The organism is Azospirillum sp. TSO5, assembly GCF_003116065.1.
In the GTDB taxonomy this organism is placed as follows: domain Bacteria; phylum Pseudomonadota; class Alphaproteobacteria; order Azospirillales; family Azospirillaceae; genus Azospirillum.
Map to the genome: position 1 here is coordinate 1 of NZ_LGQY01000046.1, position 57,024 is coordinate 57,024.

Here is a 57,024-nt window from a genome sequence, read left to right on the forward strand (position 1 = left end):
GTTACTCCACTTTCCCGAGCTTGAGTTTCTGGTTCGTTCCTATATCCCGGACAATCTGGTCACTTTCGTGTAGTGACCCCTCCCTGCCTGGTCGGCATGGAGGCCTGCGGCGCGGCGGATCATTGGGCACGGCGGATCCTGGCGTTCGGCCATCGTGTCCGCCTGATCCCGCCGGCTCGGGTCAATCCCTATGTGGCGCACGGCGAGAAGAACGACGCGACCGATCCCGCCGCCATCGCCGAAGCCGTGACACGGCCGCACATGGCCTTCGTTCCGGTCAAGGGTGTGGAGCAGCAGGCGGTTTTGATGCCGCACCGGACATGCGATCTGCTTGTGCGTCAGCGGACCATGCGGATCAACGGCTTTCGCGGACATCTGGCTGAGTTCGGCATCGTTGCCGCCCAGGGACGGCGAAAGGCTTCAGCGCTGATCACCGGACTGGATGACCAGGATATCCCGGAACCTGCCCATGCCGCCTTGCGGGAACTACAGCGTCGTGCGTTTAATATGAAACATCCGACGCTGTAGACCGCCCGGATGCCGGGTACGTCAGTCCCAGCAGGTTGGTCGAACTAGGGTCCGGACCCATAAAGAGCCTTTCCTGCAGGGCACCGTTATGATTCAACGCCCTGGAAAGGGGCTTTGTGATGAGCGACGGTCAGTTCTGGTTGACGGTGGAGCAGTTTGGGCGGCTTGAGCCGCACCTTCCGCGCGACACCCGAGGCAAGCCGCGCGTGGATGATCGCCGTGTGATCAGCGGGATCGTCCATGTGCTGAAGTCGGGCGGGCGCTGGGCGGATGCTCCACCGGTCTACGGCCCCCGCAAGACGCTCTACAACCGCTTCGTACGCTGGGCGGCCAAGGGCGTGTGGGAGGACATCTTCCATGCCTTGGCGGCGGCGGGTGGCCCACCGGCCCAGGTGATGATCGACTCCACGGCGGTCCGTGCCCATCGTTCGGCAAGCGGCGGCAAAGGGGGGAGCGTGCCCAGGCCATCGGCCGGTCCCGTGGCGGGCGAACTACCAAAATCCACGCCCTGAGCGATCCGCGCGGTCGGCCGCTCGCCTTCCTGCTGACCGGCGGTCAGGTCGCCGACTGCACCGCCGCCGACCGTCTGCTTGATCGGATGCCTGCCACCGACCTCCTGCACGGCGACAAGGGCTACGACAGTGCCGCTGTTCGCCGGAAGATCGAAGAGGCCGGGGCCGCGCCCAACATTCCGCCACGCGCCAACAAGCGCTGGAAAAACTGCTTCTCTCCCTACCTCTACCGGAACCGCAACGTCATCGAGCGCATGTTCGGACGCCTCAAGGATTTCCGGCGCATCGCCACCCGTTACGACCGGTCCGCCACCAACTACATGGCCGCCGTCCACATCGTGGCAACCGTCGCCTACTGGTTATGAGTCCGGACCCTAGCAACGCTCCGAATCAGCGCGATCAAGCCACCAATCCGTTCGGCGATAACGGCCACCCCCTCCATCCGCCGACGCCCAACGTCTAGCCCACAACGACGACATGAAGCCGTATATCTCAGCGGCCGTGCCGCCTGAACCAAGCCCCGAACTCAGGAAACAGCGACCGATGCCCGGACCGTGCGGCCATCCGCGCGGCTGGGCTCGATTCGGTGTCGATGGACGATGCCTTATATGAAGCCGATATAAATAAAATACTAATAATATATTTGTGGCGCCCTATCCTCTGCCCTACAGTCTTTCCGTACCAACAATCCCGTCCGCCAGCAATTCTCATCCAGTGGATGCTGGCGATTCTCGCGCGGTCACTGTGAACCAATGGTCACGGTTACCGCGTTACATGCGCCTTCTTGCGCTAGGAAAGACAAATCGGGACGGAAAGAGGAAGCGCCATGGACGATTTCGTCCTTCAGACCTATGGCATGACCAAGGAATTCAAGGGCTTTACGGCCGTCAACTGCGTCGATCTCAAGGTCCAGCGCGGACACATCCACGCGCTGATCGGACCCAACGGCGCAGGCAAGACGACCTGCTTCAATCTGCTCACCAAGTTTCTGGAACCGACCCGTGGCCGGATTCTGTTCAACGGGACCGACATCACCGGCGAAAAGCCGGCACAGGTCGCGCGCCGGGGCATCGTGCGCTCCTTTCAAATCTCGGCGGTGTTTCCGCATCTGACGGCCCTTCAGAATGTCCGCGTGGCCATGCAGCGCGGTCTCGGGACCTCCCTCCATTTTTGGAAGTCGAACCGGTCACTTGATGGCCTGAACGACCGGGCAGCGGAGATTCTGGACCTTGTCGGGCTGAAAAGTTTTTCCGGCATGGCCGCCGTGGAAATGCCCTATGGCCGGAAACGGGCGCTGGAAATCGCCACCACCCTGGCGCTCGACCCCGAGGTGATGCTGCTCGACGAACCGACCCAGGGCATGGGGCACGAGGACGTCGACCGCGTCATGGACCTGATCAAGCGGGTGTCGGCCAACCGCACCATCCTGATGGTCGAGCACAACATGAAGGTCGTCGCCGGCATCAGCGACGCCATCACCGTGCTCGCCCGCGGAGCCGTCCTCGCCGAGGGCTCCTACGCCGAGGTGTCGGACGACCCGCGCGTCATCGAGGCCTACATGGGGTCCGCCGCCAACGACGAACTGGTGGAGGCACTGTGATGAGCCGTCGGATCGAGCATACGCCCGTCGAATATCTGCGCGTCACCGATCTGCACGCGTTCTACGGCGAATCGCACGTGCTGCACGGCATGGACTTCGTCGTCAACCAAGGCGAATGCGTGTCGCTGCTGGGCCGCAACGGCGCCGGGCGCACCACGACAATGCGCGCCATCCTGGGACTCACCGGGCGACGGTCAGGGTCGATCATGCTCGATGGAAAGGATGTCATCCGGTTGCCGCCGCACCGCATCGCGCGGCTGGGTGTCGGCTATTGCCCGGAGGAGCGTGGCATCTATTCCAGCCTGTCCTGCGAGGAGAACCTGCTTCTCCTGCCCAAGGTCGCCAGCGGCGGCATGAGCGTGGAGGAAATCTACGCCATGTTCCCGAACCTGAAGGAACGGCGCCACAGCCAGGGGACCCGCCTGTCCGGCGGCGAGCAGCAGATGCTGGCGATGGCCCGCATCCTGCGCACCGGCGCCCGCCTGCTGCTGCTCGACGAAATATCCGAAGGGCTGGCGCCGGTCATCGTCGAAAAGCTTGGCGAGATCATCCGCGATCTGAAGGCCAAGGGCTATACGATCCTGCTGGTCGAGCAGAATTTCCGCTTCGCCGCGCCGCTGGCCGACCGGATGTACGTCGTGGAGCATGGTCGGGTGGCCACGGAAATCGAACGACGCGACCTGCCGTCGAAGATGGGGTTGCTGCGCGACTATCTCGGCGTCTGACCGCACCGGCGCTCCTTTGCGACGCCCCCGAAAGCGCCCCCAAACGGCGCCCCCAACGGCGCCCCTGGAAGGCGCCGCGACCACATAATTCGGAAGGTTTGGAGAATGACCGAGATCTTCGGTTTTCCCATCCAGGCGCTCATGGGGCAACTGGTCCTCGGCCTGGTGAACGGATCCTTTTACGCGATGCTCAGCATCGGGCTCTCGGTGATCTTCGGGATGCTCAACATCATCAACTTCGCTCATGGCGCCTTCTACATGATCGGTGCCTTCCTGGCGTGGATGGGGCTGTATTACTGGGGAATCAGCTATTGGTGGTCCCTGATCCTGGTACCCCTGGCGGTGGCGCTGATCGGCATCGCCGTCGAACGCACCCTGCTGCAGTGGATCTACAAACTCGACCATCTCTACGGGCTGCTGCTGACCTTCGGCATCGCCCTGGTGATCGAGGGCATGTTCCGGCACTGGTTCGGCGTCGCCGGCCAGCCCTTCGACGTGCCGGAGGGCCTGACCGGCGGCTTCAATCTGGGCTTCATGTTCCTGCCGAAATACCGGGCCTGGGTGATCGCCGCGTCGCTGACCGTGTGCGTCGGGACCTGGTTCGTCATCGAGAAGACCCGCCTGGGATCCTATCTGCGCGCCGCGACCGAGAATCCCAAGCTGACGCAAGCCTTCGGAATCAACGTCCCCATCATGGTGATGCTGATCTATGGGCTTGGTGTCGGGCTGGCCGGCTTCGCCGGCGTATTGGCTGCTCCGGTGCTCCAGGTCAGTCCGCTGATGGGCTCCAACATGATCATCGTCGTGTTCGCCGTGGTCGTCATCGGCGGCATGGGATCGATCGTCGGCTCGATCGCGACCGGCCTGATGCTCGGGGTCGTCGAAGCCATCCCCAAGGTGTTCTACCCGGAAATCTCCTCGACCATGGTCTTCATCATCATGGCGATCGTGCTGCTCCTAAGGCCGGCCGGACTGTTCGGCAAGGAAAGATGAAACCGATGACCGACACTCCCGTCACCTTTGACCGGTTCACCGTCAACCGAGTCCGCATTCTCGCCCTTCTCGCCCTGGCGATGGCGGCACCGTTCGTGACATACCCGGTGCTGGGCATGACCGTCCTGTGCTTCGGTCTGTTCGCCTGCTCGTTCAATCTTCTGCTCGGCTACACCGGGCTGTTGTCATTCGGCCACGCCGCCTTCCTGGGCACGGCGGCCTATGTGACCGCCCACGCGCTGAAGGTCTGGGAGTTGCCGACCCTGCCCAGCCTCGCGCTCGGCGCCGGGGCCGCCGCGCTGCTGGGCGCCGTGTTCGGTCTGATCGCCACCCGCCGCCACGGCATCTATTTCGCCATGGTGACGCTGGCGCTCGCCCAGATGATGTTCTTCGTCTTCTTGAAGGCGCCATTCACCGGCGGCGAGGACGGCCTGCAGGGCGTGCCGCGCGGCAGCCTGTTCGGCCTGATCGACCTTTCCGACGACACCACGCTCTATTACGTGGTTCTGACCATCGTCGTCTTCGGGCTGTGGGTGATCCACCGGGCCATCCACTCGCCGTTCGGCGAGATCCTGAAGGCGATCCGCGAGAACGAAGCGCGGGTGACCTCGCTCGGCTACGACGTCGCGCGTTACAAACTGCTCGCCTTCGTGCTGTCGGCCGGGCTGGCTGGGCTGGCCGGCGCCACCAAGGTGCTGGTGTTCAAGTTCGCCACGCTGGCCGACGTCCATTGGCATGTGTCGGGCGAGGTGGTGCTGATGACGCTGCTGGGCGGCGTCGGCACCGTGATCGGCCCGATGCTGGGAGCCGCCGTCGTCGTCGTGCTTCAGAACGAGCTGGCCGACAAGGTCGGTTCCTTCGTCACCATCATCATCGGGGTGATCTTCATCCTGTGCGTCCTGACCTTCCGGCGCGGCATCGCCGGAGAGTTGAACGATCTGCGCCGCCGCGTCCTGGGCGATGCACGCTCCGGATCCGCGGACGGCTGATGAGGCGCTCCGCGCGCCATCCACAAACACATCCAAGAGGGGAGGAAGCCATGTTGAAGGGAAGTTCCATCGGCCTGTGCGTCGGCGCTCTGCTGAGCCTTGGCACGGCGCACGCCGAGATCACCGATGGCGTCGTCCGCATCGGCGTGCTGAATGACCAGTCCGGGATCTACGCCGGGCTGTCCGGACCGGGATCGATCTGGGCGGCCAGGAAGGCCGTCGAGGACTTCCAGCCTGAAAAACATGGGCTGAAGGTCGAGGTCGTGGCCGCCGACCACCAGAACAAGCCCGACATCGGGTCGAGCATCGCCCGCAAATGGATCGACGTCGACAAGGTCGACATGATCGTCGACGTGCCGACCTCCTCGGTGATCCTCGCGGTCAATCAGGTGGTCCAGGAAAAGAACAAGGTGATGATCGTCTCCGGCGGCGGAACCGCCGACCTGACGGGCGCCGCCTGCACCCCCAACTCGATCCATTGGACCTACGACACCTGGGCCCTGGCCAATGCCACCGGCAAGGCGGTGGTGAAGACCGGCGGCGACAGCTGGTACTTCCTGACCGCCGACTACGCCTTCGGTCATGCACTGGAACGGGACACCGAGGCCGTCGTCCTCAAGAACGGCGGCAAGGTCCTGGGCAGGATCCGGCACCCCTTCCCCGGCACCGATTTCTCCTCCTTCCTGCTCCAGGCACAGGCATCAAGGGCCAAGATCATCGGCCTGGCCAACGCCGGCGGCGACACCATCAACGCCATCAAGCAGGCCGCGGAGTTCGGCATCACCCAGGGCGGTCAGAATCTCGCCGGCCTGCTGGTGTTCATGAGCGATGTGCAGGCGTTGGGACTGAATGCCGCGCAGGGCCTGATCCTGACCGAAGCCTGGTACTGGGACATGACCGACGAGAACCGCAAATTCGCCCAGGCCTTCACCGCCGCCAACCGGGGAGCCTTCCCAACCAGCGCCCAGGCCGGCGTCTATTCGGCGGTGACCCATTATCTGAAGACGGTGGCGACGCAGAAGGAGGATGGCGACGGCGCCAAGGTGGTCGCGGCGATGAAGGCCACGCCGACCGACGATCCGCTGTTCGGCAAGGGCACCATCCGCGCCGACGGCCGCAAGATCCACCCGCTCTATCTGTTCGAGGTCAAGAAGCCGTCCGAATCCAAGAAGCCGGGCGACTTCTACAAGCTGCGCGCCACGATCCCCGCCGAGGAGGCCTTCCGTCCGCTGGAAGACGGCGGCTGTCCGCTGGTCAAGAAGTAAAACCCGACGTCACATCGCCTTACGCCCGCCAAGCCCGACGGCTTGGCGGGCTTTCTTTGTTCCATCTCATCCAGCGGCGCGCGGCGTCGGCTCGCTCATGCCGCGCACGACCGTTTTCGCCGTATCGATGAACGCCTTCAACAAGGGCGACGGCGTGCGTTGCGTCCATCCCAACAGCACCTCGATCCGGGCGTCGTCGCCCGACAGGGTCTTGTAGACGACCTGCTCGAAATGCACCCGGCGCACGGCGGACGGCACGAACGCGATCCCGGCGCCCGAGCTGACCAGCCCGAGCGCGGTGTAGACCTGCGCCACCTCCGCAGCGACCTTGGGGACGAAGCCGGCCGCGGCGCACATGCCCGCGATCATGCCATGGAAATCCGGGGCCGATTTCTGGCTGTAGATGATGAAGCTTTCCGAAGCACAGTCGACGAACGGTACAGTCTCCAACGCCGCGAAAGGATGGTCCGACGGAACGGCGAGCACGAAGGGCTCCTTGAGCAGGGAGTCGCTCGTGATGTCTTCGGAATTGAAGACCGGCCGCAGGAACGAGACGTCGATATCGCCACGCAACAGGGCGTCGACCTGATCGACGACCGGAAACCAGCGCAATTGCACATCGACCATCGGATAGCGTTGGCGATAGGCGCGCAGGATCGGCGGCAGCACGGTGTAGGAGGTGTGCTCGAAGAATCCGACCGCCAACTGCCCGATCTCGCCACGCTGGGCGCGCTGGGCCTGAATCGCCGCCGCTTCGACCGACCGCAGAATCTGCCGGGCCAGTTCCAGATAGATGCGCCCGCTGTCGGTCAGTTCGACATGGCGGCGCGTCCGGTACAGCAGGGACACGCCGAGTTCGTCCTCAAGCTGGCGGATCTGTTGGCTGAGCGGCGGTTGGGCGATGTGCAGCCGCTCGGCCGCCCGCGTGAAGCTCAGCTCTTCCGCGACCGCGACGAAGTAACGGAGATGGCGCAGATCCATACTTATATCTTTCCGGTATAAATAACGTCTTTATAATATATTGGACGGTTGATTTCGGCAATCCTTATCATCGCCCACATCACAGAGGGCAATGCGGACAATCGGCGACCGAAACGGTCTGCGCGACCGAACCGCCAAGAGGAAACGCATCATGATTGATCGGACCAACGCCATCGCGCGCGTGCTGGCGCGCGTCGACTCCACCCTGGCACAGCCCGGCTCGGGCTTTCCCCATTACGCCGATCCAGCCAACGGCGTGTGGGTGCGCAGTCCGGCCGGTGATTGGACCGGTGGCTTCTGGTGCGGCATGCTGTGGCTTGCCGCGCTGCGCACCGGCGACGCGGCCTACCGCGACCATGCCCGCGACTGGGCCTCGCGGCTGCGTGTCCGCGCGGACTCCAACTCCGTCTTCAAGGGGTTCCTGTTCTGGTACGGCGCCGGCATCGGCGACGCCCTGCTCGCCGATCCGGTGGCCCGCGACCTCGCCGCCGCCGGCACCGCCGGGCTGATGCGGATGTACAACCCGCGCGCCCGGCTGATCCCGCTCGGCACCGAGGCGGAGGAGGCCTTCGACGTCGGCGCCAACGAGGCCAACATCGACGCCCTGCCGGGAACCATCGCGCTGCTGCTGTCCCGGGGCGGCGACGCGGCGGCCGTCGCCCGCGACCATCTGCGCCAGCATGTCGCCCTGTGCGTACGCGACGACGGGTCGGTCTGCCAGTCGGCCAGCTTCGACCCCGAAACCGGCGCCCTGCTGCGCCGCTACACCCACAAGGGCATCCATGAGAACAGCACCTGGGGCCGCGCGCAGGGCTGGGCGATGATCGGGCTGGCCCAGGCATTGGCGCGGGGCGAGACGGAGTTCCGTGCCGACGCCGTCCGCGTCGCCGACTGGTGGCTCGCCAACATTCCGGCCGACGGCGTCGCCTTCTGGGATTTCGACGATCCGGCGATCCCGGCCACCGAGCGCGACAGCTCGGCCACCGCCATCGGCGCCGCCGCCCTGCTGAAGCTGGCGGCGTTGATCCCCGAACACCGCGAGCGCTACGAGGCGGCGGCGCGCAAGTCCGTGGATGCGCTGGTGAACGGCTATCTGACGCCGACCGCCCCCGGCGACGCGCGCCAACCCGGCATCCTGACCGAAGGCTGCTTCAACAAGCGGAACGGCACCGCCACCGCCCACGAACTGATCTGGGGCGACTACTTCCTGTTCGAAGCCCTGCTGGCGCTGGAGGGAGACCTCGCGCCCGAGCGGCTCTGACGACCACACACGCCCCCCGTTTTCCCGGAGGAATTCCCATGTCCGAACACCAGTATCCGGCGCCCCGCATCAACCATCGCGGCCCGGTTTCCACGCTGATCGGCACCGAGACCAGCTACACGCGCACCATCGGCGAATACGACATCTACGCTTTCGCCGGCATCAGCGGCGACAACCATCCAAATCATTGCGACGAGGAATACGCCCGCCGCGTCGGGTTGGGCGGCCGCGTCGCCCAGGGGTCGATGATGGTCGGCTATGTGTCCGGCGCCGTCACCAAGTACCTCGATTGGGCCGGTCGCCCGGCGGTGTCCTACGGCTACGACCGCGTCCGCTTCACCAAGCCGGTCCGCATCGGCGACACTCTGACCGTCCATTACCGCATCGTGCGCGCCGACGACGCGAAGAAGCGGCTGTGGGCCGACGCGACGCTGACCAACCAGCGCGGCGAGACGGTCTGCGTCTGCACCCACATCATCCATTTCCAGGAGTGACGCCGCGATGAGCAAGGTCTGCACCGCGCAAGAGGCGGTCGCGCTCATCCAGCCCGGCCAGACCGTGGCCAGCGTCGGCGTGATCGGCTGGCTGACCCCGGACGCCCTGCTCGGCGCGCTGGCCCAGCGGTTCCGCGACACCGGCAGCCCGCGCGACCTCACCTTCTTCTTCCCGGTCAGCGTCGGTGACGCGCTGGGGATCAAGGGGATGGACCATGTCGCCATCGAAGGGCTGATGAAGCGCGTGGTGTCGGGCAACTACCTGAACGCGCTGGACCCGGCGACCGGCAAGCGGCCCGAGATGATGCGCCTGATCCGCGAGAACCGGGTCGAGGCCTATTGCTGGCCCATCGGCGCCACCATGCATTGGCTGCGCGAGGTCGCGCGGCGCGGCCCCGGCTATCTGACGCCCATCGGCATCGGCTCCTACATCGACCCGCGCCAGCAGGGCGGCAAATACACCGAGCGGGCGCGGGAGGATCTGGTCCGGCTGCACAGCATCGACGGCCGCGAGTACCTGCATTACCCGACCTGGCCGCTGAACGTCGGCTTCATCCGCGCGACCAGCGCCGACGAGCACGGCAACCTCAGCTTCGAGGACGAGCCGATCACCTCTTCGGCCCTGGCCCTGGCGCTGGCGGTGAAGGCGTCGGGCGGCACCGTGATCGCACAGGTCCGCAAGCTGGTGCCCCGCCGCTCGCGCTCCGTCCATGAGGTGCGCGTGCCGGGCGAACTGGTCGATCATGTCGTGGTCGCGCCCGAACCGATGATGACCACCGGCATCCGCTACGACGACCGCTACCTCGGCCGCCAGATCTTCGACGGGCGGACGACCGAGCGGCTGCCGCAGGGCGCCGACAAGGTCATCGCGCGGCGCGCGGCGGCGGAAGTGCGGCCGGGCGTGGTCACCATCTTCGGCTTCGGCGCCTCGTCCGACGTGCCGACGGTGATGATGGAGGATGGCGCCTTCGCCGACGACGGCCTGCTGCGCTACAACTTCACCACCGAGCACGGCCCCTTCGGCGGCGTGGTCATGAGCGGCTGGCAGTTCTCCGCCAACATGTACCCCGAGGCGCTGATCGACGGTCCGTCGCAGTTCGACTTCATCGACGGCGGCAACTGCGAGGCGGCGGCGCTGGCCTTCGCCCAGTTCGACCGGGCCGGCAACGTCAACGTCAGCCGCTTCGGCGCCGCCAACCCCGGCCCCGGCGGCTTCATCGACATCGCCTACAACGCCCGCGAGCTTGTCTTCACCGGCACCTTCACCACCGCCGGGCTGGGGGTGGATGTCGGCGACGGACGGTTGACCATCCAGCGCGAGGGCAAGGTCCGCAAGTTCGTCGAGCGGGTGGACGAGATCACCTATCCGTTGCTGCGCAACGTGGCGGAGCGCGGGCAGAAAGCGAAGATCGTCACCGAACGGGCGGTCTTCGCGGTGGAACCGGACGGTCTGGTGCTCACCGAGGTGGCGCCCGGCATCGACGCGAAGACCCAGGTCATCGACCTGATGGACTGCCCGCCGCACCGCGTTCTCGACCCTCTGCCGCGCATGGCGGACCGGCTGTTCCGCGACTGACGCGCTCACGAAGAAATCCGAGGAAAAACCATGGCGACCATCAGTTATCTGACGACGATCCAGTTCGATTACGGGGCGCTCGGCACGCTGCCGGCCGAATTGCGCCGGCTCGGCATCCGCCGCCCCTTCCTGGCCACCGACAAGGGCGTCGGCGCGGCGGGGCTGCTCCAGCGCGTGCTCGACGCCATGGGCGGCACCGAAGGCACCGTCGTCTATGACGACACGCCGCCCAACCCGACCGAGGACGCCGTCGTCGCCGCCACGGACCTGTACCGCGACCGCGGTTGCGACGGCATCGTCGCGGTCGGCGGCGGGTCGGCGATCGATCTGGCGAAGGCGGTGGCGCTGCTGGCGACCCACCCGGCCCCGTTGCAGCAATACGCGGCGGTGGAGGGCGGCGCCGCCCGCATCACCGCCCAGGTGGCTCCGCTGGTCGCCATCCCGACCACGGCCGGCACCGGCAGCGAGGTCGGGCGCGGCAGCGTCATCGTCATGCGCGACGGCCGCAAGCTGGGCCTGCTCAGCCCTCATCTGCTGCCCAAGGTGGCGATCTGCGATCCGGAGCTGACGCTCAGCCTGCCGCCGCTGCTGACGGCGGCGACCGGCATGGACGCCATCGCCCATTGCATCGAGACCTTCCTCGCCCCCGCGGTCAACCCGCCGGCCGAAGCCATCGCCCTGGACGGCCTGCGGCGCGGTGTCCGTCACATCGAGCGGGCGACCGCCGACGGGACCGACCGCGAGGCGCGCTGGAACATGATGATGGCGGCGATGGAAGGCGCGATGGCGTTCCAGAAGGGTCTCGGCGCGGTGCACGCCCTGTCGCATCCGCTGGGTGCCGTGCCGCTGCGCCTGCATCACGGCACCTTGAACGCCATTCTGCTGCCCGCGGTGCTGCGCTTCAACAAGCCGGCGGTCGCGGCGAAATGGGCAACGCTGTGCGAGGCGATGGGACTGCCGCAGGACGGCGATCCTGCCGCCTTCATCGCGGATCTCAACCGCCGCCTGGGTCTGCCCTCCGGGCTGGAGGCGCTGGGGCTGGAGCGGGCGCAACTGCCGGAGATCGCTGAAAAGGCGCTGAAGGACCATTGCCACGCCACCAACCCACGGACGGCCACGGCCGACGACTATCTGGGCATGCTCAACGATTCCTATCCGGCCGGGTGATTGCGATGACCAGCACGACCACCATCCACAAGAACTTCATCGACGGCGAATGGCTGGCCGGCAGCGACGCCACGGTCAACGTCAACCCGTCCGATCTCGACGACGTGATCGGCCGCTACGCCGTCGCCGACGCGACGCAGGTCGAACACGCTGTCACGGCGGCCCGGCGCGCCTTCAAGCCCTGGTCCGCCGTCGGCGTCCAGGAGCGCTCCGACATCCTGGATCGCGTCGGCACGGAAATCCTGGCGCGGCGCGAGGAACTCGGCCGCCTGCTGTCGCGGGAGGAGGGCAAGACCCTGCCCGAGGGCATCGGCGAGGCGACACGCGCCGGCCAGATCTTCCGCTTCTTCGCCGCCGAGGTGCTGCGCGGGCGGGGCGAACTGCTGGACTCCGTCCGCCCCGGTGTCGGCGTGGAGATCACGCGCGAGCCGGTCGGCGTGGTCGGCCTGATCACCCCGTGGAACTTCCCGCTGGCGATTCCGGCCTGGAAGATCGCGCCGGCGCTGGCCTACGGCAATTGCGTCGTCTTCAAGCCGGCCGAACTGGTGCCCGGCTGCGCCTGGGCACTGGCCGACATCCTGTCGCGCGCCGGCCTCCCCGACGGTGTCTTCAATCTGGTGATGGGTCCGGGCGCCGTGGTCGGCGACGCCATCGCCCGCTCGGCCGGGGTGGACGCTATCAGCTTCACCGGATCGGTTTCCACCGGCAAGCGGGTGGCGGCGGTCGCCGCCGAACGGCTCGCCAAGGTCCAGTTGGAGATGGGCGGCAAGAACCCGCTGGTGATCCTGGACGACGCCGACCTCGACGTCGCGGTGCGCTGCGCGGTGCAGGGATCCTACTACTCCACCGGCCAGCGCTGCACCGCGTCCAGCCGGCTGATCGTGGCCTCCGGCATCCACGACCGCTTCGTGAAGAGCCTCGGCGAGGCGCTGAGCCGCTTGACCGTCGACGACGCGCTGGCTCCCGGAACCGACATCGGCCCGGTGGTGGACGAGCGGCAATTGGCCCGGGATCTCGGCTACATCGAAAGCGGCACCGGCGAGGGTGCGACGCTCGCCTTCGGCGGTAATCTGCTGACGCGGGCCAAGCGCGGTCATTACCTGTCGCCCGCCCTGTTCACCGAAACCACGCCGGAGATGCGCATCAACCGCGAGGAGATCTTCGGACCGGTCGCCACGGTGCTGCGCGCCGACGGCTATGAACACGCGCTGGCCATCGCCAACGACACGCCCTTCGGTCTGTGCGCCGGCATCGTCACCGGCTCGCTGAAGCATGCCGCGCATTTCAAGCGCAATGCCGATGTCGGCATGGTGATGGTCAACCTGCCCACCGCCGGCGTCGATTACCACACGCCGTTCGGCGGACGGAAGGCATCCAGCCACGGCCCGCGCGAGCAGGGCGCCTACGCCCGCGAATTCTTCACCACCGTCAAGACCAGCTACGTCCAGGCCTGACGGCGGCGGCACGCGAAAGGACAGGATCATGAGTTCCGTCATCAAGGACCATCACGAGGCGATCCGCGACGCCGTCCGCCGCTTCGCGGAAAACGAGATCGCGCCGGTCGCCGAGCATCTCTGGCAAGCGGAGGAGTTTCCCTACGCCGCCTGGAAGCTGGCCGGCGAACTCGGCTTCATCGGCCTGCCCTACCCCGAGGCCCATGGCGGCGGCGGTGGCGACTGGCTCGGCTTCACCATCGTGCTGGAGGAGATCGCGCGGGTCGATTGCGCCGTCGCCGTGTCGATCATGGCGAATTCCACCATCGCCAGCCTGCTGAACAATTTCGGGACCGAGGAGCAGAAGCACCGCTTCCTCCGCCCGATCCTGGAGGGCACCCAGGTCGGCTGCATCGCGTTGACCGAACCCGGCGCCGGGTCCGACAGTGCGAACATCCAGACCCGCGCCACATTGCGCGACGGCAATTGGGTCATCACCGGATCGAAGACCTTCATCAGCAATTCGGGCACCGACATCACCGGCCCCATCGTCATCGCCGCCGTCACCGGCACCCGTCCGGACGGCCGCAAGGAGATCTCCAACTTCATCGTGCCCACCGGAACGCCGGGCTTCACCTCCGGCCGCAAGTTGCACAAGATCGGCTGGCGCGGCTCCTCCACGCACGAGCTGTTCTTCGACGAGTGCGTGCTGACGCCCGACCATCTGCTGGGTCAGGTCGGGTCGGGGCTGAAGCAGACGCTGGCGCAGATCAGCACTGGGCGCATCCTGATCGGCGCGCTGGGGCTGGGAATCCTGCAAGCCTCGCTGGAACGGTCGACGGCCTACATGAAGGAGCGCCATGCCTTCGGCAAGGCGCTGACCGAGTTCCAGGCGTTGCAGTTCAAGATCGCCGACATGGCGACGCACGGCCACGCCGCGCGGCTGATGCTGTACGACGCCGCGGCGCGCAAGGACGCGGGCGAGCGGTTCGACCGCGAGGCGTCGATGGGCAAGCTGTTCGCCACGGAAAAGGCCATGGAGGCCGCGCACCAGGCGGTCCAGATCCATGGCGGCAACGGCATCATGATCGAATACCCGGTGTCCCGCGCCTTCGGCGACGCCAAGGTCCTGGAGATCGTCGAGGGCACCTCGGAAATCCAGCGGATGATCATCGCGCGCGAACTGCTTCGGTAGAGGCATTGATAGTGGCGCCCCCTCCTTTCAGGACGGAACAGACAGGACCATGCCCGCCAACAGTCCCTTCCACGCCGACGGCCTCGGCAAGACCGCGGCCAACCATGCGCCGCTGACACCGCTGTCGTTGCTCGCCCGCACGGCGGAGGTCTACCCGCACCACCTTGCGGTGGTTTACGGGGCGCGGCGCTACACATGGGCGCAGACGGCGGAACGTTGCCGCCGTCTCGCTTCGGCACTGGCGGCGGCGGGGGTCGGATGTGGCGACACCGTCGCCGTGATGGGCGCCAACACCCCCGAGACCATCGAGGCGCATTTCGGCGTCCCAATGGCCGGGGCCGTGCTCAACACGCTGAACACCCGCCTCGATGCTCCCACGCTGGCCTTCATGCTGCGGCACGCCGAGGCCAAGGTGCTGATCGCCGACACGGAGTTTTCCGCGACCGTCCGCGACACGCTGGCCCTGCTCGACCGGCCACCGCTGGTGATCGACATCGATGATCGGCAAGGTCCACGCGGCGCACGGATGGGCGCGGTCGATTACGAAGGGTTCATCGCCCTCGACGACCCGAATTTTACCGGTGGGCAGCCGTTGGACGAGTGGCAGGCCATCGCTCTCAATTACACCTCGGGCACCACCGGGAATCCCAAGGGTGTCGTCTATCATCATCGCGGCGCCTATCTGGCCGCCCTGTCGAACATGATCGACTGGGGCATGCCACGGCATTCGGTGATGCTGTGGACCCTGCCGCTGTTCCACTGCAACGGCTGGTGCTTTCCCTGGACCATGGCCGCCAACGCCGGCACCAACATCTGCCTGCGCCGTGTCGATCCGGAGCGGATCCTAGCCCTGATCCGCGAGCACGGCGTCACCCATTATTGCGGTGCCCCGGTGGTGCACGCGATGCTGGCCAACGCACCCGATGCCTGGAAATCCGGGATCGGCCACCCGGTCGAGGCGCTGATCGGCGGCGCCCCGCCACCGGTTCCGGTGATCGCGGCGATGGAACGGATGGGCTTCTCCATCACCCAGATCTACGGTCTGACCGAGGTCTACGGGCCGGCGGCGGTGTGCGCCCCGCAACCGGATTGGAAAGATCTGGACACGGCAACACTCGCCAGCCGGAAAGGAAGGCAGGGGGTGCGCTACACCGCGCAGGAGAACATGGCAGTGCTGGACCCGAGCACTATGGCGCCGGTTCCCCCCGACGGCGTCACCATCGGTGAGGTCATGTTCCGCGGCAACATGACGATGATGGGATATCTGAAGAATCCCGAGGCAACGGCGGAGGCCTTCGCCGGCGGCTGGTTCCATTCCGGCGATTTGGCCGTGGTCCAGCCGGACGGCTATGTCCAGATCAAGGACCGCTCCAAGGACGTCATCATTTCCGGCGGCGAGAACATCAATTCCGTCGAGGTCGAGGAGGCGCTCTACCACCATCCGGCGGTGCTTGCCGCGGCGGTCGTGGCGCGTCCGGATGCCAAATGGGGCGAGAGCCCTTGTGCCTTCGTGGAACTGAGGCCGGAGACGTCGGCGACGGAAGCCGAACTGATCGCGCATTGCCGAGCGCGGCTCGCCCATTTCAAGGCGCCGAAGACGGTGATCATCGGCGAATTGCCGAAGACTTCTACGGGGAAAATCCAGAAATTCGCACTACGCGAAGCCGCGAAACAGAGTGGCACACATGTTGAGGGAAGCAACCGATGAAGATCCTCGTCCCCGTTAAGCGAGTGGTTGACTACAACGTGAAGATCCGCGTGAAGGCGGATGGCAGCGGCGTCGAGACCGCCAACGTGAAGATGAGCATGAACCCCTTCGACGAGATCGCCGTCGAAGAGGCGGTGCGTCTGAAGGAGGCCGGCACGGCGACCGAGATCGTCGTGGTCTCCGTCGGCCCGACCCAGGCCCAGGAGACCCTGCGCACCGCTCTCGCCATGGGTGCCGACCGCGCCATCCTGGTGCAGACCGACGTGACGACCGAACCGCTGGCCGTCGCCAAGGTGCTGAAGGCCCTGGTCGAGAAGGAGGCCCCCGGCCTCGTCATCCTCGGCAAGCAGGCCATCGATGACGACTGCAACCAGACCGGCCAGATGCTGGCCGCCCTGCTGGGCTGGGGCCAGGGCACCTTCGCCTCGAAGGTGGTGCCCGGCGACGGCAAGGTCGCGGTGACGCGCGAGATCGACGGCGGCTTGGAGACGGTGGAGCTGAAGCTGCCGGCGGTGGTGACAGCCGACCTGCGCCTCAACGAGCCGCGCTACGCCTCGCTGCCCAACATCATGAAGGCGAAGAAGAAGCCGCTGGAGACCGTTGCTCCGGACGGGCTCGGCGTCGACGTGACGCCGCGGCTGACCACGGTGAAGGTGACGGAGCCGCCGAAGCGCCAGGCCGGCATCAAGGTGCCGGACGTCGCCACGCTGGTCGACAAGCTCAAGACCGAAGCGCGCGTGATCTGAGGGGGATGAACTAAGACCATGGCCAACATTCTCGTCATCGCCGACCACGACGGCGCCTCGCTGAAGCCCGCCACCCTGAACGCCGTCACCGCCGCTGCCAAAATCGGCGGCGACATCCACATCCTGGTCGCCGGCAAGGGCGCCGAGGCCGCCGCCGAGGCGGCATCCAAGGTCGCCGGCGTGTCGAAGGTGCTGCTGGCCGACGACGGCTCTTACGAGCACCAGCTGCCGGAAGACGTCGCCCCGCTGGTGGTGTCCGCCGTCAAGGGCGGCGGCTACGGCCATGTGCTGGCCGGCGCCACCTCGGCCGGCAAGAACCTCCTGCCGCGCGTCGCCGCCTTGCTGGACGTCGCCGCCATCTCCGACATCACCGCCGTGGTGTCGGCCGACACCTTCAAGCGGCCGATCTACGCCGGCAACGCCATCGCCATCGTGCAGTCGGCCGATCCGGTGAAGGTCGTCACCGTCCGCACCACCGCCTTCGAGACCGCAGCATCCGAAGGCGGTTCGGCAGCCGTCGAGCAGGTCGCGGGCGCCGGTGCGGCCGGCCTGTCGAGCTTCGTCTCGGCGGAGCTGACCAAGTCGGAGCGTCCGGAGCTGACCGCCGCCCGCATCGTCATCTCCGGCGGGCGCGGTATGCAGTCGGGCGACAACTTCCCGATGCTGGAGGCTCTGGCCGACAAGCTGGGTGCCGCCGTGGGTGCCAGCCGGGCCGCGGTCGATGCCGGATACGTGCCGAACGACTATCAGGTCGGCCAGACTGGCAAGATCGTCGCGCCCGACCTGTATGTCGCCGTCGGAATCTCGGGCGCCATCCAGCATCTGGCAGGCATGAAGGACAGCAAGGTGATCGTCGCCATCAACAAGGACGAGGAGGCGCCGATCTTCCAGGTCGCCGACTACGGCCTCGTCGCCGACCTGTTCACCGCGGTGCCGGAACTGACTGCCCATCTCTGAAGCAAAACCGATTGCTGCTCTCGACAAGTTCACTCCCGCGATGTGTTGGTCTGACGCGGCTAGGTACAAAGGAGTTTATGGACGTCCCGGTATTGCATTCAGGAGCATTAGAACCAGACGACCTCACACTAGGCCGTAGACTCATAATCCCTGGCACCATAGCCTGACGGCGACGAGCTTCACGGCCGCCAGGAAATTTTCGGGTCGTTTGTCGTATCGGGTGGCGATACCTCTGAACTGCTTGATCTTGTTGAAGAACCTTTCGACAAGGTTCCGCTGACGATAGACCCAGGACGAGAAGACGAAGCTGCCCTTGCGGTTGGTTTTGGGCGGAATGTTGGCCCAAGCCTTCCGCTCGGCGGCTTTGGCGCGGATGGCATTGCTGTCATAGCCTTTGTCGGCCAACAGGATGGCCCCCTCGCCAAGATCCTCCGTCAGGGCGTCGGCTTCGATGCAGTCGGCAACCTGCCCGGCAGTCAGGCGCAGACGGACGGGGCGGCCTTCCGCATCGACGAGCGCGTGGATTTTGCTGGTGAGGCCCCCACGGGAACGTCCCATGCCGCCATCGTCTCCAGCCCCCTTTTTCCCGTGGCCGCGTGCTGGTGCACGCGAACACAGCTGCTGTCGATCATCACGATGTCGGCGTCGTAGGCTGCCGATACCGCTTCCAGAAGCCGATCCCAGACCCCGGCCTTCCGCCATCGCACGAAACGGTTGTAACAGGTCGTCGAAGGACCATACCGTTCCGGTATCTCCGCCCAGGGCGATCCGGTGCGGAACCGCCACAGAATACCATTCAGAACCCGGCGATCATCCACACGCCGCACACCGCGCGGCTTGTTCGGCAGTAGCGGCGACAGGATCGACCATTCCTGGTCCGTGAGTTCGTAGCGGCGGCTTGTCATCAAGGGCTCCTTCGGGAAACCCTTGAATCACGACACTACTCTCTAGGCCAAGACGATTTATGAGTTTACCGCCTAGTCCCAGCAAGATTGATACTTGTTAGATTTTTTTTGCGTCTCGTACAGAAAATCTGACGAATCATTTGTGGAACATCGCAGCAGAATGATACAATCCTTTCGGATTGCCTGCATCGTTCCAGAGCCCCGCATCGTGCTTACCGCTGATGAACTTCGACGCATTATTGACATGCAGATAGAAATCACCCGACAGGGCCTCGACCTGAGCGGCGTGATGGCCATAGTGGTCGAACACGCCCTGGCACTGACCGCCGCAGATGGCCTCGCCATCGAGTTGGTCGAAGGTGACGAGATGGTCTATCGCGCAGTCTCCGGCATTGCACATTCACAACTTGGCTTGCGCATTCCCCGCGAAGGCAGCATGTCCGGGCTGGCCGTCAGGACGGGCCAGCTACAGCATTGCCATGATTCGGAAACCGATCCGCATGTGTATCGCGAGGCATGTCGCCGCGTCGGGCTGCGCTCCATGGTAGTGTTGCCACTGACCTTCCGCCAAGTGACGGTGGGCATCATGAAGGCCATGTGGCGCTCGCCCCAGGCCTACACCGAGACCACGGTCGAGCTGCTGAAACTCGTAGTCGAAATGATTGCGTCCGCCATGTATTTTGCGACGCGCTACGACGCAGACAGCCTCTATCACCAAGCCACGCATGATAGCATGACAGGCTTGGCCAACCGGTCGTATTTCATGGACCGCCTGCGCAGCCTAGTGGACAGCAGCGTGCGCAATAGGTGTGCCTGTGCAGTGCTGGTGCTCGACATGGACGAACTGAAGCAGGTCAACGACCAGTATGGCCACCGCCAGGGCGACGCGATGATCGTCGAGTTCTCCCGCCGCTTGCGCGCCAGCGTGCGCCAGACCGATCTGGTAGCCCGCATCGGTGGCGACGAATTCGCGTTGCTGCTCTCTCCGCTGGCCTCCGACAGCAATCTCCAGGCCGCAATGCATCGGATCAACGGTAACATCGAGCGTCCCTGGCGTTTCGAGGGGGCTGACTTCGCCATGCGCGGAAGCCTGGGCGCGGCACACTGCCCAGACGAAGGCGTAGACCCGGCCGGCCTGTTGCATCTGGCCGACTTGCGCATGTACGAAGCCAAACGCGCGCGCAAGGTGGCGGAACCGAACCCATGAGCAAGCTCTGGAAGCTATCGGGATCAATCCGGGCAAGGCTGCTGCTGACGCTCATTTTCTCGGTCATCTCGCGCTGACTCTTCGGCTGGCCCTGGAACGGTGTCAGTGCCGGCTGGATACTGGCCCATCCGCATTCTTGATACTGCTGGCGAATTCAAGAAGTGGGGAGGTGCGCGCGAACTCAACGAGTTGGCCGAAGTGCGAGCGCTAGGTTGGCGCGATCGGAACGTCAGCCATCCAGTTGCCGATCCTGACCAAATTCATGGCAGCGGCGACGCCGATCACCCCTGAAACTGGGCCAGTGTTGCAGGCCGATGCACAGCGAGATTGTAGTAGTGCCGTGAGAAGCTGTTCGCAGGCGACACGTGCCGCCTACGAACAGCTTCTCAGTCTCCTCGCCACCGTAACCCGGACCATCTACGCAAAGTGCGCAAGAGCCACCAAACCGGGGCAAGATCATCACACCTTATCCGGCTTGGCGCTCGCGGTCCCAGACACGGTCGTTCGGCAACTCCCGCAATTTGTGGCGTTCGATCTCGCGCTTGGTGACGGAACGCGGGAAATCGTCGACGAAGGCAATGAAGCGCGGGATCTTGAAGGCCGCCATGCGGCCCTCGCACCACGCGGCGATGGTGGCGGGCGCCACGTCGCAGCCGGCCTCACGGATGACGAAGGCCTTCACGTCCTCCTCCCCCTTCTCGGAAGGTGCGCCGACCACCACCACCTCGCGCACGCCGGGGCAATGGCTGAGCACGCTTTCCACCTCGTAGGCCGAGATGTTCTCGCCCCGGCGGCGCAGCCAGTGGGCCTGCCGGCCGGTGAAAAAGAGGAAGCCATCCTCGTCCAGGTATCCCAGATCGCCCGTGTGCATCCACTGGTTCGACAGGCACTCCAGCGTGCGTTCGGGCGCGTTGAAATAGCCCGACATGAAAATGTGCGGGTAGCGCGGGCGCAACGCAATCTGGCCGATGGAGCCGGGCGGCATGGGCTGGTCGCCGTCGTCCAGGATGGCGACCTCGGCCCAGCCATGGGTCCGGCCGTTGGCGCGCGGCTTGGGCGAGTCCATCCGGTTGTTGACGATCAGCACGCCGCCGGTCTCGGTCAGCGAATAGACATTGACGAAGCCGACGCCGAAGCGCTCGACGAAACGGTCGGCCACGGCGGGCGGGATCTGCCCGGTCACGCCCAGCGAAACCCGCACCCGGTGCTCACGATCGCCCGCCCCTTCGGGCTGTTCGACCAGCACGGTGATCATGGTGCCGATCAGATCGACGATGGTCGCCCCGGTCTCGCGCGCCCGCGCCCAGAAGTTGCTGCCGCTGAAGCGGCGGTCGATGACGGTCGGAATGTCGGCGACCATCGGCCCGACCACCCCCAGCATCAGCCCGCCGACGTGGAACAGCGTCAGGATCGAGTAATGCACGTCGTCCGGCTTGGTCTCGAAGGCCTCCACATAGCGCATCCCCGCCGCGATCCAGGCGAAATGCGGCAGCAGGGCCCCCTTGGGCAGGCCGGTGGTGCCGCCGGTGTAGATGATCACCGCCGGATCGCCGCCGGACACCTCGACCACCGGCGGCGTAGAGCCCGGTTCCAGCAGTTCGGTGAAGGCGGGACGGCGCCCGCCGCCCCCTATCTGCCCCTCTGCCGTCTGCCCCTCTGCCACTTGATAGACCCGCATCGGCGGCAGCCGGTCCTCGACCGCCGCGACCCGCTCCGCCAACTCCCCGTCCACCACCAGCACGGCGGGCGCGGCGTCGGTCAGGGTGTGGACGAGATCCTCGCCAACCAGACCGGCGTTCAGCGGCACCCAGATCGCCCCCAGCTTTCCGGCGGCGACCCAGGTCACAAGATGCTCGGGCGCGTTGCGCAGGAAGCAGGCGATCCGGTTGCCCCGGCGCACCCCCAGCCGGTGCAGGTTGGCGGCCACCAGGGAGGACTCGTCGTCCAGATCCCGGTAGCTCATCGCCCGCCCGGCGACGGTCAGCCGGGGAAGGTCCCCGTGCTGCGCCGCGCGGGCCGCGACCAGCGCCGGCAGAGTCTCCCACTCCACCGGAACGCCGTGAACGCTGCGCTTGGTCGTCATGGCGGCGGCCCTCCTCATTCCGGCAGGATGCGCCGCTTCTGCAGCTCCTGCAGGAGATCGACGAACATCTCCTCGGTGTCGACGCACTCGTGGAAGCCCAGCTTGCGCGCCTTGATCGTGCTCATGTGGTGCGGGTTGGGCCGCTGGCCGTAGCCGAACAGGAAGTCGGCAAACTGCCAGGACGGCACCACCTCGCCATACTTGTAGGGCTTCAACTGGTGCTTGGCGACGACGCGGTCCCAGATCGGTTCGTTCTGCGGCATGATGCGGGCCAGCGAGAAGGGCTGCGCCGGTTCCAGCTCCATGCGGAACAGCTCGGCCACCTTGGGGAAGACGTTCTCCCAGACATAGACGTCGCCGTTGGCGATGTTGAAGACTTGGTTGGCGCATTGCGGGCTGGTTCCGGCCCATTCGGCGGCCTTGGCGATCAGCCGCGCGTCGGTCGCCTCGCCGATGCGCGACGCACCGCCGGGGAAGCGCAGCGGCAGGCCGTATTCGCGCGACACGGCGGCGAAGACGCCGATGGCGGTGATGATGTTCAGCGGGCTGCCGATGGCTAGGCCGCAGACGATCTGCGGGCGCAGCACGCTCCAGCTCCAGTCCTTGCCCTGCTGGCGCTCGGCAATCCAGTCCTGCTGGTCGTAGTAGAAGTTCGGCCGCATGTAGCGTTTGTCGCTCTCGCGCGCCGGCTGGCGGAAGGGCCCGAGATGGCCGCCATAGGCCTTGGTGCCCTGCAACAGCGTGACGTGGCGTAGGTTGGGCGACACCGCCTCGACGTTCTCCACCACGTTCTTCAGCATGGCGAGGTTGGTCTCGACATGGTCCCATTCCGACCAGCCGCGCGTCACGTCGGGCTTCTCGTAGACGGCGGTGTAGCAGATGTTGGTGACGCCCTTGATCTCGCGCAGCTTGCGGCAGTCGTCAGGGTTGCGCAGGTCGATGGCCGCCCATTCGGCCGTGGTTTCGAAATCGGGGGTGCGGCGCGACACGCCGCAGACGTCCCAATCGGGCAACGCCTCGAAATGTTCCAGCATCGGGCGGCCGACGGTGCCGAGAGCGCCGACGATCAGCATCTTCTGACGGGCCATGAAGTCGATCCTTGTGTGGGAAGTTTCTTAGAAAAGCGTCATCAGGTATTGGCGGTCGCCCAGCGGTTCGGGCGCGCCTTCGTAAATCTTGCGGCCGGTGCGCAGCACGGTGACGCTCTGCGCGATCGGCAGGGCGTGGACGACGTTCTGCTCGACCATCAGCACGGCCATGCGCAGCGCCCGGTTCACCTCGGCGATGGCCTCCATGACGCGCTGGACGAGGTTGGGGGCGAGGCCGATGGAGGGCTCGTCGAGGATCATCACGTCGGGCCGGTGCATCAGTGCCATCCCCATGGCGAGCATCTGCTGCTGCCCGCCCGACATGGTGCCGGCGATCTGGCCGGCGCGCTCGCGCAGGATCGGGAAGAGATCCATCACCGCGTCGCGGTTGGTCCGCGTGGCGGCCGGGTCGTCGGCGGTGTAGGCGCCGAGTTCCAGGTTCTCGCGCACCGTCAGGCTGCGGAAGATGCCGTGCCCCTGCGGGACCAGCGCGATCCCCGCCTTGACGTTGTCGGCGCAGCGCCGCTTGGTGATGTCCTCGCCCCGGTAGCGGATGCTGCCGGAGGACGGCCGGATCAGCCCGAAGACCGAACGCACCAGCGTCGTCTTGCCGGCCCCATTGTGGCCCAGCAGCACGCGGATCTCCCCGGCCCGCACCGTCAGGTCCATGTCATGGACCACGGCCCGCTTGCCGTACCCGGCACTCAAGCCCCGCACCTCAAGCAGAGGTTCGGCAATCGGCATCGCATGAATCTCGGTCATCCAAAATACCTCTCGGCCAGTTCGCGGTCGCGCATCAGCGTCTCCGGCGGTCCTTTGGTCAGCACGCGGCCCTCGTCAATGAAGACGATCTCGTCGCAGACGCCGCGGATGACCTCCAGATTGTGTTCGATGATGCAGATGGCCTTGTTGGCCCGCGCCAGATCGCGCAGCACACCGCAGATGCGCTCCACCGTGCCGGTGTCGAGGCCCGACAGCGGTTCGTCGAGCAGCAGCACGTCGGCCCCAGTCGCCAGAAGTCGGGCGATGACCAGCAGCTTCTCCTCGGCGTAGGACAGGTTGGCGGCGACCTCGTCGGCCTTGGCGAGCAGCCCGACGAAGGAGGCGATCTCCAACGCTCGGGCGAGGTTCTCCCGCTCGGCCCAGCGGACGCGGCCGGGCCGCAGATAGACGTCGAACAGGCCGTCGCCCGGCTGTTTGGGCAGCGAGACCAGGATGTTCTCGACGACGCTCAGCTTGGTGAACAGCTTGAGATCCTGGAAGGAGCGCGCCAGCCCGGCGGCGACGACCTCGTGCGGCTTCAGCGCGGTCAGGTCGCGTCCCCGATAGAGGATGGTGCCGCTCGTCGGCCGCAAGAAGCCGGAGAGCAAGTTGAAGGCGGTCGTCTTGCCGGCGCCGTTGGGGCCGATCAGCCCGACGATCTGGCCGCGCCGCAGGTCGATGGTCAGATCCTTGACCGCTTTGATGCCGCCAAAGCTCTTGGCCAACGCCCTGGCGGAGACCACTACTTCGCCCGGCGTGCCCTCGGCGCGGACCAGCGTCGACGCGGGGCCGTTGGCGGGAACCATCGGAAGAACCGCGCCGGTCGGCGGACGGAATACCGTCTCGGGGAACAGCCCTTCGGGACGCAGCCGCAGGATCACGATCAGGATCACGCCGTAGATCACCTGCCGCACCATGTCGGCGATGTCGCCCGGCACATGCACGAACTTCAGCCCCTCAGGCAGCAGCACCAGGATCGCGGCACCGGCCAGCGAGCCCCACAGATTGCCCATGCCGCCGAGGATCACCATAGCGAGGATGAGGATGGTCTCCTCGATGGTGAAGGATTCCGGGTTGACGAAGGCGATGTAGTGGGCGACCAACGATCCCGCGACCGACGCCAGCCCGGCCGACAGGGCGAAGACCACCAGCTTCATGCGGACGAGGTTCTTGCCGACCGCCTGGGCCGCCGCCTCGTTCTCGCGCATGGCGCGCAGCGAGCGGCCGAAAGGCGAGGCGCCAAGCCTCCAGGCCACCGCGCAGCACAGCGCCGCCATCACCGCCGCCAACGGCAGGAAGGCCACCGGATTGTTCAGAGCGGTGCCGAACAGCGACACCGGGGGAATGCCGCCGATGCCGTCCGGTCCGCCGGTGACCGGCTTGCTGTTCATCAGCACGTCGATGGTGATGGCCTGCAGCGCCAGCGTAATGACGACCAGATAATGGCTGCCCACCCGCATGGCAGGGAAGGCGACCAGCAGGCCGATGGCGGCGGTGACGACAATCCCGGCAAGCATGGTGAAGGGAAAGCCGATGCCGAGCTTCGTTGCCAGAATGCCGGCGGCGTAGGCTCCGCTGGCGTAGAAGGTGGCATGCGCCAGGGCGAAGATGCCGCCAAAGCCGATCAGCAGGTTGAAGGAGGTCGCCAGGATGCTGTAGAGGCAGACCATGACGAGGACGTGGGCAAGGTATTCCATGGCTTCCGGGCCTCCTTCACGCCCGCCGGACGATGCCGGACGGCCGGGCCAGCAGGAACCCGAACAGCACGACGAAGACGATGGTGTTTTGCCACTCGGTCGGGATCTGCCACATGCCCAGACTCTGTACGAAGGCCAGCAGGAAGCCGGCGATGACCGCGCCGCGCAGCGAGCCGACCCCGCCGACGATCACCGCGACGAAGGCGACGAAAACGGCGCCGAAGCCCATGTTGGGGTTGAGCCCGTCGCGCAGCAGCACCAGCGATCCGGCCAGAGCCGAGACCGCCGAGCCCAGCGCGAAGACCAGGATGGACAGCCGTGTGGTGTCGATGCCGATGACGGTCGCCATCTCGCGGTTGTCGGCCATGGCGCGGATGGCCTTGCCGTAGCGGCTGGTCCGCAGGAACAGCGCGATGCCGCAGCCGACCAGCAGCGCCGCCAGCACTTGGCCTACCTGCACCGTGGTGAAGAAGGCGTTGCCGACGAAATGGACGTCGTAGGCGACGTCGACCGTCTTGACATCGGTGCCGAAGACGATGCCGATCATGTTCTTGATGACGATGAACAGGCCGAGCGAGGCGACCAGCACGACGAAGGGCGGGCTGCCGCCGATCTCGAAAGGGCGGTAGATGAAGAGATAGCTCGCAACCCCCAGCGCCGCCGTGGCGGCGACACCGAGCCCCACCGCCGCCCAGAAGGGCAGCCCGGCCAGCGCCACCAGCGCCCAGACAACGTAGGCGCCGACCGCGTAGACCGGCCCGTAGGCGAAATGCACGACCCCGGTGGTGCCGAAGATCAACGCAAAGCCCATCGCTAGCAGGGCGAAATGCGCGCCGTTGAACAGGCCGTTAAGGGTCAGTTGAATGAGCAGATCCATGGGATGGGCTCCTGTTGTTCCCTCTCCCGCCCCGGGAGGGGGAGGGGACCCGCGGCTAAGCGGTGGGGAGGGTGAGGGGCTATCGGGCGCGGTACGGACCCCACGCTCTGCTGGCTCCTCACCTTTCCCGCTATCGCGGGCCCCGTCCCTCTCCCGGGGCGGGAGAGGGAGACCTCACGGAACGGCGATCACTCGGCCGACGTGAATTTCACGAATTTCGGCTCGCCGTTCTCCAAGCGGAAGACCGCCACCGGCTTTTGCGCCACGCCGTTCTTGCGGAAGGTCAGCGTCTTGCCGTAGACGCTGTCGAAGGTCGGATTCTCCCACAGCGCCTCCACCAGACGCTCGCCGGTGTAGTAGTCGCCGCCCTTGGCCTTCGACCGCCGGATCAGCTCGGCGATAACGTAGACGCCCTCGTAGTAGTTCGCGGCGTAGAAGTCCGGCATGTCGCCGAATTTCGCCTTGTAGGCTTCGGCGAAGCGCTTGGACCACGGGTTCTCGTCGGTGGCGGCGAAATAGTCTGTGACCACCTCGACGCCCTCGGCGTGCTTGCCGGCGACCTTGGTGTCCTCGGCGGTCCATTCCATGCAGTAGACGGGCTGCTTCATGCCCAGTTCGCGCAGGCGCTTCACCGCCAGACCGGCCTGCGGGGTCGTCGGCCAGTTGGCGATGGCGTCGGGCTGCGAGGCGCGCAGCTTGGCGACCTGGGTGTCGATGTTGGCGGCATCCGCCTGGAACTGCTCGGCGGCGACCATCTTCAGCCCCATCCCCTCCCACGCCTTGGTGGTGGCGGCGATGGTGGCGTCGCCGAACTCCGACTTGATGGCGATCTGGGCGAGCTTCTTGGCGCCCTGCTCCGCCGCGCGGTGGGCGATGCCGCCGGCCAGATCCGACGCCATCGAGCGGATGTTGAACATGTAGGGCGAGGTGCCGACCGTCTGGGCGCTGACCCCGCCGCCGTTCAGCATCAGGATCTTCTTCTGGTCGCCGATCGGCATGGTGGCGAGCGTCACCGTGGAGAAGGACGGCAGCACCGCCTTCACCCCCTCGACGTCGATCAGCCGGTTCATCCCGGCGACGGCGGCCTGGGCGCTGCCGCTCTTGTGGTCCTCGATGACCAGTTGCAGCTTGGTGCCGTCGATGCCGCCCTTGGCGTTGATCTCGTCCACCGCGAGCTGCGCGCCGCCGCTCATCACCTTGCCGTAATGGGGCGAGGCGCCGGTCATCGCGAAGATGCCGCCGATCTTGTAGACCTCCGGGTCGGCAGCCAAGGCGCTGCCGGCGGCAAAGACGCTGCCCAGCAGCAAGGCGGCGAACACGCTGTTTTTCGACATCGCTCCCTCCCAGGAATGGATTGTTGGGGGTGACGCGGTCCCGTTGGCGGGACTCGTTGTCGTTTCGAGGCCCGCGCCTCAGCGGGCGAAGGACAGATCGGCCAGAAGCCGCCGGACGGACGGGGCCGCGTGGTTCTCGACCAGCAGCGGGGCCAGCCGCCGGGTCTTCTCCGCCATCGACGGGCGGTCCTCCATCCGCAGGATGCGGCGGCCGATGACGAGCGCGTCGATCCGCTCGCGGTAATGGGTCAGCCGGGCCTCGGCCGCCCCGGCGAACCCCTCGTCGGGCAGGATTTCGGTCAGGAAGCCGAAGCCGTACGCCTCGGCCGCCGTCAGCATCCGGCCGCCCGCCAGGATCTGGAAGGCCAGCGCCGCCGGCAGCCGCTCGGTCAGCGCGGCGTGGACGAAGGCCGGGTAGAGGCCGAAGCGCATCTCCGGGAAGCCGAACTGCACCCCGCCGGCGCCCAGCACCAGATCGCTGAGGCACGCCACGATGCAGCCCGCCCCCAGCGTCCGGCCATGCACCAGGCTGACGACCGGCACCGCCGACCCGTACAGCGCCTGCATCGCAGCCCGCAGCGCCTCCTCCTGCGCGGCGAAGGCGGCGGCCCCACGCCCCATCTCGGCGACGTCGCCGCCGGCGCAGAAGCCGCGCGGACCGGCGCCGTCGATCGCCACGAGGGCGGCCCCGGCATCCTGCGCGCCGTCGATGGCGGCGGCCAGCGCCCGCAGCATCGCGGTGTCGAGCGCGTTGATCTTCTCCGGCCGGTTCAGGGTCACCCGGCGCAGGTCGCCGTCGTCGCGGACGAGCAGACTGTCCGTCATGGCGCCCCCCTCCCCTCCGCCGGATGCGCCAAGCGACCGGAAATCACAGTCTCCCCGTGCTGGTTGGCGATCCAAACGTCGTAGCCGTCGCCATCCGCCCGCCGCCGCCCGCCCGCCGTCACCACGTCGTCCTCGCGTACCGGGCGCAGGAAGCGGATGTCGAGAGTCGTGTCGGACACCGCCGCCTCGCCCAGGCTGATCCGCACCGACTGCCACAGCAAGTTCACCGACAGCAGGCCGTGAGCGATGATGCCCTTCATCGGCGTCTTCGCCGCGAAATCGGGGTCGAGATGGATCGGGTTGAAATCATCGGTCAGCTCGGCGTAGAGCCGGATCGCCGCGCGGTCGATGCGCTTGGAGACCGGAGACAGCGTATCCGTCATGGCTACATCCCTCCTCATGCCGCCCACAGCACGGTCATCCGGCCGCGGAAGCAGGGCGTGCCGTCCTCTCCCACCGTCTCGGTGTCGAAATGGACCCAGCGGCGGTCGCGCTTCACCTCCTTGCCAATACAGGCGATGGTGGTGGTCAGCCGCTCGCCCAAGGCGGGCCGGCGCATCATCTCGTAGCGCTGCGAGCCGTGGACGTTGCCCGGCGGGCGCGGCGCCACCAGATCGGAGTAGGCCCGCATCGACGCCACCGCGATCATCCCGGCGGGCATCCGCCCGTCCGTCGCGTCGTCGGGGTACAGGCTGGTCCAGCGCCGCATCAGCGCGTCGGACAGGTGAAGCTCCTGGGCGCCGAAGGCGGCGCCCACGGGAAGCGTGTCGAACACGTACATGGATGTCCCTCCAGAAGGGTTCACTCCAGCGGCCGGACCTGCGGCAAGGCGCCGCCGCCGGCCAGCGGCTCGAAGACGACGCGGACCCGCAGACCGATGCGGAGCTCCGCGGGCGGGCAATCGCGCAGGTTCGCCATCAGGCGGAAGCCTTCGTCGAGATCGACCAGCGCGATGACGTAGGGCACGTCGTCCTTGAAGGCCGGGGTCGGCGCCCGGTGGACGGTGGTGTGGCTGTGGATGGCGCCGACCCCCGCGGAGCGCTCCTCCACCGGATCGGCGGCCCGGCATTCGGTGCAGAAAGGACGCGCCGGGAACTGGACATGGCCGCAGGCGGCGCAGCGCTGGTAGGTCAGCACCCCGCGCGCGCAGGCGTCCCAGAAGGAGCGGGTGTCGGCGGTGACCAGCGGCGCGGGCTTCATGACGGCGGTCATCTCAGGCCCTCCCCAGGATCAGCGAGCAATGCGCCGACAGGATGCCGCCGTCGCCGTGGACGAAGGCGGTTCGCGCCCCGGCCACCTGCCGGCCGTCGGCCTCCCCGCGCAGTTGCCGCACCGCCTCGACGATGTGGAACATGCCCCCGGCGGCGCCGGAATGCGCGTAGGACAGCAGGCCGCCATGGGTGTTGCAGGGTAGGATCCCGTCCAGTTCCAACGCGCCGCCGAGGATCGCCGGACCGGCCTCCCCCTTCGGGAAGAAGCCGATGGATTCCAGCTCGGCCAGCAGGGTGATGGTGAAGCTGTCGTAAATCTCGGCGACGTCGATGTCGGCGGGCGTCAGCCCGGCCATGGCGAAGGCCTGCGCCGCCGATTGCCGACAGCCGAAATCGGTCAGCGACGGCATGGCGAAGGTGTGCTCGTGCGTGTTCATCTGCCCGTAGCCGAGGATCGACACGGGCCGGCCGGTGTGGTCGTCGGCGGAATCGGCGGCGCTAACCACGATGGCGGCCCCGCCGTCCGACACCAGACAGCAGTCGAACAGCCGCAGCGGGTCGGCGATCATGCGGGCGGACAGCGCCTGCTCCATGGTCAGCGGGTCGCGGGCCTGCGCCTTGGGATGGCGGCGGGCGTGGCCGCGCTGGGTCACGGCGATGGCGGCGAGCTGCTCGGCGAAGACATCGGGAGCGACGCCGCGCTCGTGCATGCAGCGGCGGGCCACCAGCGCGTAGGCCGCCGGAATCGACAGGCCGTAGGGTCGCTCGAACTGCGGGTGCCCCACCTCGGCCAGCGCCGCGACGGCCCCGCCCCGGCCCATGCCGCTCAGGCGGTTGTCGGCGCAGACCGCCAGCACGTTGCGGCAGATCCCCGCCCGCACCAGGGCGGCGGCCTGCATCACCAGCGCGCAGGCGGTCGCCCCGCCGGCCTGGACGGCGGCGCTGTAGGAGGGCGTGATGCCGAAATATTCGTTGAAGACCGACGAGAGCATCAGATGCGGCTCGGCCAGCGAATAGGCGCAGAGCACGCCGTCCACCTCGTCCGCCCGCAGGCCCGCGTCGGCCAGCGCCGCCGTCGCGGCCTCGGCGTGGAGCGCCATGCAGCTCGTCCCGTCCAACCGGCCGACGGCGGTGTCGGCGACCCCGGAAACGACCGGCGTCATCGCGTGCTCTCCCGATGGTGAGGAAGGGGGCGGAACGGGCCGGCCAGTTGCCGGCTGATCCGCCGCGTGGTGTCGCGCAGGTCGGCGGCCATCGCCGCGACCCGCTCGTCGGAGAATTGCGCGGTCAGCCCGACCGCCGACAGCGCCAGGAACGGCGTGCCCTCGGCATCGAGCACCGGGCTGGACACGGTCGTCACGCCGCGCGCGAAGCCGTCGCGGTCCACCGCGTAGCCGTCGGCCCGCGCCGCCTCGACCTCTTCCAGGAAATGCTCGAAGGATTGCGGGCTGTCCTGCCGCACCTTGGCGTATTGGCGCCTCATCTCGTCGACGGGGAAACCGGCGTGCGCCGCCATGCAGCGGCCGAGCGCGCCGACCAGCAGCGGCAGGCGGTGGCCAATACGCATGTGGATCTGGATGGTCGAGGTCGCCTCCGCCCGGTCCACCAGCATGACGCGGGCGTTGCTGACGCGCAGCCACGCCGTCATCGGCGTCTGCCACGCGGCGGCGAGCCGCTCCAGCTCCGGGTGGATCAGCCGGGCGTAACCGACCTGATCGAGCGCGCTGCCCGCCAACTCCACCAGCCCGGCGCCCAGCCGGTAGGCCTTGCCGGCCTCCTCGAAATGGACGACGCGCTCGGCGACCAGGGTCTTGAGGATGTTGAAGCAGGTGCTGGGGTTCAGCCCCAGCGCCCGGGCGGTCTGGATGCTCGACACCGCGCCGTCCTGGGACGCCAGATAACGCAGGATCGCCAAGGCGCTGACCACCGCGCCGACCGGCTTGCCGATGTTGAGCGCCGCGATGTCCCTATCCTTGTCCTGATCCTGATGATCGGCGAGCATGGCGCGCTCTCCATTCTCTATTGAGAATTTCATTCTGTATTAAGATTGTGCCTCCGATCTTATTGTTGGTCAAAACAATCGTTCGCTGCGAGGACTGCTTGATACGCATACCCCCATAGTCATTTCGCAGAGCTGGGAGCCGAGGGGCCCGAAACAAGCAGTCCTCAAGCGGACCTCGGAAACGACGAATGGCCCTGCCGGGAGGCAGGGCCATTCGCTCCGTGACGGCGGTGGCGCGGTCCGGTTCAGGACGGACCGGCTCCCCTCACCAGGCCAGCTCCAGAATGTCGCGGATGTCGGCCTCCCCGGTGATCGGGCGCGGGTTGCTGCGGACCATCATGTTTTGCATGGCCCCGGCCGCGATGGCGGCGAAGTGGTCGCGCGTCACGCCCACCTCGCGCAGGCTGCCCGGCTGCCCCAGGTCGCGGACGAGACCGGCGACCGCCGCCGCGGCGTCCCCATCCTCGCGCCCCAGCGCGCGGGCCACCAGCGCCTGACGGTCGGCGTTCACCTCCCGGTTCCAGCGCAGCACGCTCGGCAGCATGACGCAGGAGCAATGACCGTGCGGCACGTTGGCGACCGCGCCGAGCTGGTGACCGATGCCGTGGCTGGCGCCCCACTCCACCCGGCCAAGCCCGTTCGAGGCCAGCCAGACGCCGAGCTGGCTCTCCAGCCGGGCGTCGAGGTCGTCCGGCTCGGCCTGGTTGACGCGCAGGGAACGCGCCAGCATGCCCAACCCGTGCAAGCAGGTCGCGTCGGTGAAGGGCTGCGGCTTGCGGGAGCACACCGTCTCCACCGCGTGGTCGACGGCGCGGATGCCGGTGGACAGCCACAGCCGGTCGGGCGTGTGAACGGTCACGGCGGGGTCGAGGATGACCACCTGCCCACCGATGTGGCGCCCGGTGTAGAGATCCTTCACCTGGCGCGTCACGTCGGTGGCGCCGCCGAGGTTGGAGAACTCGGCCCCCGACAGGGTGGTCGGCACGATGATCTGGCGCAGCGGCGGGTCCTTCACCGCCGGGACGATGCGAGTGCCGTCCTCCGCCACGCGGATGCGCACGGCGTCGAAGCCGGCCTCGTCGGCGATGCCCTCGGCCAGCGCCACCAGCGTCACCTTCACCGTGTCCATCGGGGTGCCGCCACCGACCGTGACGATCAGGTCCGGCTGCAGCCGCCGCACCTCCCCGGCCAGGGCGAGGACGGAGGCGCGCGGCACATGCTCGACGCAGGAATCGAACACGCCGATGCAGCGGTCGCCCAGCGCCTCGCGGATGGCGGAGACGACGCCGGTCGAGCGGCTCAGCGTCCGGCTCGCCACGATCAGCAGACGGCTCTTGCCCAGCCGCCCGGCGGTCTCCGCCACGGCCTCGGCCGCCGGGCGACCATAAATGACACGATCCTGCGCCAGGAACTCATAGACACCCGATTGCATGCCGTTTCCCTCCCAGTTTCTACGATGCTACCCGCCCAGATAGGCCGCCGACAGCGTTGGATCGGCGGCGAGATCGGCCGCCTCACCGCTGCGCACCACCTGCCCGCGCCGCAACACGCAGCCGGCGTGGGCGACGCGCAGCGCGATGGCCGCCACCTGTTCGCACAGAAGGATGGTGGTGCGGCGCTCGCGGCAGACGGATTCGATGAAGCCGAAGATCTGCTGCACGATGACCGGCGCCAGCCCCAGCGACGGCTCGTCGAGCAGCAGGTAGCGCGGCTCGTGGATCAGCGCCGCCGACAGGATGACCATCTGCTGCTGCCCGCCCGACAGCATGCCGGCCGGCGTGTCGCGCCGCGCCGTCAGCATCGGGAACTGGTCGTAGACCCGGTCGGCGACCGCCTTGAAGCTGCCGCCCCGGTTGCGGAAATCCCAGGCGACCCGCAGATTTTCCTCGACCGACATGCGGTGGAACAGCCGGCGTCCCTCCAGCGCGTGGGACAGGCCGCGCCGCGCCCGCTCGTGCGGGGACAGCCGGGTGATGTCCTCGCCGTCGAGCCGGATGCTGCCCGCCGCCACCGGGGCCAGCCCGGAGATCGCCTTCATCAGCGAGGATTTGCCGGCCCCGTTGGCGCCCAGGATGGCGGTGATGGTCCCCGGCTCGGCCCGCAGCGAGACGCCGCGCACCGCCTGGACCGGGCCGTAGCGGACCTCCAGCCCCTGGATGTCGAGGCCCGTGTTCTCAGGCATGGACGGTCTCCCCCGGATGGGTTTCGGTGCCGAGATAGGCGGCGACCACGGCCGGGTCGCGGTACATGCCGGCCATGGCGCCCTGGTAGATGACCCGCCCGCTGTCCAGCACGACGACGCGGTCGACCAGTTCGTTGAGGAAGTCCATGTGATGCTCGATCAGGATGACGCCGACGCCCTGGTCCTTCAGATGGCGGACCAGACCGCCCAGCTTGTGCAGCTCGCCTTCCGAAAGGCCGGCGGCGGGCTCGTCGAGCATGACGAGGCGCGGGTTCGCCAGGATGACGCGCGACAGTTCCGTCATGCGCTGGTCGCCGTAGGGCAGGTCGCGCACGGGCGTGTCGGCGAGGTGCGACAGGCCGGCCATCGCCAGGATCGCCTCGGCCCGGCCCAGCATTTCGGCGTCCTCACGCAGCGCGCCCGGCAGGTTCAGCGACGCCGCCAGCGGATTCTGCCGGTAGAGCCGGTGCCCGCCGAGCAGGACATTCTCCCGCACCGTGAAGGACGGCACCAGACGCGGGTCCTGGAAGGTGCGCAGCACGCCGCGCCGCGCCACCGCGTGGTCGGGCAGGCCGGTGAGGATTCCGCCATCGAACGACACCTTGCCGTCGGTCGGGCGGTAGATGCCGCTGATGATGTTGACCAGCGTGCTCTTGCCCGAGCCGTTCGGCCCGACGAGGCCGAGGATCTCGCCGGCCCCCAGCGTCACCGACGCGTTGTCCAGCGCGCGCAGGCCCAGGAAGCTGATGGACACGCCCTCGGCGCTCAGCAGCGGCCCGGTTCCGGCCGCGGCGCGGTGAGCCGGCGGCGGCGGCGGCAGCGCCTCCACGTCCTTGGAGAAGCGTGGGCGCGGCAGCAGCAGCCCGGCCAGCCCGCGCGGCAGCAGCACGAAGGACAGCAGCAGGATCAGGCCGTAGACCATGAACTGGTACTCGGCGAAGACCTGGAGCTTTTCCGGCAGGTAGGTGAAGACGACGGCGCCCAGGATCGGGCCGGTCAGCGTGCCCAGCCCCCCGACCACCGCCATGACCAGCGCCTCGACGGACCGGTGCAGGCCGAAGGTCTCCGGCCCGAGATAGCCGACGAGATGCGCGTAGAAACCGCCCGCGAGCCCGGCCAGCGCCGCGCTCAGCGTGTAGGCGTTGCGTTTGGTCGCGGCACGGGCGACGCCGATGCTGCCGGCGGCGACCTCGCTGACGTGGATGGCGAAGAAGGCGCGGCCGTAGGGGCTGGTGATGAAGTTGCGCAGCAGCCACACCACCGCGGCGACCACCGCCAGCATGATCTGGAAATAGGCGACCGGGTCGATCCGCCAGCCGAACAGGCTCAGCGTGCGGAGCGAGGGCGACGCCACGCCGCTGAGGCCCACGACGCCGCCGGTCACCGAGGTCCACTCACGCACCACCTCGTAGAAGATCATGCCGAAGCCGAGCGTCATCATGGCGAGGTAGAACTCGCGGACCCGGCCGGCGGCGAAGGACAGCAGCCAGCCGCCGGCCCCGCCCATCGCCGCCCCGGCGACCAGCGCCAGCGGCAGGGGAAGCCCCAGGTTCTTCATCAGCAGGGCCGACCCGTAGGCGCCGATGCCGAGAAAGCCCGCGTGCCCCAGCGAGATCTGCCCGGCGACGCCGGTCAGCACGTTGATGCTCTGGGCCAGCAGGATGTTGACCAGAAGAAAGGACCAGATCTGCACGGTGGAGCCGCTGGCGAATTCCGCCGCGACGCCGAGCGCCACGAGGAGAGCCGCGACCACCGGAGTCCGGGTGAGAAACGTGAGGGAGTTCCGCATCGCTGGCGCCTTACACCTTCGTAAATTCCTTGCGGCCGAACAGGCCCTGCGGGCGGATGGCGAGGATCACCATCAGAATGGCGAATGCCATGCCATGTTCGGCCGCGGTGGAAACGTAGCCGCCGACCAGCTTCTCGATGACGCCGAGCGAAATGCCGCCGACCAGCGCGCCGGCCGTGTTGCCCATGCCGCCGAACACCGCCGCGACGAAGCCCAGCACCATCAGGTTGAAGCCGAAACCGGGATCGACGGTGCCGGTGATCTGGGCGACCATCACCCCGGCGATGCCGGCGAGCACGCCGCTGGCGACGAAGGACAGCACGATCACCCGGCGCACCGGGATGCCCGCCAGCGCCGCCGCGTCGGCGTCGTGCGACACCGCCCGCACCGCGCGGCCCCAGGCCGACCGGCGCAGGAACAGCTCCATCGCCACCATCAGGGTCAGCGACAGGCCGAGCACGGCGAGATACTGGGAAGACACCTGGACGCCGGCCAGATCGACGAAATCCATGCTGTCGAAGACCAGCGACGGAAAGGCGATGGCCTGTGACCCGAAGACGGTCGACACGAAGCCCTGGAGGAAGATCCCCAGCCCCAGCGTCGAGACCACCCAGCCCATGCTGTCACCGGCCTTGAGCAGCGGGCGGATGGCGATCCGCTCCGCCACGATCATCAGCCCGCCGGCCAGCAGCACGCCGAGCAGGACCGCCAACGCGATCGGCATTCCCGCGCCCAGCAGCGCCACCGTGGCGACCGAGGCGGTCATCAGCAGCGATCCCTGGCCGAAATTCAGCGTGCGCGTGGTCCAGAAGGTCAGCGACAGTCCCATCGCGATGAGCGCGTAGACCGCGCCGACGCAGAACCCTGAGAAGATGAGTTGCAGCACGAAATGCATGGCGTCGTCCTTGTCCTGCGCGCCCTTGAAAAGCCCTCTCCCCTGACGGGAGAGGGGCTTTCTCAATCCTTGACGATCTTCAGCGCGATCTTGTCGGCCACCTTGGCATACTCGAAGATCGCAACGTCCTCCGGCGCGATGGCATGGTGCTTGATGGCCGAGAAGGAATAGGTCGCGTTCACCCCGCGCAGGCCCTGGATGCCCTCGATGGCCGTCGCGATGGCCTTGGGGTCGGTCGAGTTGGCGCGCTTGATGCCCTCGAACAGCACGTCGGCGGCGTCGTAGGCGTTGCTGACCGACAGCGACATGAAGATCTGCGGGCGCTGCGGGTCGTTGCCCCACCAGCGGTCGGTGCCGTATTTCGCCTTGTAGGCGTCGGCGAAGCCCTGCGCCGCCGGGTTCAGCGTGTCCTCGCCGAAGACGTAGACCATCGAGCCGCGCGTGCCGACCACCAGATCGCCGGCCGCCTCCTGGTAGGGGATCGACAGGGCGCCGTTCGACGCCACCAGCGGCACGTTGTAGTTCAGCCGCGCCATGGTGCGGCGGATCACCGCCAGATCGGCGCCCAGCCCGACGCAGACCACCACGTCGGCCCCGGCCCGTTGCAGGCGGGCGACCTGGGCCGTCATGTCCTGGGTGCGTTGGTTGTAGGTCTCCACCGCGACGGGGGCGGCGCTGCCGGCCGCTTTCAGCTCCTTGCCGATCATGTCGGCGCCGGACACGCCGTAGGCGGTGCTTTCGTGGACCAGCCCCGGCTTCTTGAAATTCTTGGCGACGTATCGGCCGAGCACCATCGACTCGACGTCGTTCTGGAGCGCGAAGGAGAAGACGTTCGGGCGCGGCTTGCCGCCGTCGGGGTAGGTGACGGTCGGGGTCTGCGCCACCGGGTTCATGTAGGGGCGCCCGTCAGCGGCGGCCATCTCGATCACCGCCAGGGTCGGACCGCTGCCCGCCGGGCCGATGAAGGCGACCAGATCCTTGTTGTCGAGCAGGCGGCGCATGTTCTGCACCGCGCGGTCGGGCACCAGTTGGTCGTCGAGCAGCATCGCCAGCTCGATCTTCTTTCCGTTGATGCCGCCCTTGGCGTTCCACTTCTCGATGGCGAGTTCGACGCCGCGCCGCCCGCCCTCGCCGTACTCGTTGTAGGGGCCGGTGAGGGCCGAGGTCATGCCGATCTTGATGCTGTCTTGCGCGGCGGCGGAGCCGGCCGACAGGGCGATGGTGGCGGTCAGGGCGGCGGCCCCGATCAGGCCAATGACGGAACGGCGGTGCATGGCGGTCCTTTCCTCCCATGAGCGGCGAGCCGTGCGGGGCACGCCTTACGAAATGAACTATGAGTCATTTTTCATGGAGAATGTATCTTGGGCAAACTGTGGGTGCAACGGCATAATTGAGGAATTTGCATGCACCCCCCTCCCCGCCCTTCCCCACCAATCAGGCGAAAGGGCATTTACAGCTCTGTCGATCAAGTTTTTAGCCAGCCAAGCGCCTCCCTTTCCCCCCCCACCCGGCAGAGGGAGGGTCGGAGGGGGAGCGAGCCCCTTCCCAAAACACTCGCTTGACTGAAATATGAATCATGGTTCATTGTTTGCTCAACAAGCGAAGCATCGTCTCCGCGACAAGACGCGAAGGGAGGCACCCATGCCGTCATCCGCCGCACGCAACGACCGTTTCCCGCCCGACCGGCTACTGGCGCTCCACCGCACCATGCAGCTGATCCGCGCGACCGAGACCACCCTGGCCAAGCTGTTCGCGGACAGCGAAATTCCCGGCTTCATCCATCTCAGCGTCGGCCAGGAAGCGGTGGCCGCCGGGGTGATCGGCGCTTTGGGCCCCCGCGACACCTTCGCCACCACCCATCGCGGCCACGGCCACGTCCTGGCGCGCGGCGTGGCGCTCGACCTCTTCTTCAAGGAGATCATGGGACGGGCCGGCGGCATCTGCGGCGGACGCGGCGGCTCCATGCACGTCGCCGATCTGACGCTCGGCGTGTTGGGCGCCAACGGCATCGTCGGCGCCGGGCTGCCGCTCGCCACCGGCAGCGCGCTGGCCCACCAGACGCGGCGCAGCGGCGGCGTGGCGGTCGCCTTCTTCGGCGACGGCGCCATGGCGGAAGGCGCGCTGCACGAATGCCTGAACATGGCGGCGCTGTGGCGGTTGCCGATGGTCTTCGTCTGCGAAAACAATGGCTGGTCGGAATTCTCGCCGACCTCGCGCCAGTTCGCCGCCACCCTCGACAAGCTCGGCGCCGCCTTCGGCATTCCGCACCGCCAAATCGACGGCAACGACCTCGGCGCCGTCGCCGAGGCCGCGACCGAGGTGGTGGAAGCCGCCCGTACCGGCGGCCCGCGCATCCTGGAATGCATCACCACCCGCTGGCATGGCCATTTCGAGGGCGACCCGCAGCGATACCGCAACGCCGACGAGATCGCCGCCCTGCCGGAGAACGACCCGCTGCGCCGCTCCGCCGAGGCGCTGCTCGCCGCTGGGATCGAAGAAGAGGCGCTGGCCACCCTGGTCGCTTCCGTGGACGCCGACATCGCCACGGCCCTGGAGGCCGCCCGCGCCGACGTCCTGCCCGACTTCGACGCCGCCTTCCGCGACGTCTACACGCCAACCACGCTCACCGCCGGGGCCTGAAGTCTCATGTCGAAGCCGTTGCGCTATGTGAACGCCATCGCCCAGGCCCTGTCCGACGCGATGACGGACGACCCCTCGGTGATGCTCTTCGGCGAGGACGTCGCCGCCGCCGGCGGACCCTTCAAGGCGACCCGCGGCCTGCTGGACACCCACGGTCCCGACCGGGTCCGCGACACGCCGATTTCCGAGGCCTCCATCGTCGGCGCCGCCGTCGGCGCCGCGCTGACCGGCATGAAGCCGGTGGTCGAGATCATGTTCATGGATTTCGTGGCGCTCGCCATGGACGCCGTGGTGAATCAGGCCGCCAAGGCGCGCTTCATGTTCGGCGGGCAATGCAGCGTGCCGATGGTGCTGCGCACGCCGCACGGCGGAGGCTTGAACGCAGGGCCGCAGCATTCGCAATGCCTGGAGGCGTGGTTCGCCCACATCCCCGGCCTGCGCGTGGTCTGCCCGGCGACCGTCGCCGACGCCTACTCACTGCTCCGCGCGTCCATCGAGGCGCCCGACCCGGTGGTGTTCGTCGAGAACAAGGCGCTCTACGCCCTCCAGGGCGACATCGACGTGAACGCCCCGCGCGAGATCGGCAAGGCAAGGATCGACCGGCCAGGGCGCCACGTCACCATCGTCACCTACGGCGCCACCCTCTACGCCGCCCGCGCCGCCGCCGACCGGCTGGCGCAGGACGGCGTCGAGGCGGAGATCATCGATCTGCGCTGGATCCAGCCTTGGGACGAGGAGACCGTCTTCGCCTCGGTCGCCAAGACCCACCGCGTGGTGATCGCGCACGAGGCGGTGCAGGCCTTCGGCGTGGGCGCGGAGATCGCCGCGCGCATCGCGTCGGACCTGTTCGACGAACTGGACGCCCCGGTACTGCGCGTGGGCGCGCCCTTCATGCCCATCCCCTTCGCCAAATCGCTCGAGACGGCCTATCTGCCCGACGCCGACCGGATCGTCGCGGCGGTCAAAGACACGCTCGCCTGACGGACCCACGGGAGGAACCAAGACCATGACCGCTGAAACCACCGCCGGTAACAACGCCATCCTGACGACCCGCGACGGCGCCGTGGGGACCATCACCATCAACCGCCCGGACACGCTCAACGCGTTGAACATCCCGACGCTGCTGGAGCTGGAACGGGCGCTGAGCGGGCTGGAAGCCGACGACGGCGTCCACGTCATCGTCGTGACCGGGGCCGGCGAGCGCGCCTTCGTCGCCGGCGGCGACATCGCCGACCTCGACAGCCGCCAGGGCCTCGCCCATTACCTGGACTTCGCCGAAATCATCCACCGGGTGTTCCGCCGCTTCGAGACCTGCGACAAGCCGACCATCGCCGCCGTCAACGGCTGGGCGCTGGGCGGCGGGACCGAGCTGCTGCTGTCGCTCGACGTCCGCATCGCCGCCGAGACCGCCAAGTTCGGCCTGCCCGAGATCAACCTCGGCCTGTTCCCCGGCGCCGGCGGCACCCAGCGCATCCTGCGCCAGATCCCGTCCTGCCGGGCGCGCGAACTGGTCTTCACCGGCGACCAGTTCACCGCCGCCGAGGCGGTGGCCTGGGGCCTGATCAACCGCACCGTGCCCAAGGCCGATCTGATGGCGGAAGCGATGGCGACCGCCAACAAGATCGCCGCCAAGTCGCCGCTGATCCTCAAGATGATCAAGCGCACGCTCCGCCATGGCGCGGAGATGCCGCTGGGCGCCGCGCTGGCCTACGAGCAGGCGATGATCGGCCTCGTGCTCGACACCAAGGATTCGCACGAGGGGTGCAAGGCCTTCCTGGAGAAGCGCAAGGCCGCCTTCACGGGGTGCTGACCGATGGTCCGTGATCTGGTGATGCCCAAACTGGGGCTGACGATGACTGAGGGGGTACTTGCCGAATGGCGAGTGCTGCCGGGCCAGCCCTTCAAGACCGGCGACGTGCTGGTCGTGGTCGAGACCGACAAGATCGCCTCGGAGGTCGAGGCCGACAGTGACGGCGTGCTGATCGAAACCACCATCCCCGCCGGCGAGACGGTGGCAGTCGGCACCCTCATCGCCCGCTGGTCTGCGGATGGATCGGGCGTGGCGCCCGCACCGGCGGACGGCACCGCACCGCAGACGGCAGAGACTCCCGCGCCTCCCGCGCCTCCCGCGAAGAGCGGCACCACAGCGGGCACGAGGAGCGGCCCCCCGCCCGCCCCAGTCCGAGACGGCGAACGCGTCCTCTCGACACCGCTGGCACGCCGCCGCGCCCAGGCTCTCGGCGTCGATCTGACAACCGTGACCGGCAGCGGCCCGCGCGGCCGCATCAAGATGGCCGACGTCGAGGCGGCGGCGCAGCGGCAGGCGTCAGCGCCCGCCGCGATGCCGGAACCGGTCCGCAAGCCGGCGGCTGCCCCGATCGCAACACCGGCGGGCGGGCGGTCGAAGCCCAGCGCCACGCAGGCGACCATCGCCCGCCGCCTGACCGCCGCCAAGCGCGATGTGCCGCATTTCTACCTCGCCGCCGAGGCTGAGGTGTCGGAACTGATGGCCCTGCGCGAAAGGCTGAACGCCGACGCCGAACCCGGCCTGCCGCGCGTCTCGATGACCCATCTCGTGCTTGCCGCCGTCGGGCGGGCGCTCGCCGCGACGCCCGACATGGATCGCGTGTGGGACGATGCCACCCCCGGCGGCGAGATCCTCTCGCTCGGCCAGGGCGACATCGGCATGGCGGTTGACACCCCGCGCGGGCTGGTCGCCCCGGTGCTGCGCGGCGGCGCCCATCTGCCGCTCGACCAGCTGGCGCGGGAAGCCGCGGCGCTGACCGAGCGCGCCCGCAACGGACGGCTGACCGGCGAGGACCTCCAAGGCGGCGCCATCACCGTGTCGAACGCCGGCATGCACAACGTCACCTTCATGTCCTCGATCATCAACCCAGGCCAGTCGAGCATCCTCGGCGTCGGCAGCGTGCGCTCCGTGTTCCGCCCCGACGAGTCGGGTGCCCCGGTGTTGAAACGTGAACTCGGCCTCGTGCTGTCGGCGGACCACCGGCTGTTCGACGGCGTCGCCGCACTGGCCTTCCTCAACCGCATCATCGCCGGGCTGGAGCGGCCGTTGCGCCTGCTTCGCGCACCCTGACCCGACGACGCCTGACCTGGAGAAGAGACTCCCATGGATTTCCAGCTTTCCGAAGAACAGCGCCTGATGATCGAGACGGCGTCGCGCGTCGGCACCGAATTCGGCCTCGACTATTGGCGCGAGCAGGACGCGAAGAAGAGCTTTCCCACCGAGGCCTGGATCGCCTTCTGCGAGGCCGGCCTCGGCGGCGTCGCCCTGCCCGAGGAGTATGGCGGCTCGGGGCTGGGCATGCTCGACATGGCCCTGGTGATCGAGGCGCTGTCGGCGGCCGGCGGCGGTTCCACCCTGGCCCAGCTCTTCATGATCAACCCGATCTTCGGCGGCGTGGCGCTGGCGAAGTTCGGCACGAGTGCGCAGAAGGACGCGATGCTGCCCGCCCTAATCCAGGGCAGGATGAACTTCTGCATGGCGCTGACCGAGCCCAACGCCGGCTCCAACAGCCTGGAGATCCGCACCTTCGCCCACGCCGACGGGCAGGGGTGGCGCCTCAAGGGTCAGAAGATCTGGATCACCGCCGTGCCCGACGCCCACAAGATGCTGGTCGTCGCCCGCACCACCCGCCTTGAGGAATCCTCCCGCCGCACCGCCGGCATCAGCCTGTTCCTGATCGACGTGGACCGCGCGGGCCTGGACCATCAGGCCATCGACAAGGTCGGCACCCACACGCTGGCGTCGAGCACCGTCTATTTCGACGACGTGCGGGTCGAGCCGGACGAACTGATCGGCACGCTCGACCAGGGCTGGCACCAGCTGCTCGACGTGCTGAACACCGAGCGGATCGTCACCACCGCCGGTCTGGTTGGCGCCGGCACCCTGGCGATCCGGCTCGGCGTCGACTACGCCAAGGACCGCAAGGTGTTCGGCGACAAGCCGGTGGCGTCCTACCAGGGCGTCCAGTTCCCGCTGGCCCAGGCCCACGCCGAGCTGCAATGCGCCCGGCTGATGAACCTGAAGGCCGCGACGCTGTGCGACCAGGGGCAGCCCTACGGCAGCGAGGCCAACATTGCCAAGCTGATCGCGGCGCAGGCGGCGGGCCAGGCGATCGAACGCTCGATGCAGGCGATGGGCGGCATGGGCTACGCCAAGGAATACCACGTCGAGCGGCTGTGGCGCGACGCAAGGCTGTTCCGCTTCGCCCCGGTGTCGGAAGAGATGGTGCTGAACTTCATCGCCATGCACGATCTCGGCATGCCGAAATCCTATTGAGCGGAAATCTTCCGAACGGAGCTGGCGGACAACGCCGGCCGCTCACGTCCCGAGGGAGGGTGACATCGTGGTGAATCTCAGCGCCTTCATCCGTTTCCACGCGCTGCGCACGCCTGACCGGCTGGCGCTGGTCTACGGCGACCAGCGGATCACCTACGCCGGTTTCCTCGACCGCATCGAACGCATGGCTGGCTTCCTGCACAGGGGCGGCGTGCGCGAGGGCGACGTGGTGGCGGTGCTGATGAAGAACAGTGCGGCCTTCCTGGAGATCGCTTTCGCGGCCAGCCACATCGGCGCGGTGTTCCTGCCGATCAACTACCGGCTGGCCGCCGCCGAGGTGTCCTTCATCACCGGCAACGCCGGCGCCAAGCTGATCTTCGCCGACGCCGAACTGGCGGCGGCGGTGGCCGACGACCCGCGCGCGGTGCTGGTGGACACGGCGGCCCAGTCGGACGGGCGCGTCCTTGCCGGAACCGCCGGCGCCGGCAAGGATGCTCCGGTCCCGCCGATGCGGGTGCGCGGCACGCAGGATCTGTTCCGGCTGATGTACACGTCGGGCACCACCGATCACCCCAAGGGGGTCATGCATTCCTATGAGAACTTCTACTGGAAATGCATGGACCATGTGACGGCGCTGGGGCTGTCGGCGCAGGACCGGCTGCTGGCGGTCGGGCCAATGTACCATGTCGGCGCCTTCGACCTGCCGGGCGTGGCGGTGTTGTGGCAGGGCGGCATGATCTGCGTCCTGCGCGACTTCGACCCCGACGCCGTGCTGGCGGCCATCGAGCGGGAAAAGCTGACCGGCGCATGGTTCGCCCCGGTCATGGTGGGCCGCGTGCTGTCCCATCCGGGCCGCGAGCGCTACGACGTCTCCAGCCTGCGATGGGCGGTCGGCGGCGGCGAGCGTACGCCCGAACAGCGCATCCGCGACTTCACCGGACTGTTCGCCAACGCGCGTTACGTGGACGGCTACGGTCTGACCGAGAGTTGCAGCGGCGACACCCTCATGGAGGCGGGCCGCGAGATCGAGAAGATCGGCTCGACCGGCCGGGCGCTCGCTCATGTCGAGATCGGGATCCGCGACGAATCCGGCACCCCCCTTCCCCCAGGCGAGGCGGGCGAGATCTGCCTGCGCGGTCCGAAGATCACCAAGGGCTACTGGAAGGATCCGGAAAAGACCGCGCGCAGCTTCTTCGGCGACTGGTTCCGCACCGGCGACGTGGGGTATCTGGACACGGACGGATTCCTATTCCTGACCGACCGCAAGAAGGACATGATTATCAGCGGCGGCGAGAACATCGCCTCCTCGGAGATCGAGCGCGTCATCTTTCTGCTACCCCAGGTCGTCGAGGTCGCCGTCATCGCCGTCCCGGACGAGCGCTGGGGCGAGGTTCCCGCCGCCGTGGTGGTCCTAAAAGAGGGCGAAAGCCTGGACGCCGAAGCGCTGGACCGCCACTGCCGCCAGCACCTCGCCGGCTTCAAGCTCCCCAAACGCCTGCTGATCCGCGAGTCCCTGCCGCGCAACCCGTCCGGCAAGGTGCTGAAGCGAGTCCTGCGCGACGAACTGATCCCCACCTTCCAGGAGGACACGCCGTGACCGCTTCCGACGACCCTGCGATCATTCCCCTTGCCTCCGCTATCGCCCGCTTCGTCGCCGATCTGACCCTGGACTCCCTGCCGCCCGACGTGGTGGAGAAGGCGCGGGTCTGCCTGCTAAACGGCTACGGCATCGCGCTCGGCGGGCACGACACGCCCTACGCCCCGGTGGCGCGGGCGGCGGCCCTGGCCCTGCACGGCGAACGCAAGGACGTCGGCGACGACGGCGGCGGCGCCACCATGCTCGGCGATGGGCGCAGGACCGGCGTGCCCGGCGCGGCGCTGGCCGGTTCGGCGCTGTTCCACGGCCGCGCCCAGGAGGACACCTGCGGCGCCGCCCACATCGGCGCCATCCTGATCCCGCTGCTGACCGCCATGGTCGAGGCCGGACAGGGGCCGGTCGAGCGGCTGCTGCCGGCGCTGGTCGCCGGCTACGAGGCGGGCGGCCTGCTGGAGACCGCCTATTCGCCGCTGACCACGCCGGCCGGGTTGCGCGCCTCGCCGCTCTACGGCACGGTCGCGGCGGCCGCCGCGGCGGCGTATCTGTTGGACCTGCCCGAGGACCGCATCGCGGCGGCGCTCGCCAACGCCGCCTCCTTCACCGGCGGCCTCCTGCAATCCTTCGACGACGGCACCGACGAGTGGCGTTATCAGGTCGGCGTCGCCGCCGTGAACGGGCTGACGGCGGCGCAGCTGGCGGCGAACGGCTCGGTGTCCGCCCCGGGCGCGTTCGAGGGGCGGGCCGGCTTCGTCCGCGCCTTCGCCCGCACCGGCTGCGACGTCGCGGCGCTGGCCGCGAAGCTCGGAACAGTCTGGTCGATCCGCCGGGTGACCTTCAAGCCCTACCCGGTCTGCGCCTTCAACCAGACACCGGTCACCGCCGCCCTAGCCTTGCGGGACGAACTGGCGGGACGCGCCGTCCGCGCCGTGACCGTGCGCATGAATCCGTTCGAGACCGGCTACGCCGGGATGGATTCCAAGGGGCCCTTCGCCAGCATCTCCGGCACGCTGATGAGCATCCCCTTCTGCATCGCGCTGACGCTGCTGCGCGGAGTGCCGACCATGCGGACGATGACCCGCTACGACGACGCGGCGGTCAACGCCCTGGTCGCCCGCGTCGACCTGATCGCGGACGAGAGCGTCGCCCGCCTGTGCTGCGCCATCGAGGCGACGCTGGACGACGGCACGGTCCTGACCCGGCGGCAGGACATGACGACCGACGATTTCGCCTTCTCCTGGGACGAGGTCGGCGCGCTGGTCCGCCGCATCGGGGGCGAGACCGGGGTGCCATCCGAGGCCTACGACCGGATCGAAGGCTTCGCCCGTGCCTTGCCCCGCGCGAACATCGGAGATCCCTTGGCGGCCTTCTCCTATTTGCCGCACTCCGCACGCTAGTTTCTCTCGTTAAGCGGGCGGGGAACAGCTAGATCCGGATCAGGAACCAAGAGGTAGGAACGAGGATGGCAATGGCCCGGACGGCGACAGGAAAGAAGACCAGGGTGCAGCGGTCGGAAGAGGTGCGCGATGCGTTGTTCCAGGCCGCAGCCGAAGTGGTCGGCGAATATGGCTACGTCGACGCATCAATCACCCGGATAACCCAGCGGGCCAATCTGGCACAGGGCACATTCTACAACTACTTCGCCTCGCGTCAGGAAATCTTCGACGAGTTGCTGCCGGTGCTCGGCGCCAAGATGCTGGCCCACATCCGCCAGCAGGCCGGCGGCGCCAGAACCTTCCTGGAGAAGGAGGAGCTGTCGTTCCGTGCCTTCTTCTCCTTTCTCAAGCGGATGCCTTATTTCCTGCGCATCCTCAACGAAGCCGAAATCTTTGCGCCCAAGGCGCACCGCCAGCATTTCCGCAACATCACCGCCAGCTACCTGCGCTTCCTGCAGAAGGCCCGCGCCGCCGGCGAGATCGCCGATCTCAGCGACGATTCCCTGGAGCCGCTCATCTACATGCTGGTCGCCACGCGCGGTTATCTTGCCTTGCGTTACACCAACGAGAATGGTGTGGTCAATCTGCCGGAGGAGGCGGTCACAGTCTATCTCCAGCTTCTGTCGAACGGGTTGATTGCGCCAAGTCTCGTGCCCATCAACATTGAGGGCAGAAAAGAGCCTTGATTTCGGGGCGGCCGTGTCCCGCCAGGTGGTGTCCGAGACGTGAGGCCGCCCCGCCGGTGTGCTCTCCATAGCTGTCGCAGGCGGGCCGTCCGTCCTGGCCAGCGCTGACGCGCCCTCCAGATTGGCGCTGCGCCGGGAGAGAGTCGTGTGATCCGGGACTGGCAGTTCCAGGCCGAGCAGACGCATAAGGGAGCCGAGACCGTCGCAAACCTGGGGGGAGAATGGTACGGCGTGTCCGGATGGCCGCGGTCGGGGGCACGATGAAGTGGCGGGTCATGGCTGAGGTCACGGGCGAGGATGGTGCGGTGACGCGTCACGTGATCTCCGAGGGTGAGCGCACCGAAGTCGGTCAGGCGGCGACGCTCGGGCTGAGCTTGGCTGAGGGCAAGGCAACCCTGTCCGGCCTGCAGCGCGTCCTGGTCACCGCCCAGGCCGACACGCACTGTCGCCGCCGTCGCCAGTGCAGCCACTGTGGGGCATTGCGCCCGCTCAAGGACCACCGCACCCGCACATTGGTGTCGCTGTTCGGCACGGTGGAGGTGCGCGCGCCCCGCTTCGGCCCCTGCCACTGTGGTGTGGCCTGCCGGCGCAGCCTGACCCCGGTCGCGGAGATGATGCCCGATCGCTGCACTCCGGAGTACGAACGCGTCCTGGCCGAGATGGGCAGCGCGCTGCCGTACCGGCGGGCGCGGGCGCTGCTGGCCGATCTGCTGCCCTTGGATACGGCTCCGGATGTGGAGACGATCCGCCGGCGCACACTCCAGGTTGGGGCTCGGCTCGAACGGGCGGCGCTGGTTCCGCCGGACGAGGGATCGCCGGCCCCGGCGCGGGCGATCACGCTGGCCATCGACGCGGGGCACGTGAAATCGGTGCGGACCTACCAGATGCGCTCGTTCGAGGTGATGATCGCCCGGGCGGCCAAAGATGAGGGTCAGGAGGTGGTCTTCGGCAGCATGCCGGCCGAGGCTGACCGCCAGGTGAAGCAGCTTCATCACGTCCTGCGCCGTCTGGGAGCGACGGCGAGCACGCCGGTCACCATCCTCAGCGACGGCGCGGAAGGCCCCCGGTCCTTGGCCGGGGCGGCCAGTTGCGGCCCGGTGCGCCACGTCCTCGACTGGTTTCATCTGTCGATGCGGGTCCAGCATGTGGCGCAAGCGGTCAAGGGCTGGACAGCGGCGGAGCCGGCCGCCGCGGAGCGGACGGTGCCCCTGGCCGACGCTGTCTCCCGCGTCCGCTGGCGGCTCTGGCATGGCCAGACCGAGCGGGCGCTGGGCTTGATCGGTGACACCCTGACCGACCTCGACGCCCTGTTGGATACCGCCGACGACCGGCAGGTCCGGAAAGTGGCTACGCTGCTGCGCGCTCTGGAGATCTATGTCGTCGGACAGGCCAACCTGATCATCGACTATGCGGCCGCCCGCGGCCGGGGCGATCCCATCTCCACGGCGACGACCGAAAGCACGGTCCAGCGCCTGCTGCACCGGCGCATGGGCGCCAATCAGCAGATGCGCTGGTCCCCGCGTGGCGCTCACCGCATGCTGAAGGTCCGCACCGCAGTGATGAACGGGACATTCGCCGCGGATCACGCCGCCGCCGAGCCATACGCCGGCCGCCCCTTCCGCCCCGCGGCGTGAAGGCCCCCCAGGTTTGCGACGGTCTCAATGGCCTCACCGATGTAGACGGCGCCCTGTTTTTCGATGCACGGGATGCCGCACATGGTGTCGCTCTCTGGAAAAGCGACGGAACTCCTTCCGGAACCAGGCTTGTCAAGGATTTCATTCCCGGCAGCATCGACCCGGGAGGGCCGTTCGCGCGCGATCCGCGACATTTGACGGCGGTCGGCGACCGACTTTTCCTGACATCGGGGACCGGGGACTTCGAAACATACCTGTGGACGACGGACGGCACTGAAGCCGGCACGATTCCATTGAAGGGCGGCATGGTCACCGACACGCGCGAGGGCTTCGACAACGACCTGGAGGCGATGGGCGGAACGCTCTACTTCAACGCAGGCTTCTCTTTGTGGAGGTCGGATGGCACGGTCGCAGGCACCAGGGAGATCAAGAGCTTCGCACCGATTCCCGGATGGAACCCCAACAGCCTCACCGCGGCTGGCGACACCCTGTTCTTCGCGGCCAATGATGGCCAGCATGGCATGGAACTATGGGCCTCCGACGGAACCGCACAGGGCACCCGTCTGGTCAGGGATGTCAATCCGGGGGCTCCCGGAGCGTCGATCTCCGATATGACGGCGGTGGGCGGGGAACTGTTCTTCAACGCCGACGACGGCCGGGACGGGCGTCAGCTATGGATGAGCGATGGCACCGCCGCTGGTACGCGCATGGTCAAGGACATCGCTTCAGGCCCAGGCTGGACAGCGGCAGGCGATCTCAGTGATGTTGGCGGCCGGCTTGCCTACAGCGCTCTCGATCTTCAACAGAACCGGGTGCTCTTCTCGTTCGATCCGGCTTCCTTGAGTGTCGATCGGATCGGCAGAGCCGATGTCTTGGATGCATCCTACGACCCGAAGGCCATCGTTTCGATTTGAGATGGAGACGGTCGGCACACTGTTCAGCGGAGCCAGCCACGCCCGCATGCGTCGTGACCTTCACGAAAAGGATCCCGGCATCGCGGTGCCTGGACTGGACGATGATCCGCCGGTGGCCGGTTCCGTCGCCGGTACCGGCCGCGTTGGATGCCGTAACAGGCCTTAGCTCAAACTCCGGCTTGGGCAGGCGGCCGTCCCCACAGGGATGGTGTGGCAACGGCGGCCGAGCGGCTCGGCCCCAAGCATCAAGGGGGATAGCCATGCACCACCATGCCGGGATCGATGTCTCGTTGGAACCGAGCGGCGTGTGTGGTTTCACCTCGTCCAAGGCGGTCGGGGGCGCGCTTCGGGCCGACGCCAATTGCAATTGCCGCCGTTTTGCGATGGGCTCCATTCTTCAACGGGCATAGATCGGGAAGGCACGGCAGAGTTCCAGGACGCCTTGGCGGGCGATGGTCTCGGCGGTGCTGTTGTCGTCCGGGTTGCGCGCCAGACCGTCCAGCACGTCGGCGATCAGGGACGCGATGCGGGCAAACTCGGCCGCTTCGAACCCGCGCGTGGTGCCGGCCGGCGTTCCCAGCCGGATGCCGGAGGTGATAGCGGGTTTTTGCAAATCGAAAGGGATGCCGTTCTTGTTGCAGGTGAGATGCGCGCGCTCGAGGCTGGCCTCCGCCGCCTTGCCGGTCACCCCGTGGGAGTGCAGGTCAACAAGGACCAGATGGGTGTCGGTGCCACCGGTGACGAGATCGTAGCCCCGCGCCTTCAGCGTCTCGGCCAGAACCCGCGCGTTGGTCACCACCTGGGCGGCATAGGTCCTGAACTCCGGCATCAACGCTTCGCCGAACGCGACGGCCTTGGCGGCGATGATGTGCATCAGCGGCCCGCCCTGGAGGCCAGGGAACACGGCCGAATTGATCTTCTCCGCCATTGCCTCGTCATTGCACAGGATGATTCCGCCGCGCGGCCCGCGCAGCGTCTTGTGCGTGGTCGACGTCACGACATGAGCGTGCGACAGCGGGTTTGGATGGACGCCGCCGGCGACGAGACCAGCGACATGCGCCATATCCACCATCAGGTAAGCACCGACGCGATCCGCAATGGCCCGGAAGCGGGCAAAGTCGATGACCCGCGGAACGGCTGATCCGCCTGCGATGATCAGCTTTGGACGATGTTCGGTCGCCAGCGCTTCGACCTCAACATAGTCGATCAGGCAATCGTCCCGGCGCACGCCGTAGGACACCGCCTTGAACCATTTTCCCGACAGCGTCGGGCGCGCACCGTGCGTGAGATGGCCGCCGGCCTCCAGCGACATGCCGAGGATGGTGTCGCCCGGCTGGAGGAGCGCCAGCAGCACCGCTCCGTTGGCTTGCGCCCCGGAATGCGGCTGAACGTTGGCGTAGCCGCAGCCGAACAGTTGCTTGACGCGGTCGATTGCCGTCCGTTCGATGGTGTCGGCGTGCTCACAGCCGCCGTAATAGCGGTGGCCGGGATAGCCTTCGGCGTACTTGTTCGTCAGAACCGTTCCCATCGCCTGCATGACCGCCGGCGAGACGATGTTCTCCGAGGCGATCAGCTCAATCTGATCGCGCTGCCGCTTCAGTTCCGCCTGGATCGCTGCGGACACAACCGGGTCGTCCGTGCCAAGGGCACGGTCAAAAAGGCCAGTCATTGTGGAGTCTCCCGAAAGCCGGCAAGCCGGCGGTTGTTCTCAGCAGGCGACGACGTTCACGGCCAGTCCGCCCAGGCTGGTTTCTTTGTATTTAGAGCGCATGTCCTCACCGGTTTGGCGCATGGTCTCGATGACGGCGTCGAGCGGCACGAGATGCGTTCCGTCGCCGCGCAACGCGAGGCGTGCCGCGTTGATCGCCTTCACCGCACCCATCGTGTTGCGTTCGATGCACGGCACCTGGACCAAGCCACGCACCGGGTCGCAGGTCAGGCCGAGATTGTGTTCCATGCCGATTTCGGCGGCGTTCTCGACCTGCTCGGCGGTACCGCCGAGGACGGCGGCCAGCGCGCCGGCCGCCATCGAACAGGCGACTCCAACCTCTCCCTGACACCCCATTTCGGCCGCAGAGATCGAAGCCCGCTTCTTGTACAGCGCGCCGATGGCGGCCGCCGTCAGGAGGAAGGTTCGGGAGTCGTTGCGGTTCGCGCCGGGGTGAAACGTCTCGTAGTATTTGAGAACGGCCGGGATGATGCCGGCAGCCCCGTTGGTCGGGGCCGTGACGATGCGCCCGCCGGCCGCGTTCTCCTCGTTGACCGCGAGGGCGTAAAGGCTGACCCAATCGAGCGCGTGCAACGGATCGGCGAGCTGGTTCCCGGCGGCGCACAGGGCGCGGAACAGACCCGGTGCCCGGCGTCGGACGTTGAGCCCGCCCGGCAATATCCCTTCGCTGCCGCAGCCACGTTCGATGCTCGCCATCATGGCGTCGCGGACCCGGTCAAGGAAAGCAAAGGTTTCGGTGTCGTCACGCCGCGAACGCTCGTTCTCCAGCATGATCTCCGCAATGGACCGTCCGGTCCGCCGTCCGCAATCCAGCAGTTCCGCCGCCGACGCGAACGGGTGGGGGGTCCGCAAGTTGTGGTCGGCCGCCGGCTGCAGGGCGTCGTCGCGACAGACGATGGCGCCGCCCCCGACCGAGCAGTATTCGCGCTCGAGAAGCGGGACGGCGCGATCAAAGGCTTTCAGGCGCATGCCGTTCGGATGTGCGTCGAGGATCTGGTCGTAGCGGAAGACAAGGTGTTCTTCTTCACGGAAGGGGATGGGGAACCGTCCACCGATCGGCAGAAGCCCACTGCTGCGGATCTGTTCAACGATGAGGTCGACCGCATCCGGATCGACGGTGTCGGGAAGGCACCCGGACAATCCCAACAGGACCGCGATGTCGGTGCGATGTCCCTTGCCGGTCAGCGCAAGAGAGCCGGACAGTTCCACGGATACTGCGGTCACCCTCGTCGCCTCGTCGGAGGCAAGCAGCTCCGTTACGAACCGATGCGCCGCCCGCATCGGGCCAACTGTGTGCGAACTCGATGGCCCGATGCCGATCGAAAAACATTCGGTAACGCTGATCGGGGCGTCCGATACCGAACGGAGAGGTTTTCCGGATGCTGATGTGGTGTTTGCGTTCGACAAGGCGCTCCTCCTGACGTGGCCCTTGCAGCCAGTCGATTTGGTGCCCCTCTGTCTTTTCGCCTGAGAGCGTTATCCCGTCGGCGGACGCAGAATGCGCCTCTTTCCAGAGATCGTATACATCGTCGCGGTCCTTTTGCCTGAGAGTTTCCGGGGCGGTTGCTCCTTCGGCGCCGGCGTGGCCGGTCTCTCCCGCGCGATGTTGGCCTGATGGCCCGGCTTTTCTCTTGAAGTGTCGTCCGTTGACAGCGCGGATCGCAAGGCCAAGCTGCTTTGTTGGTTGCGGCCTACGTCAACGGGTGCATACAAACCGTATTTCTGATAAATTGGCTGGTCAAGCATTTTCTCCGCCACAGAATTCCAGATACCGCGCCCGCCCCGGATGTCGCCGCGCAGCGTCGCCTGAATGCCGGCTCCGTTGCGTGCGGGCGCGTCCCAAGTGCCGCTCCCGATCGCATGAATTTTCGAGCCGACCACTGCTCCAGGGGAAGCTCGTTGGGGCTACCTCCATGTCCGCGCACGCCAGCCGATAAGGTCCTCCGGACGATCAATGTCGAAGGCGAGGTCCGGATCGCGACGGATCACCGTGGACAACCCCGCCTGCTCGGCAGCCCCGCGGTGAAGCTGAAGGCTGCCCGCACCGTAGGAGTATCGTTCCAGGGCCGGTGGGGTCTGGAACAGCAGGTTCGTTCCGAAACCCGTGCGATCGGAGACCAAGACGCAACGCGTTTCGGCCCGGCTGCGATGGTCCGCGATCACGCGCCGGATGGCCGATGCTGTTGCCAGCGGGAGATCGACAGGCAGGATGAGAACGCCGGTCGCTCCGCGGCCGCGGGCCACGCGGCTCGCCTGTTCCAGCGCGCCGTTGAGGTCGCAGCCCGGTTCCTCGGGCAGCGCAACCATGGAGCGACGGGCGGCAAGCGTTAGAACCTCCTCACTGCGGCTGACCACGATCGTCGCGCTCGTCCCCGCCAGTTCCTCCGCCACCGCCAGGGTGCGCCGCAGGAACATCCCGTTGAGAGTGCGCCTTTCTTCGGGCGAGAGCAGAGGGCGAAGCCGGCTCTTGCCCTCCTCCAGCGGCTTCACCGGTACGATCACCGTGAGGCAGCGCATGGTCACACTCCCCGCACCGCCGCGAGGCAGTCTCGGGCCAGACGCTCCTTGTCGTCGTGATCGCGCATGATGGTGCGGGTGACGACCGGCCGGATGCCGAGCCGCGCGATGTCGGCCGTCAGCCCTCCGTCCGCCTCGTCGATGACGAGCGCATCGATCAGGCCTTCGTAGAAGCGCGCGACGGAAACCGGCGACACCTCCTGTCCGAGTTCCCGCAAAATCTTGGCCGCCGGCCCCTTGATGGCTTGCCCCCCGACGATGGGCGACACGGCGGCCACGGGAGAGCGCCGGCCTTCCAGCCAGCCGCGGACGGCGGGCATCGCCAGCATGGGGCCGATCGACAGGTATGGGTTTGAAGGGCAGAGAACGACGCCCTCCAGGTCCGGCCGTTCCATCAGATCGAGGAAGGACGGGGACGGACGCGCGCCCTGCCCTCCCGCATACTCAAGGGAGTCCAGTGTCGGCTCGCAGCGCAGACGGACGAAATAGTCCTGGAAAGGCAGCGTCCGACCGCCGGAAACGATCATGGTGCGCACGGGATCGTCGCTCATCGGTAAGACGGGATGGGCAATGGCCAGTCGGCGGGCCAGGGCGGCCGTCACCGCGCTCAGGCTCTCCCCGGCCGAAAGCCGGCGCGTGCGCTCGATGTGCGTTGCCAGATCGCCGTCGCCGAGCTGGAACCACGTCTCCCCGCCCAGGCGGCCAAGCGCCGCCATGAAGGACCAGGACTCGCCGGCCAACCCCCAGCCGGTTTCCGGATTGGCGATCCCGGCAAGCGTGTAGGTGACCGTGTCGATGTCCGGGCTGATGTGCAGGCCCAGATGCTCGAAGTCATCGCCGGTGTTCACGACGACCGCCAGTTCGTCGGCCGCCAGGACACGCGTGAGTCCAAGCGCCAGCTTGGCGCCGCCGACGCCGCCCGCCAGTGCTATGATCATCGGAACAAATCCTTCTCGCGCGGTCTCAACAAGTCGCTGCCGGCCCCGTCGCCCCGCGGGTGGCGCAGGCCGCGCACCAGCACGACGGGACGGCCCTCGTTGCTCTGCCCCATCAGCAGCGAGGCCGCCGCGGCGATCTCGTCCGCGGCGGCCACGTCCGTGGCCCGCAGGTCGTAGCCGAACAGGTCGGGGCTGCCCCGCAGATCCTCCAGCGCGGGAAGGCCGCTGACGCCCAGCGCGGTTCCCACGGTGCCGTTGCGCCAGGCGCGCCCGAGGCTGTCGTTGATGATGACGCCGACATCGGCGCCGGTCAGGTCGGCAAGCCGACGTCTCAGGTCACGGCAGGTTCCGTCGGGGTCCTCCGGCAGCAGAAGCACACGCTCCCCGCTCCCGCTCTGGTCGACGTTCGAGCGGTCGATCCCGGCGTTGGCGAGCACCACGCCATGCCGGGTCTCCACGACGATCACGCCGGGAACGCAGCGCAGGACCTCGCGCGATTCACGCAGCACCAGCTCGACGATCCGAGGGTCCTTGCCCGCCGTCCGCGCAAGCTCGACGGCCCGGGCGGAGGGCTCGACCTCCTCCAGCGCGGCATAGCGCCCCTGGGCCTTCGAGACGATCTTCTGGGCCAGGACGAGCACGTCGCCGGTGCGAAGCTCCACCGCCTCCGCGGCGAAGGCATCGACGATCAGCCGCGCCAGGTCATCGCCCGGCGCGACGAGCGGGACGTTGCCCGGCGCCAGCAACTCCAGCCGGGCCGAGCCGGTCCCGTGCCCTGCGTCGTCAAGCCGTCCGCTCATTTGAGTCCTGTGATCATCAAGCCGGCATCCGGAACCTTGTAGGTCTTGTTGATCCAGATCAGCACGGAGGTAAGGCTTTCGGCAACGACCGAATTCGCCAGGGGACCGGCGTCGATCCCACGGAGGCCGGCGTCATCCGCCAGGTCCATTCCGATCCTGCGCGCGTCCTTGTCGTCCGCCGCGACCAGCACATCGCAGGCGATCGTCCGGCCAAGGTCTTTCAACTTGTGCGCCGACACGTTCTGGAAAGCGGATACGACGCGCACCCCGTCGCCGAGCATCTCCTGGATGGCGACGACGCAGGAGTCGGTCGGCGGAAGCTGCACCCGCGCCACCTTGGGCGGGACGAGGGGCACCGTCACGTCGATCAGGATCTTGCCCTGAAGCCGGTCGCGCAGCCCTTCGACGGTCGGGCGCTGGGCGGCGAACGGGACGGTCAGGACGACGATGTCCGCGGCGGAGACGGCGGCGGCGCTTTCCGCTCCCCGGATGTCGCCGCCGCCCAGCCTTTCCGAAAGCTCCGCGGCGGCCGCCTGGGCCTTCGCGCCGTCGCGCGAGCCGATGATCACGCGATGTCCCGCTTGCGCCCAGCGCAGCGCCAAACCGCTGCCCTCCGCGCCGGTGCCGCCGATGACGGCTATGGTGTGTGCCTGAGAAGGCATGGGAGGCCCCTTTTTCTGGAATGTCGAGGTCAGAGATTGGGCGCCGGCTCGCGGCGCCGCTGGGGTGCCACCGGTGTCAGCACGATGTCGCTCAGCGCCGGGGCGTCGAAGCTCCGCGCCCGTCGTTCGGCCGGCACCGGTCCATAGAGCGTCGTCCGCTGCTGCGGCTGCCGCCCGAGCGACC

General features: G+C 67.5%; 51 protein-coding genes, 3 pseudogenes and 1 riboswitch (1 of these 55 only partly in view). Of the genes and pseudogenes, 27 read left to right on the plus strand and 27 right to left on the minus strand.

Annotated features, from left to right (window positions below; translation table 11 throughout):
• Positions 1 to 78: 78 nt before the first annotated feature.
• The 7 genes and pseudogenes from TSO5_RS13765 to TSO5_RS13795 all read left to right on the plus strand — a co-directional run.
• A pseudogene (locus tag TSO5_RS13765) lies at positions 79 to 408 on the plus strand (IS110 family transposase); the annotation flags it as partial.
• A gap of 239 nt (positions 409 to 647) precedes the next feature.
• Positions 648 to 1,405 (plus strand): annotated as a pseudogene (locus TSO5_RS13770) (IS5 family transposase).
• A 461-nt stretch (positions 1,406 to 1,866) separates the two neighbouring features.
• Entirely contained in the window at positions 1,867 to 2,640 is a 774-nt protein-coding gene (locus tag TSO5_RS13775) for an ABC transporter ATP-binding protein (protein ID WP_098735551.1), read from the plus strand.
• Positions 2,640 to 3,365, plus strand: a complete 726-nt coding sequence (locus TSO5_RS13780; RefSeq protein ID WP_098735550.1) for an ABC transporter ATP-binding protein — start codon at positions 2,640 to 2,642, stop codon at positions 3,363 to 3,365. Before TSO5_RS13775 ends, TSO5_RS13780 begins: the two co-directional genes overlap by 1 nt.
• Before the next feature lie 105 nt (positions 3,366 to 3,470).
• On the plus strand, positions 3,471 to 4,358 hold the full coding sequence (locus TSO5_RS13785) for a branched-chain amino acid ABC transporter permease (protein ID WP_098735549.1): 888 nt from the start codon (positions 3,471 to 3,473) through the stop codon (positions 4,356 to 4,358).
• 5 nt (positions 4,359 to 4,363) lie between these two features.
• Positions 4,364 to 5,347: a branched-chain amino acid ABC transporter permease gene (locus TSO5_RS13790; RefSeq protein ID WP_199230893.1), complete on the plus strand. Its 984-nt coding sequence runs from the start codon at positions 4,364 to 4,366 to the stop codon at positions 5,345 to 5,347.
• 50 nt (positions 5,348 to 5,397) lie between these two features.
• The gene (locus TSO5_RS13795; protein WP_098735547.1) at positions 5,398 to 6,612 is read left to right on the plus strand and encodes an ABC transporter substrate-binding protein; all 1,215 of its coding nucleotides are present in this window, start codon (positions 5,398 to 5,400) and stop codon (positions 6,610 to 6,612) included.
• 66 nt (positions 6,613 to 6,678) lie between these two features.
• Here the strand turns inward: TSO5_RS13795 and TSO5_RS13800 are convergent, their stop codons facing one another.
• A complete protein-coding gene (locus tag TSO5_RS13800) occupies positions 6,679 to 7,593 on the minus strand; it encodes a LysR family transcriptional regulator (RefSeq protein ID WP_098735546.1) in 915 nt (304 codons plus the stop codon).
• 151 nt (positions 7,594 to 7,744) lie between these two features.
• On the opposite strand from TSO5_RS13800, the gene TSO5_RS13805 reads away from it, so the two are divergent.
• From TSO5_RS13805 to TSO5_RS13845, 9 genes are read left to right on the plus strand one after another with little or no spacing between them, the layout of a single operon-like run.
• Entirely contained in the window at positions 7,745 to 8,854 is a 1,110-nt protein-coding gene (locus tag TSO5_RS13805; protein WP_109152129.1) for a glycoside hydrolase family 88 protein, read from the plus strand.
• A gap of 38 nt (positions 8,855 to 8,892) precedes the next feature.
• Positions 8,893 to 9,348 carry a MaoC/PaaZ C-terminal domain-containing protein gene (locus TSO5_RS13810; RefSeq protein ID WP_098735544.1) on the plus strand — a complete coding sequence of 152 codons (456 nt, stop codon included), beginning with the start codon at positions 8,893 to 8,895 and terminating at the stop codon, positions 9,346 to 9,348.
• A gap of 7 nt (positions 9,349 to 9,355) precedes the next feature.
• Positions 9,356 to 10,924: a malonate decarboxylase subunit alpha gene (locus TSO5_RS13815; RefSeq protein ID WP_109152130.1), complete on the plus strand. Its 1,569-nt coding sequence runs from the start codon at positions 9,356 to 9,358 to the stop codon at positions 10,922 to 10,924.
• A gap of 30 nt (positions 10,925 to 10,954) precedes the next feature.
• Positions 10,955 to 12,091 carry an iron-containing alcohol dehydrogenase gene (locus TSO5_RS13820; RefSeq protein WP_098735542.1) on the plus strand — a complete coding sequence of 379 codons (1,137 nt, stop codon included), beginning with the start codon at positions 10,955 to 10,957 and terminating at the stop codon, positions 12,089 to 12,091.
• A gap of 5 nt (positions 12,092 to 12,096) precedes the next feature.
• Complete coding sequence (locus tag TSO5_RS13825) at positions 12,097 to 13,545, plus strand: aldehyde dehydrogenase family protein (protein WP_098735541.1); 1,449 nt, start codon at positions 12,097 to 12,099, stop codon at positions 13,543 to 13,545.
• Between the two features lie 28 nt (positions 13,546 to 13,573).
• Complete coding sequence (locus TSO5_RS13830; protein WP_098735540.1) at positions 13,574 to 14,719, plus strand: acyl-CoA dehydrogenase family protein; 1,146 nt, start codon at positions 13,574 to 13,576, stop codon at positions 14,717 to 14,719.
• A gap of 49 nt (positions 14,720 to 14,768) precedes the next feature.
• A complete protein-coding gene (locus tag TSO5_RS13835; RefSeq protein ID WP_109152131.1) occupies positions 14,769 to 16,427 on the plus strand; it encodes an acyl-CoA synthetase in 1,659 nt (552 codons plus the stop codon).
• Positions 16,424 to 17,173 (plus strand): electron transfer flavoprotein subunit beta/FixA family protein, encoded by a 750-nt coding sequence (locus TSO5_RS13840; RefSeq protein WP_098735538.1) that lies wholly within the window; start codon positions 16,424 to 16,426, stop codon positions 17,171 to 17,173. Before TSO5_RS13835 ends, TSO5_RS13840 begins: the two co-directional genes overlap by 4 nt.
• 18 nt (positions 17,174 to 17,191) lie before the next feature.
• Complete coding sequence (locus TSO5_RS13845; RefSeq protein ID WP_109152132.1) at positions 17,192 to 18,130, plus strand: FAD-binding protein; 939 nt, start codon at positions 17,192 to 17,194, stop codon at positions 18,128 to 18,130.
• Positions 18,131 to 18,271: 141 nt separating this feature from the next.
• Here the strand turns inward: TSO5_RS13845 and TSO5_RS13850 are convergent.
• Positions 18,272 to 19,035 (minus strand): IS5 family transposase gene (locus TSO5_RS13850; protein WP_109152133.1). Its coding sequence is split into 2 segments (ribosomal slippage): positions 18,272 to 18,705 and positions 18,705 to 19,035, totalling 765 coding nucleotides; the frame shifts between segments, so codons are not numbered across the junction.
• Between the two features lie 160 nt (positions 19,036 to 19,195).
• Here TSO5_RS13850 and TSO5_RS13855 point away from each other — a divergent pair.
• Positions 19,196 to 20,242 (plus strand): sensor domain-containing diguanylate cyclase, encoded by a 1,047-nt coding sequence (locus TSO5_RS13855; RefSeq protein WP_098736673.1) that lies wholly within the window; start codon positions 19,196 to 19,198, stop codon positions 20,240 to 20,242.
• A 466-nt stretch (positions 20,243 to 20,708) separates the two neighbouring features.
• Here the strand turns inward: TSO5_RS13855 and TSO5_RS13860 are convergent, their stop codons facing one another.
• The 17 genes from TSO5_RS13860 to TSO5_RS13940 all read right to left on the minus strand — a co-directional run bounded on the left by TSO5_RS13860 (position 20,709) and on the right by TSO5_RS13940 (position 38,261).
• Positions 20,709 to 22,325: an AMP-binding protein gene (locus TSO5_RS13860; RefSeq protein ID WP_244592444.1), complete on the minus strand. Its 1,617-nt coding sequence runs from the start codon at positions 22,323 to 22,325 to the stop codon at positions 20,709 to 20,711.
• A 14-nt stretch (positions 22,326 to 22,339) separates the two neighbouring features.
• Complete coding sequence (locus TSO5_RS13865) at positions 22,340 to 23,413, minus strand: SDR family oxidoreductase (RefSeq protein WP_109152134.1); 1,074 nt, start codon at positions 23,411 to 23,413, stop codon at positions 22,340 to 22,342.
• A gap of 27 nt (positions 23,414 to 23,440) precedes the next feature.
• A complete protein-coding gene (locus TSO5_RS13870; protein WP_098736676.1) occupies positions 23,441 to 24,175 on the minus strand; it encodes an ABC transporter ATP-binding protein in 735 nt (244 codons plus the stop codon).
• Positions 24,172 to 25,872, minus strand: a complete 1,701-nt coding sequence (locus TSO5_RS13875) for a branched-chain amino acid ABC transporter ATP-binding protein/permease (RefSeq protein WP_109152135.1) — start codon at positions 25,870 to 25,872, stop codon at positions 24,172 to 24,174. Before TSO5_RS13875 ends, TSO5_RS13870 begins: the two co-directional genes overlap by 4 nt.
• Positions 25,873 to 25,888: 16 nt before the next feature.
• Complete coding sequence (locus TSO5_RS13880; protein ID WP_109152136.1) at positions 25,889 to 26,749, minus strand: branched-chain amino acid ABC transporter permease; 861 nt, start codon at positions 26,747 to 26,749, stop codon at positions 25,889 to 25,891.
• A gap of 188 nt (positions 26,750 to 26,937) precedes the next feature.
• Positions 26,938 to 28,083, minus strand: a complete 1,146-nt coding sequence (locus tag TSO5_RS13885) for an ABC transporter substrate-binding protein (RefSeq protein ID WP_109152137.1) — start codon at positions 28,081 to 28,083, stop codon at positions 26,938 to 26,940.
• 78 nt (positions 28,084 to 28,161) lie between these two features.
• Positions 28,162 to 28,908 carry an enoyl-CoA hydratase/isomerase family protein gene (locus TSO5_RS13890; protein WP_109152138.1) on the minus strand — a complete coding sequence of 249 codons (747 nt, stop codon included), beginning with the start codon at positions 28,906 to 28,908 and terminating at the stop codon, positions 28,162 to 28,164.
• Positions 28,905 to 29,291 (minus strand): MaoC/PaaZ C-terminal domain-containing protein, encoded by a 387-nt coding sequence (locus TSO5_RS13895; RefSeq protein WP_109152139.1) that lies wholly within the window; start codon positions 29,289 to 29,291, stop codon positions 28,905 to 28,907. The genes TSO5_RS13890 and TSO5_RS13895 overlap by 4 nt, the downstream gene beginning before the upstream one ends.
• Before the next feature lie 14 nt (positions 29,292 to 29,305).
• Positions 29,306 to 29,689, minus strand: coding sequence for a hypothetical protein (locus tag TSO5_RS13900; protein WP_109152140.1), 384 nt, complete (start codon positions 29,687 to 29,689; stop codon positions 29,306 to 29,308).
• A 20-nt stretch (positions 29,690 to 29,709) separates the two neighbouring features.
• Positions 29,710 to 30,120 carry a Zn-ribbon domain-containing OB-fold protein gene (locus tag TSO5_RS13905; protein WP_199230895.1) on the minus strand — a complete coding sequence of 137 codons (411 nt, stop codon included), beginning with the start codon at positions 30,118 to 30,120 and terminating at the stop codon, positions 29,710 to 29,712.
• Position 30,121: 1 nt separating this feature from the next.
• Entirely contained in the window at positions 30,122 to 31,282 is a 1,161-nt protein-coding gene (locus TSO5_RS13910; protein WP_247870752.1) for a thiolase family protein, read from the minus strand.
• Positions 31,279 to 32,121 (minus strand): IclR family transcriptional regulator, encoded by an 843-nt coding sequence (locus tag TSO5_RS13915; protein WP_109152141.1) that lies wholly within the window; start codon positions 32,119 to 32,121, stop codon positions 31,279 to 31,281. Before TSO5_RS13915 ends, TSO5_RS13910 begins: the two co-directional genes overlap by 4 nt.
• Before the next feature lie 265 nt (positions 32,122 to 32,386).
• On the minus strand, positions 32,387 to 33,553 hold the full coding sequence (locus tag TSO5_RS13920; RefSeq protein WP_109152142.1) for an iron-containing alcohol dehydrogenase: 1,167 nt from the start codon (positions 33,551 to 33,553) through the stop codon (positions 32,387 to 32,389).
• 27 nt (positions 33,554 to 33,580) lie between these two features.
• Complete coding sequence (locus TSO5_RS13925) at positions 33,581 to 34,303, minus strand: ABC transporter ATP-binding protein (RefSeq protein WP_098736686.1); 723 nt, start codon at positions 34,301 to 34,303, stop codon at positions 33,581 to 33,583.
• Entirely contained in the window at positions 34,296 to 36,092 is a 1,797-nt protein-coding gene (locus TSO5_RS13930) for a branched-chain amino acid ABC transporter ATP-binding protein/permease (RefSeq protein ID WP_109152143.1), read from the minus strand. Before TSO5_RS13930 ends, TSO5_RS13925 begins: the two co-directional genes overlap by 8 nt.
• Positions 36,093 to 36,102: 10 nt before the next feature.
• The gene (locus tag TSO5_RS13935) at positions 36,103 to 36,987 is read right to left on the minus strand and encodes a branched-chain amino acid ABC transporter permease (RefSeq protein ID WP_109152144.1); all 885 of its coding nucleotides are present in this window, start codon (positions 36,985 to 36,987) and stop codon (positions 36,103 to 36,105) included.
• Positions 36,988 to 37,049: 62 nt separating this feature from the next.
• Entirely contained in the window at positions 37,050 to 38,261 is a 1,212-nt protein-coding gene (locus TSO5_RS13940; protein WP_109152145.1) for an ABC transporter substrate-binding protein, read from the minus strand.
• 367 nt (positions 38,262 to 38,628) lie between these two features.
• On the opposite strand from TSO5_RS13940, the gene TSO5_RS13945 reads away from it, so the two are divergent.
• The 8 genes from TSO5_RS13945 to TSO5_RS13980 all read left to right on the plus strand — a co-directional run bounded on the left by TSO5_RS13945 (position 38,629) and on the right by TSO5_RS13980 (position 47,646).
• Positions 38,629 to 39,627, plus strand: a complete 999-nt coding sequence (locus TSO5_RS13945) for a thiamine pyrophosphate-dependent dehydrogenase E1 component subunit alpha (RefSeq protein WP_109152146.1) — start codon at positions 38,629 to 38,631, stop codon at positions 39,625 to 39,627.
• Positions 39,628 to 39,633: 6 nt separating this feature from the next.
• Entirely contained in the window at positions 39,634 to 40,608 is a 975-nt protein-coding gene (locus tag TSO5_RS13950) for an alpha-ketoacid dehydrogenase subunit beta (RefSeq protein ID WP_098736691.1), read from the plus strand.
• Positions 40,609 to 40,633: 25 nt separating this feature from the next.
• Entirely contained in the window at positions 40,634 to 41,437 is an 804-nt protein-coding gene (locus tag TSO5_RS13955) for an enoyl-CoA hydratase-related protein (protein WP_109152147.1), read from the plus strand.
• Between the two features lie 3 nt (positions 41,438 to 41,440).
• Positions 41,441 to 42,724, plus strand: coding sequence for a dihydrolipoamide acetyltransferase family protein (locus tag TSO5_RS13960; RefSeq protein ID WP_109152148.1), 1,284 nt, complete (start codon positions 41,441 to 41,443; stop codon positions 42,722 to 42,724).
• Between the two features lie 33 nt (positions 42,725 to 42,757).
• Entirely contained in the window at positions 42,758 to 43,930 is a 1,173-nt protein-coding gene (locus tag TSO5_RS13965; RefSeq protein WP_098736694.1) for an acyl-CoA dehydrogenase family protein, read from the plus strand.
• Between the two features lie 67 nt (positions 43,931 to 43,997).
• A complete protein-coding gene (locus TSO5_RS13970; protein ID WP_109152149.1) occupies positions 43,998 to 45,527 on the plus strand; it encodes an AMP-binding protein in 1,530 nt (509 codons plus the stop codon).
• Positions 45,524 to 46,921, plus strand: a complete 1,398-nt coding sequence (locus TSO5_RS13975; RefSeq protein WP_247870753.1) for an MmgE/PrpD family protein — start codon at positions 45,524 to 45,526, stop codon at positions 46,919 to 46,921. The genes TSO5_RS13970 and TSO5_RS13975 overlap by 4 nt, the downstream gene beginning before the upstream one ends.
• A 71-nt stretch (positions 46,922 to 46,992) precedes the next feature.
• Positions 46,993 to 47,646: a TetR/AcrR family transcriptional regulator gene (locus tag TSO5_RS13980; protein WP_247870754.1), complete on the plus strand. Its 654-nt coding sequence runs from the start codon at positions 46,993 to 46,995 to the stop codon at positions 47,644 to 47,646.
• Between the two features lie 93 nt (positions 47,647 to 47,739).
• Here the strand turns inward: TSO5_RS13980 and TSO5_RS33325 are convergent.
• Positions 47,740 to 47,844 (minus strand): annotated as a pseudogene (locus TSO5_RS33325) (IS5/IS1182 family transposase); the annotation flags it as partial.
• 62 nt (positions 47,845 to 47,906) lie between these two features.
• On the opposite strand from TSO5_RS33325, the gene TSO5_RS13985 reads away from it, so the two are divergent.
• Positions 47,907 to 49,280: an ISKra4 family transposase gene (locus TSO5_RS13985; RefSeq protein WP_109152178.1), complete on the plus strand. Its 1,374-nt coding sequence runs from the start codon at positions 47,907 to 47,909 to the stop codon at positions 49,278 to 49,280.
• Positions 49,277 to 50,194, plus strand: a complete 918-nt coding sequence (locus TSO5_RS13990) for an ELWxxDGT repeat protein (protein WP_109152150.1) — start codon at positions 49,277 to 49,279, stop codon at positions 50,192 to 50,194. The genes TSO5_RS13985 and TSO5_RS13990 overlap by 4 nt, the downstream gene beginning before the upstream one ends.
• A 397-nt stretch (positions 50,195 to 50,591) precedes the next feature.
• On the opposite strand, the gene glyA is transcribed toward TSO5_RS13990, so the two are convergent.
• The 7 genes from glyA to cofH form a co-directional block, all read right to left on the minus strand.
• A complete protein-coding gene (gene glyA / locus TSO5_RS13995) occupies positions 50,592 to 51,863 on the minus strand; it encodes a serine hydroxymethyltransferase (protein ID WP_098736698.1) in 1,272 nt (423 codons plus the stop codon).
• Between the two features lie 39 nt (positions 51,864 to 51,902).
• Positions 51,903 to 53,267 carry an L-serine ammonia-lyase gene (locus TSO5_RS14000; RefSeq protein WP_199230899.1) on the minus strand — a complete coding sequence of 455 codons (1,365 nt, stop codon included), beginning with the start codon at positions 53,265 to 53,267 and terminating at the stop codon, positions 51,903 to 51,905.
• Between the two features lie 178 nt (positions 53,268 to 53,445).
• Positions 53,446 to 53,532: riboswitch (glycine riboswitch) on the minus strand.
• 296 nt (positions 53,533 to 53,828) lie between these two features.
• Positions 53,829 to 54,440 (minus strand): 2-phospho-L-lactate guanylyltransferase, encoded by a 612-nt coding sequence (gene cofC / locus TSO5_RS14005; RefSeq protein WP_109152152.1) that lies wholly within the window; start codon positions 54,438 to 54,440, stop codon positions 53,829 to 53,831.
• Positions 54,441 to 54,442: 2 nt separating this feature from the next.
• On the minus strand, positions 54,443 to 55,378 hold the full coding sequence (cofD, locus tag TSO5_RS14010; protein ID WP_109152153.1) for a 2-phospho-L-lactate transferase: 936 nt from the start codon (positions 55,376 to 55,378) through the stop codon (positions 54,443 to 54,445).
• On the minus strand, positions 55,375 to 56,178 hold the full coding sequence (gene cofE, locus TSO5_RS14015) for a coenzyme F420-0:L-glutamate ligase (protein WP_109152154.1): 804 nt from the start codon (positions 56,176 to 56,178) through the stop codon (positions 55,375 to 55,377). The genes cofD and cofE overlap by 4 nt, the downstream gene beginning before the upstream one ends.
• Positions 56,175 to 56,840, minus strand: a complete 666-nt coding sequence (gene npdG, locus TSO5_RS14020) for an NADPH-dependent F420 reductase (RefSeq protein ID WP_109152155.1) — start codon at positions 56,838 to 56,840, stop codon at positions 56,175 to 56,177. Before npdG ends, cofE begins: the two co-directional genes overlap by 4 nt.
• A gap of 29 nt (positions 56,841 to 56,869) precedes the next feature.
• Positions 56,870 to 57,024, minus strand: the 3' end of a protein-coding gene (gene cofH, locus TSO5_RS14025) for a 5-amino-6-(D-ribitylamino)uracil--L-tyrosine 4-hydroxyphenyl transferase CofH (protein ID WP_109152156.1). Its footprint extends 2,236 nt past the window's final position; 155 of the gene's 2,391 nt are visible here — the last part of the coding sequence; its start codon lies off the right edge, out of view; it ends in the stop codon at positions 56,870 to 56,872.

Coding starts and splice junctions, on each gene's coding strand:
- TSO5_RS13930 (WP_109152143.1), bottom strand. CDS start 36,092: ATGCGGAACTCCCTCACGTTTCTCACCCGGACTCCGGTGGTCGCGGCT.
- TSO5_RS13775 (WP_098735551.1), top strand. CDS start 1,867: ATGGACGATTTCGTCCTTCAGACCTATGGCATGACCAAGGAATTCAAG.
- TSO5_RS13900 (WP_109152140.1), bottom strand. CDS start 29,689: ATGTACGTGTTCGACACGCTTCCCGTGGGCGCCGCCTTCGGCGCCCAG.
- TSO5_RS13880 (WP_109152136.1), bottom strand. CDS start 26,749: ATGGATCTGCTCATTCAACTGACCCTTAACGGCCTGTTCAACGGCGCG.
- TSO5_RS13925 (WP_098736686.1), bottom strand. CDS start 34,303: ATGCCTGAGAACACGGGCCTCGACATCCAGGGGCTGGAGGTCCGCTAC.
- TSO5_RS13905 (WP_199230895.1), bottom strand. CDS start 30,120: ATGACCGCCGTCATGAAGCCCGCGCCGCTGGTCACCGCCGACACCCGC.
- TSO5_RS13830 (WP_098735540.1), top strand. CDS start 13,574: ATGAGTTCCGTCATCAAGGACCATCACGAGGCGATCCGCGACGCCGTC.
- cofD (WP_109152153.1), bottom strand. CDS start 55,378: ATGATCATAGCACTGGCGGGCGGCGTCGGCGGCGCCAAGCTGGCGCTT.
- TSO5_RS13875 (WP_109152135.1), bottom strand. CDS start 25,872: ATGGAATACCTTGCCCACGTCCTCGTCATGGTCTGCCTCTACAGCATC.
- TSO5_RS13870 (WP_098736676.1), bottom strand. CDS start 24,175: ATGACCGAGATTCATGCGATGCCGATTGCCGAACCTCTGCTTGAGGTG.
- TSO5_RS13950 (WP_098736691.1), top strand. CDS start 39,634: ATGTCGAAGCCGTTGCGCTATGTGAACGCCATCGCCCAGGCCCTGTCC.
- TSO5_RS13815 (WP_109152130.1), top strand. CDS start 9,356: ATGAGCAAGGTCTGCACCGCGCAAGAGGCGGTCGCGCTCATCCAGCCC.
- TSO5_RS13865 (WP_109152134.1), bottom strand. CDS start 23,413: ATGGCCCGTCAGAAGATGCTGATCGTCGGCGCTCTCGGCACCGTCGGC.
- TSO5_RS13825 (WP_098735541.1), top strand. CDS start 12,097: ATGACCAGCACGACCACCATCCACAAGAACTTCATCGACGGCGAATGG.
- TSO5_RS13860 (WP_244592444.1), bottom strand. CDS start 22,325: ATGACGACCAAGCGCAGCGTTCACGGCGTTCCGGTGGAGTGGGAGACT.
- glyA (WP_098736698.1), bottom strand. CDS start 51,863: ATGACTGGCCTTTTTGACCGTGCCCTTGGCACGGACGACCCGGTTGTG.
- TSO5_RS13835 (WP_109152131.1), top strand. CDS start 14,769: ATGCCCGCCAACAGTCCCTTCCACGCCGACGGCCTCGGCAAGACCGCG.
- TSO5_RS13780 (WP_098735550.1), top strand. CDS start 2,640: ATGAGCCGTCGGATCGAGCATACGCCCGTCGAATATCTGCGCGTCACC.
- TSO5_RS13845 (WP_109152132.1), top strand. CDS start 17,192: ATGGCCAACATTCTCGTCATCGCCGACCACGACGGCGCCTCGCTGAAG.
- TSO5_RS13920 (WP_109152142.1), bottom strand. CDS start 33,553: ATGCAATCGGGTGTCTATGAGTTCCTGGCGCAGGATCGTGTCATTTAT.
- TSO5_RS13885 (WP_109152137.1), bottom strand. CDS start 28,083: ATGTCGAAAAACAGCGTGTTCGCCGCCTTGCTGCTGGGCAGCGTCTTT.
- TSO5_RS13795 (WP_098735547.1), top strand. CDS start 5,398: ATGTTGAAGGGAAGTTCCATCGGCCTGTGCGTCGGCGCTCTGCTGAGC.
- TSO5_RS13910 (WP_247870752.1), bottom strand. CDS start 31,282: ATGACGCCGGTCGTTTCCGGGGTCGCCGACACCGCCGTCGGCCGGTTG.
- TSO5_RS13895 (WP_109152139.1), bottom strand. CDS start 29,291: ATGACGGATACGCTGTCTCCGGTCTCCAAGCGCATCGACCGCGCGGCG.
- TSO5_RS13840 (WP_098735538.1), top strand. CDS start 16,424: ATGAAGATCCTCGTCCCCGTTAAGCGAGTGGTTGACTACAACGTGAAG.
- TSO5_RS13800 (WP_098735546.1), bottom strand. CDS start 7,593: ATGGATCTGCGCCATCTCCGTTACTTCGTCGCGGTCGCGGAAGAGCTG.
- npdG (WP_109152155.1), bottom strand. CDS start 56,840: ATGCCTTCTCAGGCACACACCATAGCCGTCATCGGCGGCACCGGCGCG.
- TSO5_RS13915 (WP_109152141.1), bottom strand. CDS start 32,121: ATGCTCGCCGATCATCAGGATCAGGACAAGGATAGGGACATCGCGGCG.
- TSO5_RS13820 (WP_098735542.1), top strand. CDS start 10,955: ATGGCGACCATCAGTTATCTGACGACGATCCAGTTCGATTACGGGGCG.
- TSO5_RS13790 (WP_199230893.1), top strand. CDS start 4,364: ATGACCGACACTCCCGTCACCTTTGACCGGTTCACCGTCAACCGAGTC.
- TSO5_RS13890 (WP_109152138.1), bottom strand. CDS start 28,908: ATGACGGACAGTCTGCTCGTCCGCGACGACGGCGACCTGCGCCGGGTG.
- TSO5_RS13945 (WP_109152146.1), top strand. CDS start 38,629: ATGCCGTCATCCGCCGCACGCAACGACCGTTTCCCGCCCGACCGGCTA.
- TSO5_RS13940 (WP_109152145.1), bottom strand. CDS start 38,261: ATGCACCGCCGTTCCGTCATTGGCCTGATCGGGGCCGCCGCCCTGACC.
- TSO5_RS13965 (WP_098736694.1), top strand. CDS start 42,758: ATGGATTTCCAGCTTTCCGAAGAACAGCGCCTGATGATCGAGACGGCG.
- TSO5_RS13935 (WP_109152144.1), bottom strand. CDS start 36,987: ATGCATTTCGTGCTGCAACTCATCTTCTCAGGGTTCTGCGTCGGCGCG.
- TSO5_RS13955 (WP_109152147.1), top strand. CDS start 40,634: ATGACCGCTGAAACCACCGCCGGTAACAACGCCATCCTGACGACCCGC.
- TSO5_RS13855 (WP_098736673.1), top strand. CDS start 19,196: ATGATACAATCCTTTCGGATTGCCTGCATCGTTCCAGAGCCCCGCATC.
- cofC (WP_109152152.1), bottom strand. CDS start 54,440: ATGCGCTGCCTCACGGTGATCGTACCGGTGAAGCCGCTGGAGGAGGGC.
- TSO5_RS13805 (WP_109152129.1), top strand. CDS start 7,745: ATGATTGATCGGACCAACGCCATCGCGCGCGTGCTGGCGCGCGTCGAC.
- cofE (WP_109152154.1), bottom strand. CDS start 56,178: ATGAGCGGACGGCTTGACGACGCAGGGCACGGGACCGGCTCGGCCCGG.
- TSO5_RS13810 (WP_098735544.1), top strand. CDS start 8,893: ATGTCCGAACACCAGTATCCGGCGCCCCGCATCAACCATCGCGGCCCG.
- TSO5_RS13985 (WP_109152178.1), top strand. CDS start 47,907: ATGAAGTGGCGGGTCATGGCTGAGGTCACGGGCGAGGATGGTGCGGTG.
- TSO5_RS13785 (WP_098735549.1), top strand. CDS start 3,471: ATGACCGAGATCTTCGGTTTTCCCATCCAGGCGCTCATGGGGCAACTG.
- TSO5_RS13960 (WP_109152148.1), top strand. CDS start 41,441: ATGGTCCGTGATCTGGTGATGCCCAAACTGGGGCTGACGATGACTGAG.
- TSO5_RS13980 (WP_247870754.1), top strand. CDS start 46,993: ATGGCCCGGACGGCGACAGGAAAGAAGACCAGGGTGCAGCGGTCGGAA.